This is a genomic window from Enterobacter sp. kpr-6 (assembly GCF_900116015.1).
Classification (GTDB): domain Bacteria; phylum Pseudomonadota; class Gammaproteobacteria; order Enterobacterales; family Enterobacteriaceae; genus Enterobacter_D.
This window is the reverse complement of the sequence record NZ_FOYH01000001.1, coordinates 1-57324: the sequence shown is the minus strand read 5'-3', so window position 1 is coordinate 57324 and position 57324 is coordinate 1. Positions and strand designations below refer to the sequence as shown.

52 protein-coding genes, 2 rRNA genes and 1 pseudogene are annotated in these 57324 nt (G+C 56.0%); 21 read left to right on the top strand and 34 right to left on the bottom strand.

The annotated features are described in order from the left end of the window. Positions 1–18 precede the first annotated feature (18 nt). The 5 genes from iscA to trmJ form a co-directional block, all read right to left on the bottom strand. The gene (gene iscA, locus BM373_RS00285; protein WP_090458128.1) at positions 19–342 is read right to left on the bottom strand and encodes an iron-sulfur cluster assembly protein IscA; all 324 of its coding nucleotides are present in this window, start codon (positions 340–342) and stop codon (positions 19–21) included. Between the two features lie 11 nt (positions 343–353). Beyond that, entirely contained in the window at positions 354–740 is a 387-nt protein-coding gene (iscU, locus tag BM373_RS00280; protein WP_090458126.1) for a Fe-S cluster assembly scaffold IscU, read from the bottom strand. Between the two features lie 27 nt (positions 741–767). Next, on the bottom strand, positions 768–1982 hold the full coding sequence (gene iscS / locus BM373_RS00275) for a cysteine desulfurase (protein ID WP_090458124.1): 1215 nt from the start codon (positions 1980–1982) through the stop codon (positions 768–770). A gap of 246 nt (positions 1983–2228) precedes the next feature. Next, on the bottom strand, positions 2229–2720 hold the full coding sequence (gene iscR / locus BM373_RS00270) for a Fe-S cluster assembly transcriptional regulator IscR (protein ID WP_090458122.1): 492 nt from the start codon (positions 2718–2720) through the stop codon (positions 2229–2231). A 225-nt stretch (positions 2721–2945) separates the two neighbouring features. After that, positions 2946–3680: a tRNA (cytosine(32)/uridine(32)-2'-O)-methyltransferase TrmJ gene (gene trmJ, locus BM373_RS00265; RefSeq protein WP_090458120.1), complete on the bottom strand. Its 735-nt coding sequence runs from the start codon at positions 3678–3680 to the stop codon at positions 2946–2948. Between the two features lie 120 nt (positions 3681–3800). On the opposite strand from trmJ, the gene suhB reads away from it, so the two are divergent. Together suhB and BM373_RS00255 are read left to right on the top strand one after the other, a co-directional pair. Further along, positions 3801–4607, top strand: coding sequence for an inositol-1-monophosphatase (gene suhB / locus BM373_RS00260; RefSeq protein WP_090458118.1), 807 nt, complete (start codon positions 3801–3803; stop codon positions 4605–4607). A gap of 260 nt (positions 4608–4867) precedes the next feature. Beyond that, entirely contained in the window at positions 4868–5716 is an 849-nt protein-coding gene (locus tag BM373_RS00255; protein ID WP_090458116.1) for an alpha/beta hydrolase, read from the top strand. Between the two features lie 5 nt (positions 5717–5721). Here BM373_RS00255 and BM373_RS00250 read toward each other — a convergent pair whose 3' ends face one another. Together BM373_RS00250 and BM373_RS00245 are read right to left on the bottom strand one after the other, a co-directional pair. Beyond that, a complete protein-coding gene (locus BM373_RS00250; protein ID WP_090458114.1) occupies positions 5722–6702 on the bottom strand; it encodes a nickel/cobalt transporter in 981 nt (326 codons plus the stop codon). Next, entirely contained in the window at positions 6693–7331 is a 639-nt protein-coding gene (locus BM373_RS00245) for a DUF1007 family protein (RefSeq protein ID WP_090458112.1), read from the bottom strand. Before BM373_RS00245 ends, BM373_RS00250 begins: the two co-directional genes overlap by 10 nt. A gap of 124 nt (positions 7332–7455) precedes the next feature. Here BM373_RS00245 and csiE point away from each other — a divergent pair, with 124 nt between their 5' ends. After that, complete coding sequence (gene csiE, locus BM373_RS00240) at positions 7456–8733, top strand: stationary phase inducible protein CsiE (protein ID WP_090458110.1); 1278 nt, start codon at positions 7456–7458, stop codon at positions 8731–8733. Here the strand turns inward: csiE and BM373_RS00235 are convergent. Next, on the bottom strand, positions 8730–9869 hold the full coding sequence (locus BM373_RS00235) for a 3-phenylpropionate MFS transporter (RefSeq protein WP_090458107.1): 1140 nt from the start codon (positions 9867–9869) through the stop codon (positions 8730–8732). The two genes, csiE and BM373_RS00235, sit on opposite strands and share 4 nt — an antisense overlap. Positions 9870–10343: 474 nt before the next feature. Here BM373_RS00235 and BM373_RS00230 point away from each other — a divergent pair, with 474 nt between their 5' ends. From BM373_RS00230 to BM373_RS00205, 6 genes are all read left to right on the top strand, one after another. Then, positions 10344–11327, top strand: a complete 984-nt coding sequence (locus BM373_RS00230; RefSeq protein WP_090458105.1) for an autoinducer 2 ABC transporter substrate-binding protein — start codon at positions 10344–10346, stop codon at positions 11325–11327. An 86-nt stretch (positions 11328–11413) separates the two neighbouring features. Next, positions 11414–12922, top strand: a complete 1509-nt coding sequence (locus BM373_RS00225; RefSeq protein WP_090458102.1) for a sugar ABC transporter ATP-binding protein — start codon at positions 11414–11416, stop codon at positions 12920–12922. Next, complete coding sequence (locus tag BM373_RS00220) at positions 12915–13904, top strand: ABC transporter permease (protein WP_090458100.1); 990 nt, start codon at positions 12915–12917, stop codon at positions 13902–13904. Before BM373_RS00225 ends, BM373_RS00220 begins: the two co-directional genes overlap by 8 nt. A 1-nt stretch (position 13905) precedes the next feature. Next, positions 13906–14859: an ABC transporter permease gene (locus tag BM373_RS00215; protein WP_090458098.1), complete on the top strand. Its 954-nt coding sequence runs from the start codon at positions 13906–13908 to the stop codon at positions 14857–14859. Between the two features lie 17 nt (positions 14860–14876). Next, entirely contained in the window at positions 14877–16514 is a 1638-nt protein-coding gene (locus tag BM373_RS00210; protein ID WP_090458096.1) for an FGGY-family carbohydrate kinase, read from the top strand. Then, the gene (locus BM373_RS00205) at positions 16511–17110 is read left to right on the top strand and encodes a KpsF/GutQ family sugar-phosphate isomerase (RefSeq protein ID WP_090458094.1); all 600 of its coding nucleotides are present in this window, start codon (positions 16511–16513) and stop codon (positions 17108–17110) included. Before BM373_RS00210 ends, BM373_RS00205 begins: the two co-directional genes overlap by 4 nt. A 59-nt stretch (positions 17111–17169) precedes the next feature. Here BM373_RS00205 and glyA read toward each other — a convergent pair whose 3' ends face one another. Continuing rightward, positions 17170–18423: a serine hydroxymethyltransferase gene (glyA, locus tag BM373_RS00200; protein ID WP_090458092.1), complete on the bottom strand. Its 1254-nt coding sequence runs from the start codon at positions 18421–18423 to the stop codon at positions 17170–17172. A 325-nt stretch (positions 18424–18748) separates the two neighbouring features. On the opposite strand from glyA, the gene hmpA reads away from it, so the two are divergent. Next, positions 18749–19939 carry an NO-inducible flavohemoprotein gene (gene hmpA, locus BM373_RS00190; protein WP_090458089.1) on the top strand — a complete coding sequence of 397 codons (1191 nt, stop codon included), beginning with the start codon at positions 18749–18751 and terminating at the stop codon, positions 19937–19939. A gap of 88 nt (positions 19940–20027) precedes the next feature. On the opposite strand, the gene glnB is transcribed toward hmpA, so the two are convergent. The 5 genes from glnB to purL all read right to left on the bottom strand — a co-directional run bounded on the left by glnB (position 20028) and on the right by purL (position 28326). Then, positions 20028–20366, bottom strand: coding sequence for a nitrogen regulatory protein P-II (glnB, locus tag BM373_RS00185; protein WP_002438074.1), 339 nt, complete (start codon positions 20364–20366; stop codon positions 20028–20030). An 80-nt stretch (positions 20367–20446) separates the two neighbouring features. Beyond that, positions 20447–21784: a two-component system response regulator GlrR gene (glrR, locus tag BM373_RS00180; protein ID WP_090458086.1), complete on the bottom strand. Its 1338-nt coding sequence runs from the start codon at positions 21782–21784 to the stop codon at positions 20447–20449. Next, positions 21781–22515: a two-component system QseEF-associated lipoprotein QseG gene (qseG, locus tag BM373_RS00175; RefSeq protein WP_090458084.1), complete on the bottom strand. Its 735-nt coding sequence runs from the start codon at positions 22513–22515 to the stop codon at positions 21781–21783. The genes glrR and qseG overlap by 4 nt, the downstream gene beginning before the upstream one ends. Beyond that, the gene (qseE, locus tag BM373_RS00170) at positions 22512–23948 is read right to left on the bottom strand and encodes a two component system sensor histidine kinase QseE/GlrK (protein WP_090459929.1); all 1437 of its coding nucleotides are present in this window, start codon (positions 23946–23948) and stop codon (positions 22512–22514) included. The genes qseG and qseE overlap by 4 nt, the downstream gene beginning before the upstream one ends. Positions 23949–24438: 490 nt before the next feature. Next, positions 24439–28326, bottom strand: coding sequence for a phosphoribosylformylglycinamidine synthase (gene purL / locus BM373_RS00165; RefSeq protein ID WP_090458082.1), 3888 nt, complete (start codon positions 28324–28326; stop codon positions 24439–24441). 266 nt (positions 28327–28592) lie between these two features. Here purL and mltF point away from each other — a divergent pair, with 266 nt between their 5' ends. Continuing rightward, a complete protein-coding gene (gene mltF, locus BM373_RS00160; RefSeq protein WP_090458080.1) occupies positions 28593–30143 on the top strand; it encodes a membrane-bound lytic murein transglycosylase MltF in 1551 nt (516 codons plus the stop codon). Between the two features lie 2 nt (positions 30144–30145). On the opposite strand, the pseudogene tadA reads toward mltF, so the two are convergent. The 4 genes and pseudogenes from tadA to murQ all read right to left on the bottom strand — a co-directional run bounded on the left by tadA (position 30146) and on the right by murQ (position 33594). Further along, positions 30146–30674 (bottom strand): annotated as a pseudogene (gene tadA, locus BM373_RS00155) (tRNA adenosine(34) deaminase TadA). Between the two features lie 18 nt (positions 30675–30692). Then, entirely contained in the window at positions 30693–31265 is a 573-nt protein-coding gene (yfhb, locus tag BM373_RS00150) for a phosphatidylglycerophosphatase C (protein WP_256214557.1), read from the bottom strand. Between the two features lie 63 nt (positions 31266–31328). Further along, positions 31329–32690 (bottom strand): PTS transporter subunit EIIC, encoded by a 1362-nt coding sequence (locus tag BM373_RS00145; RefSeq protein ID WP_090458073.1) that lies wholly within the window; start codon positions 32688–32690, stop codon positions 31329–31331. 10 nt (positions 32691–32700) lie between these two features. Then, complete coding sequence (gene murQ / locus BM373_RS00140; RefSeq protein WP_090458071.1) at positions 32701–33594, bottom strand: N-acetylmuramic acid 6-phosphate etherase; 894 nt, start codon at positions 33592–33594, stop codon at positions 32701–32703. Between the two features lie 118 nt (positions 33595–33712). Here murQ and BM373_RS00135 point away from each other — a divergent pair, with 118 nt between their 5' ends. Together BM373_RS00135 and BM373_RS00130 are read left to right on the top strand one after the other, a co-directional pair. After that, a complete protein-coding gene (locus BM373_RS00135) occupies positions 33713–34561 on the top strand; it encodes a MurR/RpiR family transcriptional regulator (RefSeq protein ID WP_090458069.1) in 849 nt (282 codons plus the stop codon). Between the two features lie 56 nt (positions 34562–34617). Next, on the top strand, positions 34618–34878 hold the full coding sequence (locus tag BM373_RS00130) for a YfhL family 4Fe-4S dicluster ferredoxin (RefSeq protein WP_090458067.1): 261 nt from the start codon (positions 34618–34620) through the stop codon (positions 34876–34878). Here BM373_RS00130 and acpS read toward each other — a convergent pair. From acpS to rpoE, 11 genes are all read right to left on the bottom strand, one after another. Next, complete coding sequence (gene acpS, locus BM373_RS00125) at positions 34875–35255, bottom strand: holo-ACP synthase (RefSeq protein WP_090458063.1); 381 nt, start codon at positions 35253–35255, stop codon at positions 34875–34877. The genes BM373_RS00130 and acpS overlap by 4 nt on opposite strands. Further along, entirely contained in the window at positions 35255–35986 is a 732-nt protein-coding gene (gene pdxJ, locus BM373_RS00120; protein ID WP_090458061.1) for a pyridoxine 5'-phosphate synthase, read from the bottom strand. Before pdxJ ends, acpS begins: the two co-directional genes overlap by 1 nt. Positions 35987–36146: 160 nt before the next feature. Beyond that, positions 36147–36866, bottom strand: a complete 720-nt coding sequence (gene recO / locus BM373_RS00115) for a DNA repair protein RecO (protein WP_090458060.1) — start codon at positions 36864–36866, stop codon at positions 36147–36149. Positions 36867–36872: 6 nt separating this feature from the next. Beyond that, on the bottom strand, positions 36873–37781 hold the full coding sequence (gene era / locus BM373_RS00110; RefSeq protein WP_090458058.1) for a GTPase Era: 909 nt from the start codon (positions 37779–37781) through the stop codon (positions 36873–36875). Further along, positions 37778–38458, bottom strand: coding sequence for a ribonuclease III (rnc, locus tag BM373_RS00105; protein ID WP_090458056.1), 681 nt, complete (start codon positions 38456–38458; stop codon positions 37778–37780). Before rnc ends, era begins: the two co-directional genes overlap by 4 nt. 209 nt (positions 38459–38667) lie before the next feature. Beyond that, positions 38668–39642 (bottom strand): signal peptidase I, encoded by a 975-nt coding sequence (gene lepB, locus BM373_RS00100; protein ID WP_090458054.1) that lies wholly within the window; start codon positions 39640–39642, stop codon positions 38668–38670. Positions 39643–39657: 15 nt separating this feature from the next. After that, positions 39658–41457, bottom strand: a complete 1800-nt coding sequence (gene lepA / locus BM373_RS00095) for a translation elongation factor 4 (protein WP_090458052.1) — start codon at positions 41455–41457, stop codon at positions 39658–39660. A gap of 168 nt (positions 41458–41625) precedes the next feature. Next, entirely contained in the window at positions 41626–42105 is a 480-nt protein-coding gene (gene rseC / locus BM373_RS00090) for a SoxR-reducing system protein RseC (protein ID WP_090458050.1), read from the bottom strand. After that, a complete protein-coding gene (gene rseB / locus BM373_RS00085) occupies positions 42102–43055 on the bottom strand; it encodes a sigma-E factor regulatory protein RseB (protein WP_090458047.1) in 954 nt (317 codons plus the stop codon). Before rseB ends, rseC begins: the two co-directional genes overlap by 4 nt. Continuing rightward, positions 43055–43708 (bottom strand): anti-sigma-E factor RseA, encoded by a 654-nt coding sequence (rseA, locus tag BM373_RS00080; RefSeq protein ID WP_090458045.1) that lies wholly within the window; start codon positions 43706–43708, stop codon positions 43055–43057. The genes rseB and rseA overlap by 1 nt, the downstream gene beginning before the upstream one ends. A 32-nt stretch (positions 43709–43740) precedes the next feature. Further along, entirely contained in the window at positions 43741–44316 is a 576-nt protein-coding gene (rpoE, locus tag BM373_RS00075) for an RNA polymerase sigma factor RpoE (RefSeq protein ID WP_090458042.1), read from the bottom strand. Between the two features lie 424 nt (positions 44317–44740). On the opposite strand from rpoE, the gene nadB reads away from it, so the two are divergent. Beyond that, on the top strand, positions 44741–46345 hold the full coding sequence (gene nadB / locus BM373_RS00070; protein ID WP_090458039.1) for an L-aspartate oxidase: 1605 nt from the start codon (positions 44741–44743) through the stop codon (positions 46343–46345). Here the strand turns inward: nadB and BM373_RS00065 are convergent. After that, positions 46334–47071, bottom strand: coding sequence for a tRNA(1)(Val) (adenine(37)-N(6))-methyltransferase TrmN (locus tag BM373_RS00065; RefSeq protein ID WP_090458037.1), 738 nt, complete (start codon positions 47069–47071; stop codon positions 46334–46336). The two genes, nadB and BM373_RS00065, sit on opposite strands and share 12 nt — an antisense overlap. A 131-nt stretch (positions 47072–47202) precedes the next feature. Between BM373_RS00065 and srmB the strand changes: the two genes are divergently transcribed. Then, positions 47203–48525, top strand: a complete 1323-nt coding sequence (srmB, locus tag BM373_RS00060; protein WP_090458034.1) for an ATP-dependent RNA helicase SrmB — start codon at positions 47203–47205, stop codon at positions 48523–48525. Between the two features lie 44 nt (positions 48526–48569). Here srmB and grcA read toward each other — a convergent pair whose 3' ends face one another. Further along, a complete protein-coding gene (gene grcA, locus BM373_RS00055; protein WP_090458032.1) occupies positions 48570–48953 on the bottom strand; it encodes an autonomous glycyl radical cofactor GrcA in 384 nt (127 codons plus the stop codon). A 315-nt stretch (positions 48954–49268) separates the two neighbouring features. Here grcA and ung point away from each other — a divergent pair, with 315 nt between their 5' ends. Then, complete coding sequence (gene ung, locus BM373_RS00050; protein ID WP_090458030.1) at positions 49269–49958, top strand: uracil-DNA glycosylase; 690 nt, start codon at positions 49269–49271, stop codon at positions 49956–49958. Positions 49959–49991: 33 nt separating this feature from the next. Here ung and BM373_RS00045 read toward each other — a convergent pair whose 3' ends face one another. Continuing rightward, entirely contained in the window at positions 49992–51035 is a 1044-nt protein-coding gene (locus BM373_RS00045) for a tRNA/rRNA methyltransferase (RefSeq protein ID WP_090458028.1), read from the bottom strand. A gap of 202 nt (positions 51036–51237) precedes the next feature. On the opposite strand from BM373_RS00045, the gene trxC reads away from it, so the two are divergent. From trxC to BM373_RS00015, 5 genes are all read left to right on the top strand, one after another. Continuing rightward, positions 51238–51657 carry a thioredoxin TrxC gene (gene trxC / locus BM373_RS00035; RefSeq protein ID WP_090458026.1) on the top strand — a complete coding sequence of 140 codons (420 nt, stop codon included), beginning with the start codon at positions 51238–51240 and terminating at the stop codon, positions 51655–51657. A 68-nt stretch (positions 51658–51725) separates the two neighbouring features. Beyond that, positions 51726–52424, top strand: coding sequence for a tRNA-uridine aminocarboxypropyltransferase (locus BM373_RS00030; RefSeq protein WP_090458023.1), 699 nt, complete (start codon positions 51726–51728; stop codon positions 52422–52424). 32 nt (positions 52425–52456) lie between these two features. Continuing rightward, positions 52457–55111 carry a bifunctional acetate--CoA ligase family protein/GNAT family N-acetyltransferase gene (pat, locus tag BM373_RS00025; RefSeq protein ID WP_090458021.1) on the top strand — a complete coding sequence of 885 codons (2655 nt, stop codon included), beginning with the start codon at positions 52457–52459 and terminating at the stop codon, positions 55109–55111. 120 nt (positions 55112–55231) lie between these two features. Further along, positions 55232–56587, top strand: coding sequence for a CDP-diacylglycerol--serine O-phosphatidyltransferase (pssA, locus tag BM373_RS00020; protein ID WP_090458019.1), 1356 nt, complete (start codon positions 55232–55234; stop codon positions 56585–56587). Between the two features lie 56 nt (positions 56588–56643). Then, positions 56644–56967: a YfiM family lipoprotein gene (locus BM373_RS00015; RefSeq protein ID WP_090458017.1), complete on the top strand. Its 324-nt coding sequence runs from the start codon at positions 56644–56646 to the stop codon at positions 56965–56967. 69 nt (positions 56968–57036) lie between these two features. On the opposite strand, the gene rrf is transcribed toward BM373_RS00015, so the two are convergent. Together rrf and BM373_RS00005 are read right to left on the bottom strand one after the other, a co-directional pair. Then, a 5S ribosomal RNA gene (gene rrf / locus BM373_RS00010) occupies positions 57037–57152 on the bottom strand. A gap of 98 nt (positions 57153–57250) precedes the next feature. Next, positions 57251–57324 (bottom strand): 23S ribosomal RNA (locus BM373_RS00005); the annotation flags it as partial.

The following is a 57324-nucleotide window of genomic DNA, read 5'->3' as shown; positions in this document are numbered from 1 at the left end:
TTCTTTATTCAGGCACGATTAAACGTTGAAGCTTTCGCCGCAACCGCACTCATCTTTTACGTTCGGGTTGGTGAATTTAAACCCTTCGTTCAGACCTTCTTTGACGAAGTCCAGTTGAGTACCGTCGAGGAATTGCAGGCTTTTGCCATCGACCACGACTTTCACGCCTTTGTCTTCGAAGACGGTATCTTCTACCGCCGGCTCGTCGACAAATTCCAGTACATAGGCCATGCCAGAACAACCAGAGGTTCTGACGCCCAGACGCAGACCAAACCCTTTACCACGGTTGGCCAGGAAGGAATTTACTCGCGCGGCAGCACTGTCGCTAAGGGTAATCGACATACAAACCTCAACTATTTGGCGTCACGTTTGCTTTTGTAATCCGCAATCGCGGCCTTAATCGCATCTTCTGCAAGGATAGAGCAGTGGATTTTCACCGGCGGCAGTTCCAGCTCGTCAGCGATATCGGTGTTTTTGATCGCCTGCGCTTCGTCCAGAGATTTGCCTTTTACCCACTCAGTCACCAGCGAGCTTGACGCAATCGCGGAGCCGCAGCCGTAGGTTTTAAAACGCGCGTCTTCGATGATGCCGTCGTTGTTCACTTTGATTTGCAGCTTCATTACGTCGCCACAGGCCGGTGCACCCACCATGCCGCTGCCAACGCTGTCATCGCTGTTGTCGAAAGAGCCAACGTTGCGCGGGTTTTCGTAGTGATCGATTACTTTTTCGCTATAAGCCATTTTTAATTCTCCTGATGTCGAAACCGATTAATGATGTGACCATTCGATGCTGTTCAGATCCACGCCCTGTTTGAACATTTCCCACAGCGGAGAAAGGTCGCGCAGACGGCCAATGGATTTACGAACCAGCTCGATGGTGTAGTCGATCTCTTCTTCAGTCGTGAAACGGCCCAAAGAGAAACGGATAGAACTGTGCGCCAGTTCGTCGGTCATGCCCAGCGCGCGCAGCACGTAGGACGGTTCCAGACTCGCAGACGTACAGGCGGAACCGGATGATACGGCCAGGTCTTTCAGGGCCATGATCAGCGACTCGCCTTCAACGTAGTTAAAGCTGACGTTGAGGATGTTCGGTGCGCCCTGCTCCAGATCGCCATTAAGGTAGACTTCTTCCATATCCTTAACGCCGTTCCACAGACGGTTACGCAGCGTGCGCAGACGCGCCATTTCGCCTTCCATCTCTTCTTTGGCAATACGGTAAGCTTCACCCATGCCAACGATCTGATGAACAGGCAGAGTGCCGGAACGCATACCGCGCTCGTGACCGCCACCGTGCATCTGGGCTTCGATACGGATACGCGGCTTACGACGCACGTACAGTGCACCGATACCTTTCGGCCCGTAAATTTTGTGACCGGAGAAGGACATCAGATCTACTTTCATCTGGGTCAAATCAACCGGGATTTTGCCCACGCTTTGGGTGGCATCAACGTGGAAGATGATGCCACGCGCACGGCACAGTTCGCCGATGGTCGCAATGTCCTGCACCACGCCGATTTCGTTGTTCACATGCATGATGGAAACGAGGATGGTGTCAGGACGCATCGCCGCTTCGAGTTCTTTCAGGTCGATAATGCCGTTGCGCTGCGGGGCGAGGTAGGTCACTTCAAACCCTTCACGCTCAAGCTGACGGCAGGTGTCGAGCACGGCTTTGTGCTCGGTTTTGCTGGTGATAATGTGCTTGCCTTTTTTCTGATAGAAGTTGGCTGCACCTTTGATCGCCAGGTTGTCGGATTCTGTCGCGCCGGACGTGAAAACGATCTCACGCGGGTCTGCGCCGATCAGTTCAGCAATCTGGTTACGGGCGATATCCACCGCCTCTTCCGCCTGCCAGCCAAAACGGTGGGAGCGGGAAGCCGGGTTACCAAACGTCCCGTCCATTGTCAGAAACTGCATCATTTTCTCAGCAACACGCGGGTCCACCGGCGTGGTTGCGGAATAGTCGAGATAAATCGGTAATTTCATTGCTCTTAAGCTCCGTACATCACTCTAATGCAAGGAACCAGGCAACCGGAGGATGTACAACCGGATGATCGGGACGCGAGCATCCCGGCCTGATTCAGAAATCTATTTTTTTATATAGTTATTACCCTAAATCATTCGCGTTGCAGAAAGGCGGCAAATTTGCGAATCCCCAGGAGCTTACACAAGTAAGTGACTGGGGTGAACAAATGCAGCCAACGCATCTGCAACCCGAAGGATGACGGGTAATCAGGCGCGCAGTTTAACGTCGATCGCGTCTTGCGCGCGGGTAGTGCGTGGTGTGTCGTGGCTGTGCTGACGATCGGAAACATCCAGCACTTCCTGGTTGTTTACCAGTTCGCCCAGCGTAATGTTATTTAAGAAGCCGGTCAGTCGGTCGCTCAGGTCGCGCCACAGCGCGTGGGTCAGGCATTTATCGCCGCCCTGGCAGCCGCCTTTACCCTGGCAACGGGTGGCGTCTACGGATTCGTCAACGGCGCTGATCACTTCACCTACGGCGATGTGATTGGCGTCTTTACCTAATAAATAACCGCCGCCCGGACCACGAACGCTGGCAACAAGGCCATTTTTGCGCAGGCGGGAAAACAGCTGTTCAAGATAAGAAAGTGAAATGCCCTGACGTTCTGAAATATCTGCCAACGGTACCGGACCGGACTCAGAATTGAGCGCAACGTCCAGCATTGCGGTAACGGCATAACGGCCTTTAGATGTTAGTCTCATGTCTTACTTAACCTCAAACGCGCCCCTGCCCGGGGTTGTTATTAAAATGGTGTGTTGCATAGCAGGCGCAAGTCTGACATTCCCGACTAAAATGGTCAACTATTTACTTGACCATTTTAGTCAGGTATTTAACCTTTCGTGCCGTATGGCTTTTAGCGTAATCATGCGGGATGTCGGATGACGACATAAGCGCCCGGCAAGGACCACTCCGCCGGGCAAAAGAGATCACTGATCTTTATTTTTCTGCTCAATTGACGCCAGCATTCCGCGCAGGATATTCAGCTCCTGGCTTTCTGGGCGGGCGCGGGTAAACAGACGGCGAAGTTTGTTCATTACCTGCCCCGGATGGCTTTCACGAATGAAGCCGGTGGAGAGCAGCGTTTGCTCCAGGTGACCGTAAAAGCGCTCAAGATCGTCCACCAGCGGGTATGGGGTTTCTTCTTCTGTTGTCTGCTGCTCACCGCTTTCCTGCGCCGCCAGCCAGGCCATGCGCACTTCATAGGCAATCACCTGCACTGCCATCGCCAGATTCAGCGAGCTGTATTCCGGGTTAGCGGCAATGGCCACGTGATAATGGCACTTTTGCAACTCGTCATTGGTCAGCCCGACGCGCTCACGACCGAAGACCAGCGCCACCGGCGCGTGCTGCGCTTCACTCACGCTTTTAAGCCCGCACTCGCGCGGATCCAGCATCGGCCACGGCAGCGTGCGTGAACGGGCGCTGGTGCCAACCACCAGACTGCATCCGGCTAAGGCGTCATCGAGGGTATCAACGATCTGTGCATTGCCGATTACGTCACTGGCACCGGCAGCAAGGGCAATCGCCTGCGAGTCGGGTTTTACCAGCGGATTGACCAGCCAAAGATTAGTCAGGCCCATGGTTTTCATGGCCCGGGCGACAGAGCCCATGTTGCCGGTGTGAGAGGTTTCGACCAGTACGATTCGGATATTTTGCAGCATAGTTTTTCTACGTCTAAAGAATATTGCCGCATATTATCATAAACCGAAGACATAATTCGAATGGGCTGGTATAGTACGCGCCGTTTTCCCCCGTTCTTTAACATCCAGTGAGAGTAACCGATGCAACATCCAATGTTGACCATCGCCGTGCGCGCAGCGCGCAAGGCGGGTAATGTAATTGCCAAACACTATGAAACTCCTGACTCCGTAGAAGCGAGCCAGAAAGGCAGCAACGATTTCGTGACCAACGTAGATAAAGCCGCCGAAGCGGTGATTATCGACACGATTCGCAAATCTTACCCGCAACACACCATCATCACCGAAGAAAGCGGTGAGCATGTTGGCGAAGATCAGGATGTGCAATGGATTATCGATCCACTGGATGGCACCACCAACTTTATCAAACGTCTGCCGCACTTCGCGGTGTCCATCGCCGTACGCATTAAAGGCCGTACAGAAGTTGCCGTGGTTTACGATCCAATGCGTAACGAGCTGTTCACCTCCTCCCGTGGTCAGGGCGCACAGCTGAACGGTTACCGTCTGCGCGGCAGCATTGCCCGAGATCTGGATGGCACCATTCTGGCGACCGGTTTCCCGTTCAAAGCAAAACACCACGCACCGGCGTACATGAACATCATCGGCAAACTGTTCACTGAGTGTGCAGACTTCCGCCGCACCGGTTCTGCCGCGCTGGATCTGGCTTACGTTGCCGCTGGCCGCGTGGACGGTTTCTTTGAAATCGGCCTGAAGCCATGGGATTTCGCCGCAGGCGAACTGCTGGTTCGTGAAGCAGGCGGTCTGGTCTGTGATTTCACCGGCAACCACAACTACATGCACAGCGGTAACCTCGTTGCCGGTAACCCGCGTGTGGTGAAAGCGATGCTGGCGAATATGCGCGATGAGCTGAGCGAAGCGCTGAAGCGTTAATTTCGTTTTACCCTCACCCCGGCCCTCTCCCTCAGGGAGAGGGAGAAAGTCGATGTGATGCCCTCTCCCCACGGGAGAGGGAGAAAGCCCAGCCCGCGTTACGCACCGGGCGGTCCCCTCTCCCCACGGGAGAGGGTTAGGGTGAGGGGCTTTCCCCTTCCGCCCGGGCGTTCTTCCGAATTCCCCCTCCCCATCTTTACTTTCCCCCGCCTGTTACGCACTCTCCAGCCCCTTCAGTGAGATCATCTTAAGGAACGAGAATGAGCAAACGTCGCCGGGTAATACTGCTTGTCACTATTCTGTTGATGCTGGGCTACTGCACCGCATCGTTATCGCGCATTGCGCTGAGTCTTTTCTACCATCCTGATAAAGAAAATTATGCCTCCATGCCCGCCTCGGCCGAACTCGTTCAATTCAGGGCGAAAGATGGCACGCAACTGACCGGGTGGTTTATCCCCGCAGAAAACGCGTCGCCAAAAGAGGCCGCAGGGACCGTGATTCATGCGCATGGCAACGGCGGGAATGTCACCCACTACTGGTCTTTTGTAAGCTGGCTTCCCGCGCGTAATTTCAACGTCTTTATGTTCGACTACCGGGGATATGGCGCGTCAGAGGGAGAACCCAGCCCCGAAGGATTATGTGATGATACGCAAAGCGCAATTGAGTATGTTCGCAAGCGTCAGGACATCGACCCGCAGCGCCTGCTGTTACTCGGTCAGAGCCTGGGCGGTAATAATATCGTTGCCGCCGTGGGACGGGGCGATCGGTCTGGCATCAACGCCATCGCGCTGGATTCCACCTTCTTTTCCTATAGCGCCATTGCCAGCGATAAGGTGCCGGGCGCGGGCATTCTGCTTGATGACACCTACAGCGCCAGCCGCTATATCGCCGGTTTAAGCCCGATTCCCCTGCTGTTTTTCCACGGTACAAACGATGCCATGATCCCATGGCAGCATAGCGAACGGCTGTTTGCCGAAGCGAAAGCGCCCCGGCAAAAGATCATGATTGACGGTGGACGCCACATCGACGCGCTGCTGCCCGTTCATAACGATCGCTACCGTAATGCGCTGGTCGATTTTTACCTGCATGCGCTGGAGCAGAAAAAGTAGCGCGCTCAGAACGGGCGCAATCCCCTGCCCGCCGGCACCGCGCTCATCCACATCACCACGGCGGCAATCAGCAAAATGATGCCGCCCGCCAGCGCAAGCGACGTCCAGCCGACCTGCCGCCACAGCACCGGTGCTTTATGACCACTGAGTTTAACCGCCAGCTGGCGAAAGCTGTGCACCAGCAGGGCCAGCGACGTAATGGTCAGCGATGTTCCCGCCGCCATCGCCAGTGCCGACGCCATGCCCCAGGCAAACACGCCAATGACTTTACTGAACAGCAGCACCATGATTGCGCCGGAACAGGGGCGCATCCCCATCGACAGTACAATCGCCAGCCGCGCGCGCCAGTCGTCACCGCTCTCCATTTGCGCCTGAGTCGGCAGATGCTGATGCCCGCAGCCGCAGTTTTCGTGATGCACATGATGCGGCCTAAAGGCGCGGAATTTCGGCCTGGCCAGCAACGCCCGTAGCTTTTTAATGGCCCGCCAGCACAGCAACACGCCGAGTACGCCCACCAGCGCGTAGCTGGCTTTCTCCAGCCAGAAACTGCTCAGATGGAGCTGGCGCGCAGGCAGGTGCAGCAGCGTCAGCACAATCACCACCAGCGCAATCGCCACCAGCCCCTGAAGTAATGAAGAGGCCAGCGTCAGGCCGATACTGGACTTCAGCTTTGACGGATGCGTAGCAAGCCAGGTGGTGATGACGATTTTGCCGTGACCCGGCCCGAGCGCGTGCAGCACCCCATAGATAAAGCTGAACAGAAGCAGCGCCCCGCCCGCCTGGGTCGGGTTTTCCGCCACGCCTGCCAGTAACCGGCTCATCTGCATGTTCATTTCACGCTGCCAGCCCGTGCTTATCAGCATCACGCGCGGCCACTGCTGCCAGAGCAGAATACCGCCCGCTACAGCGACGATAAGCAACAGCGCCAGCGGCCAGAGTGCCAGCCAGCGCCGGGACGGTTTTATCGTCTGGCTGATTACTGACATGACAACGCCACCGTTTGTGCAAATTGTTTGCCCAGGTCCATATCCTCCGGCGGGGCGTCTTCTTTATCGAGCGACTGTGCAAACATCAGCGTGTCTTCGCCCGGCGTCGGGGTCTGCACCTTGACGTTGCAGCGCGTCTTAAGCGGGGCCGGGAGCGTCACATCCTGGTCATGCTGATAGCTCATGTCCACGTAATAGGTGGGATCAAAGGTTGAGAAGGTGAAGGTCTGCCCGGCAACAGGCTGCGGAGCGGCCAGCGGCAGGGTGAATGTCAGCACCGCCTGATGCCCTTCGCGCGCCAGGCCATAAGCCGTCGGGCGGTTGAGAAATTTTACTTTTTGCCCGTTATGCCAGACCTCGGTGAAATAGTTCTGCCCCAGCACATTCGCCATCACTTCAGCGGCAAGTTTTTTCCAGACCTCATCGCCAGGCTTTGCGTCGCCCGCGTCATACAGTAGATCTGCTGAAGTGATTTCATCCATCTTCCAGCGCATTTGCAGGGCGATGAGCTGGTCATTTTCCACCACCGGCTCGGTTTGCAGGCTGATAAAGCTGTGGGGATGTGCGAAAACGGGTAGCGATAAAAGCGCGAGAAAGAGTGCAATACCGCATTGTTTAACTATTTGCATGTGTTCCTCACGTGAAAAATTCTGTGATGCTCCCCCGCATTCCTGAGGGAAAGGCCATCCGGTGCGCTTTCATCACGCTAACCTTTAGCTATTGTTATCTAATACCCTGACTGGAGCCTAACAGATGACCCTTGTGATAACGCCCCCATCTGCCCTCTCCAGCCCCCAGCGCCGCTGCCACGCCTTTCTGATGCTCGCGCTGCCCGGACCCGGCACCACCCTGGCGTCGATTGGCAAGCTGAACGGTGTGGATGATGAGATGACCCGGCAAGATATAGCCGACGCGGGGGTTGAGATCCAGCGTTATCACCGGCTGAACATTATCACAAAGCCTGACGGCAGCTACCAGCTTGAAGGGTCCATCCTCGATCAACGCCTGTGCCTGGTGCACTGGCTGCGCCGCGCGCTGCGGCTGTGCCCGCATTTCATCACGCAGCATTTTACGCCGTCGCTCAAAACCGCACTCCGCGAATATGGCATCGCCCGAACCCTGTATGACGACACCAATTTGCAGGCGCTGCTCAATTTATGCTCCCGCACGTTGCAACGCCAGTTTGAGTGCCGGGACATGCAGTTTTTGCGCCTCTACCTGCAATATTGCCTGTTGCAACATCAGCTTGGCCTGACGCCGCAATTTAATCCGGTGCAGCAGGCGTGGACGCAGACCCGCGCCGAATATCTTGCCGCGCAGGAGATTATCCGCCACTGGAAGCGACGGGTGACCGCCCTGCCCCAGGAGTCCGAACACCTGTTTCTGGCGGTGCTGTTTATGATGGTACGCACGCCCGATCCCATCCGCGATGCCCATTTGCAGGATATGCGCCTGCGTCGCGCCGTCAGTCAGATGATCACCCGTTTTTACGCCCTCTCCGGGATGCGTTTTAGCGACGAGCAGGGACTGACAGATCAGCTTTACAGCCATCTGGCGCTGGCGCTGGACCGCAGCTATTTTGGCATCGGCATTGATAACAGCCTGCCTGAAGAGATTAACCGGCTCTACCCGCGCCTGATGCGCACCACCCGTGAGGCGATGTCCGGCATGGAGCAGGAGTACGATTTACGTTTTACCGATGAAGAGACCGGGCTGGTGGCGGTGATTTTTGGGGCCTGGCTGATGCAGGAGACCGATCTGCATGAAAAACAGGTACTGATCCTGGTCGACAACGATCCGGCGCGGGAAGCGGAAATTGAGCAGCAGCTCCGTGAACTGACGTTACTGCCGCTCAATATCAAACATCTGCCGCTGACCACCTTCCAGCAGGAAGGTGCGCCGCGCGAAGTGGCGCTGATCGTCACGCCCTACACCACGCAACTGCCGCTCTTTTCCCCGCCGCTCATTCATGCGGTGGAAGCCTTGAGCGAACAGCAGCAGGTGCATATCCGCACCATGCTGGAGGCTTAAGCGCGGGCGGTGACGCGGGGCCGCAACGCGATCGCCGGCAGCGCCACCAGCGCCATCACCCAGAATACGCCCTGGTGCAGATGCTGGAACAGGAAACCGGCGAACATGGTCATGATGGCGATGCTGCCGCCCATCGCTACCGCCGAGTAGACAGCCTGTAGCCGGATCACTTCCGCCCCCTGACGGGCGGCGATGTAGCGCATGGCGGCCAGATGGCAGACGGTAAACGTCCCGCAGTGCAGGATCTGCACCACAATCAGCCACGGCAATTCAGTCGTCCAGCCCATCAGCCCCCAGCGCGCCACGCCGCACAAGGCGGAAAGCAGCAGCAGATCGCGCGCGCTCCATCGGCGAAACAGCTTATTGCTGAGCGTGAACACCACCACTTCCGCCACCACGCCGAGCGACCATAAATAGCCTACCGTCGAAGCCGAATAGCCCGCCTCCTGCCAGTAAATCGCGCTGAATCCGTAGTAGGCGGCGTGCGCCCCCTGCAACAGCGACACGCAGGCGAGAAAACGCCAGCTCTGGCGGATCAGGCTTTTCCACGCGGGCCATCCCGCCGCTTCCTGAGTGCGGCTTGCGCCCTGCGGCATCACCGAAGGGGTCAGCAGCATTCCCAGCAGCATGGAAATCACACCAAGGCTAAGCATCGCCAGAATCGCCTGCGAATCAAACAGGCTGACCAGTTTCCCGGTCGCCGCTGAACCAATCACAAAAGCAATGGAACCCCAGACGCGCACCCGGCCATAGTCCATCGGGATCTGCTTCTGCCAGGTGTTCGCCAGCGCGTCGGTCAACGGCACCAGCGGGGAGAAAAAGAGGTTAAAGCCGACCATCACCACCATCAGCCAGGCAATGTGGTGCCCGGCCCAGAACGCCAGCGCAAAAATCAGCGTTAACAGCGCCAGCACGCGCAGGGCGAAAACCAGCCGGGAAGGATCGGAGAAACGCGGTGCAATCAGCAGGCTGCCCAGAAAGCGCGCCACCAGTCCCGCGCCCAGCAGCAAACCAATCGTCTCAGGCGTAAGCCCGGTGCCTTTAAGCCATACGCTCCAGAAAGGCAGAAAAATACCGTAGCTAAAAAAGTAGGTGAAATAACTGAGCGCCAGCCAGCGCGTTGATTGTAAGACCATGAATCCCTCCCGTTTGGAGGCGATAGTCTGGCGATAAACGGCGATAAACACAAGGCGGGAATTAACAAGAAATTAACAAAAAGGGCGGCGTTTAGCGGGTGCGAAAAAATGCCCATATAAAAAACCCTTATCTCACAAGGGTTATCCGGGATTTTTGCTGATATCGTTTCAGCTCACAATTCAGACTTATTTTTCCTGGTGACGGTAGGGCAAACGGGCAAAACAGGCGCTTAATTTATCGCAAATGATAAATATTTGTTAATTTATAGTTAACAAATCATCTTTATTTAACAACAAAGCCCTTTTACTCTGTGATGTCATTGTTTATTTTTAACTTTAAATTAACGCAATTAGATCCTTAAATTAACAAAAATGGTCAGCGATCACATTTGAAAAATCTGCGATTCATTCCCTCTTCCCTTCGTTGCTAACCTTCTTTCCGTGACATGCCCTGCACCCATAAAAGGTAAAATTATGAAATTCAAACTCGCACTACTCAGCGCAGCCCTTGTTTCTGTAAGCATGTTGTCCGGTAACGTTGCTGCGGCAGAAAAGTATGAAATTGCCGTGGTGGCAAAAGTGACCGGTATTCCCTGGTTTAACCGCATGGAAACCGGCGTGAATGACGCCGCGAAAAAACTGGACGTTAACGCTTACCAGACCGGTCCGTCCACCCCCGATCCTGCCCAGCAGGTGAAGGTGATTGAAGATTTGATCGCCAAAAACGTCAACGCCATTATCGTGGTCCCTAATGATGCGAAAGTGCTGGAGCCGGTGCTGAAAAAAGCCCGCGATAAAGGCATTGTTGTCCTGACGCACGAATCCCCGGATCAGCAGATCGGCCAGTGGGATATCGAAACCATCGACAGCGAAAAATACGCGCAGGCCAACATCGATGAACTGGCGAAAGATATGGGCGGCAAAGGCGGCTACGCCATTTACGTCGGCTCCTTAACCGTGCCGCTGCATAATGCGTGGGCAGATTACGCCATCAAATATCAGAAAGAAAAATACCCGGATATGCATGAAGTGACCTCCCGCCTGCCAGTGGCGGAAAGCATCGATAAATCCTACTCCACCACGCTCGATCTGATGAAAACCTACCCGGAGATGAAAGGCATTATCGGCTTTGGCTCTCTCGGCCCGATTGGTGCAGGCCAGGCGGTACAGAAAAAACGCGCGAAAGAAAAACTGGCTGTTGTCGGTATCGCCATGCCAGCCCAGGCTGCGCCGTACCTGATGCGCGGTGATATCAAAAAAGCGCTGCTGTGGGACCCGAAAGATGCCGGTTACGCGCTGGTAACCGTGGCGAATCAACTGCTGAAAGGCCAGGAAGTCACTCAGGATCTGACCATCGAAGGTTTAGGGAAAGCCGATGTGGACATGGAGAAGAAAGTGATCCGCTTTAACAAGATCCTCGAAGTCACCAAAGATAACGCACAGTCACTCGGTTTCTGAGGCTCTCCGCCCCGCACCAGGGAAACCAAACGCATAAACCCGATTAACACTCAGCGCCCGCAAGGGCGCTCGCAGGGGTATTGTCCATGACAGACACCGCCGCATTTATCACTCTTGAGAATATCAGCAAGCAATTCCCGGGCGTGCTGGCGCTGGATAACGTGAACCTGACGCTGAAAAAAGGCGAAGTTCACTGTCTGGCTGGGCAGAACGGCTGCGGAAAAAGCACCATCATTAAAGTGATCTCGGGCGTTTATCACCCGGAGAAAGGCGCGCAGATCATGCTTGATGGCAAGCTGTTCCACCATCTGACGCCGCAGCTTTCCAGCCATTACGGCGTGCAGGTGATTTACCAGGATCTCTCTTTGTTTCCCAATTTCAGCGTGGCGGAGAACATCGCCGTCAACCGCTATCTGCCGGGCGGCGATATCTGGGTCCGCCGGGGCGCAATGCGATCGCAGGCGCTGGCAGCGATGAAGCGCATCGGCGTCACTCTCGATCCCGATAAGAAAGTTGAAAAGCTCTCCATTGCCGACCGTCAACTGGTGGCGATCTGCCGCGCTATCGCCGCCGATGCCCGGCTGGTGATAATGGATGAACCCACCGCCTCGCTCACCCGCCAGGAAGTGAATGGCCTGCTGCGGGTGGTGAATGAACTGAAAGCAGCCGGCATCTGCGTGGTGTTTGTCAGCCACCGTCTGGATGAAGTCATGGAAGTCGCCGACCGCATCAGCGTGATGCGCGACGGCAAGCTGGTCGGTACGTATCCCGCCCAGGAGCTCGACAGCCACGAGCTGGCGTTCCTGATGACCGGGCAGCGATTCCACTACAGCCCGCTGCCGGAGAAACCGCCGGTTGACCAGGAGCCGATGCTGGAACTGCGCAATCTGAGCCGCCGGGGAAAATACCGCAACGTGAATCTGTCCCTGCGCAGCGGCGAAATCGTGTCGATTGTCGGCCTGCTGGGGGCCGGGCGTACCGAACTGTGCCTGAGTCTGTTCGGCATGACCCACCCGGAAAGCGGCGAAATCCGCATCGACGGCCAGCCGGTGACCCTTCGCAATAATCACGACGCGATAAAACACGGGATCGGCTACGTGTCGGAAGATCGCCTGACTCAGGGGCTGATCATGGAGCAGTCGATCTACGACAACACCATCGTGACGGTCTTCGACCAGCTTCATACCCGCAGCGGCCTGCTCGATCACCGCAAGGCGCAAAAGCTGGTGGGCGATCTGATCCGCGAGCTGAACATTAAAGTCTCCGATCCCCATCTGCCGGTGAAAACGCTCTCCGGCGGTAACGCGCAGCGTATCGCCATCGCCAAATGGGTGGCGACCAATCCCCGGATCTTAATCCTCGATTCGCCGACGGTGGGCGTGGATATCGCCAACAAAGAAGGGATCTACCAGATCGCCCGCGACCTGGCGGAACAGGGCATGGCGGTGCTGATGATTTGCGATGAAATCCCGGAAGCCTATTACAACAGCCATCGCGTGCTGGTGATGCGTCGCGGCGAGCTGGTCGCGGAGTTTAACCCCCACCGCTGTAGCGAAGCGGAGATTGCTGAAGTGGTCGAGGTGATCAATGAATAACGTGCGTCTTTCCCGCCTCGTCGGGCAACATGAATTCTGGCTTGGACTACTGGTGATTGCGCTGGCCGTGGGGCTTAGCGTCGGCACCGATGAGTTTCTCTCGCTGGGCAACCTGACGGACGTTGCCACCAGCTACGCCATTCTCGGCATCCTCGCCTGCGGGCTGTTTGTGGTGCTGATCTCCGGCGGGATTGATATTTCGTTCCCGGCGATGACGGCGATTGCGCAGTACGTCATGGCGAGCTGGGTGATTGCCCACGGCGGCAATTTTGCGCTGGCGCTGCTGCTCGCCATGGCGGTCGGTCTGGTGCTCGGGCTGATTAACGGCTTTCTGGTCTACTGGCTGCGGGTGCCGGCAATCATCATCACCATCGCCACGCTGAACGTCTACTACGGACTGCTGGTGTACGCCACCAAAGGCACCTGGCTGTACGGCTTCCCGGACTGGTTTATGAACGGCATCAACTGGTTCTCCTTCACCGCCGCCGACGGCTATGACTACGGCCTGACGCTACCGCTGCTGTGCCTTGCCGCAGTGATTATCGTCACTGCCGTGCTGATGAATTACACCCGTCTTGGTCGGCAGATTTATGCCATGGGCGGCAACCGCGACGCCGCGTCGCGCCTCGGACTGAATCTGCTGAAACTGCATTTTTATGTCTACGGCTTTATGGGCATTCTCGCCGGAGTCGCCGCGGTGGTGCAGGCGCAGATCACCCAGTCCGTTGCGCCTAACTCGCTGCTCGGCTTTGAGCTGACGGTGCTGGCTGCGGTAGTGCTCGGTGGCACCAGCATGACCGGCGGGCGCGGCACGCTCACCGGAACGCTGCTTGGGGTGATCCTGCTGGCCTTTTTGCAAAACGGCCTGACGCTGCTCAGCGTCTCGTCTTACTGGCATACCGTATTTAGCGGCACCATCATCCTGATCAGCATCAGCGCCACGGCCTGGAATGAAAAACGCAAACTTGCAGGGGAGCTTTAAGATGAAAACCTTCGCCCGATACCTACCCGGTGATGCCATCATCCGCCTCCAGTGCGTGATTATTATCGTGGTCGCGGTGGTCTTTTCCGCCCTGTTAGGCAGCCGCTTCTTTAGCGTCGCCAATTTCCAGTCCATCAGTTCGCAGTTACCGATCCTCGGGATGCTGGCGCTGGGCATGGGGATCACCATGCTGACGGGCGGCATTAACCTGTCGATTATCGCCGGGGCCAACGCCTGTTCGTTAGTGATGGCTGCGGTGATCGTCAGCCAGCCGGACAATCCCCTCTTTCTGGGACTGGCGCTGCTGGCAGGCCTGGCGGTGGCGGTGGCAATCGGTGTGCTCAACGGGGCGTTAATCGCCTGGGTGGGCGTGTCGCCGATCCTTGCCACCCTCGGCACCATGACGCTGATCTCCGGGCTGAACATTCTGTTCTCGAACGGCACGGTGATTTCCGGCTTCCCGGCGGCGATCCAGTTTTTAGGCAACGCCACCGTTGCGGGCATTCCCGTCGCCCTGCTGCTCTTTTTACTGGTCGCGGTGCTGCTGTGGGTGCTGCTTGAGCACACCACGCTCGGACGCAGCCTCTATCTGGTCGGCTCGAACGAACAGGCCACGCGCTACAGCGGGGTGAATACCGTGCGGGTACAGATTTCCGTGTATGTGATTTCTGCGCTGCTCGGCTGGGTCGCCGCCATTCTGATGATGGCGAAATTCAACTCTGCCAAAGCGGGCTACGGCGAATCCTACCTGCTGGTCACCATCCTTGCTTCGGTGCTCGGCGGCATTAACCCGGACGGCGGCTTCGGGCGCATCCTGGGACTGGTGCTGGCGCTCATCGTGCTGCAAATGCTGGAAAGCGGCTTCAATTTGCTGGGGATCAGCAGCTATCTGACCATGGCGCTGTGGGGCGCGGTGCTGATCCTCTTTATCGCATTACAGAATCGTAAAGCCTGATTTCAGGAGAAAAAAAGATGGCGAGTTACTTCATTGGTGTGGATGTAGGAACCGGAAGCGCCCGCGCGGGCGTCTTTGACCTGAACGGCAGGATGGTCGGCCAGGCGAGCCGGGCCATTGAACTGTATCGCCCGCAGGCTGATTTCGTTGAGCAGTCCTCGGACAATATCTGGCAGGCGGTGTGTAACGCCGTGCGCGATGCCATCAACCAGTCGGACATCAACCCGATTCAGGTGAAAGGGCTGGGATTTGACGCCACCTGTTCACTGGTGGTGCTGGACAAAGAGGGCAAGCCGCTGACCGTCAGCCCCTCCGGGCGCAGCGAGCAAAATATCATCGTGTGGATGGATCACCGCGCCATTACCCAGGCTGATCGCATCAACGCCCTGCACCACCGGGTGCTGGATTACGTCGGCGGGATTATCTCGCCGGAGATGCAGACGCCAAAACTGCTGTGGCTGAAACAGCACATGCCAAATACCTGGGCCAACGCGGGCTACTATTTTGATCTGCCGGACTTTCTGACCTGGCGCGCCACCGACGATGATACCCGCTCACTCTGTTCCACCGTCTGCAAATGGACCTACATGGGCCACGAAGATAAGTGGGATGGCAGCTATTTCCGCGAAATCGGGCTTGAGGATTTACTTGAGCATGACGCGGAGAAAATTGGCCGCTACGTCAAAACCATGGGCGAACCGCTCGGCCACGGCCTGTCGCCGCGCGCCGCCAGCGAAATGGGGCTGATCCCCGGCACAGCGGTGAGCGTGTCGATTATCGATGCCCACGCCGGAACGCTCGGTACCCTCGGTGCCTGCGGCGTATCGGGTGAAGTGGCGGATTTTGACCGCCGAGTGGCGCTGATCGGCGGCACCTCGACCGGGCACATGGCGATCTCCAAAGAGGCGCGCTTTATCGGTGGCGTATGGGGCCCGTACTATTCCGCGGTGCTGCCCGGCTACTGGCTTAACGAGGGCGGCCAGTCGGCCACCGGTGCGCTGATCGACCATATTATCCAGTCGCACCCCTGCTACGATCAGCTACTGGCGCAGGCAAAAACTCAGGGGCAAACCATCTATGAACTGCTCAACGCCCTGCTGCGCAAAATGGCGGGCGAGCCGGAGAACATCGCGTTCCTGACCCGCGATATGCACATTCTCCCCTACTTCCACGGCAACCGCTCGCCGCGCGCTAACCCGACGCTGACCGGCACGGTCACCGGGCTTAAACTGTCGCGTACGCCGGAGGATATGGCGCTGCAATATCTGGCGACGATTCAGGCGATTGCGCTGGGGACCCGTCATATCATTGAAACCATGAATCAGACCGGCTACGCCATCGACACCATTATGGCCAGCGGCGGCGGCACCAAAAACCCGGTGTTTGTGCAGGAGCACGCCAACGCCACCGGCTGCGCGATGCTGCTGCCGGAGGAGAGCGAGGCGATGCTGCTGGGCAGCGCGATGATGGGCACCGTGGCGGCGGGCGTGTTCGACAACTTCCCGGAAGCGATGTCGGTGATGAGCCGGATCGGTAAAACGGTGACGCCGCAAACCAATCGCATTAAGCAGTATTACGACCGTAAGTATCAGGTATTCCACGAGATGTATCAGGATCACATGAAATACCGCAAGCTGATGCAGGAGGCCGAATGAGCAGCGCCTGGGATCAGGCCACCGGGGCCTGGCACACCTACAGTCAGGCGCTCGCCGGACTGGGGCAGCATCTGAGCGAAGAACAGTGGGAAAATTTACTGGCGGAGCTACGCGGCTGCACGGGGAAAATCGTGGTGACCGGCGTGGGCACCTCCGGCATCGCGGCGCGTAAAATCGCTCATATGCTGGCCTGCGTCGAGCGTCCGGCGATTTACCTGAGCGCCACCGATGCCGCGCACGGCGATCTCGGTTTTTTACGGCCGGGCGATCTGATGATTATGTTGTCGCGCGGCGGCAATTCCGATGAACTCACCCGCCTGCTGCCGGGGCTGGCGGCGAGAAACGTGCCGCTGATTAGCGTGACGGAAAACCCCGCTTCGGCGATTGCAAAAGCGGCAAGACTGGTGATTTCAACGGGCGTGCAGCGGGAAGTCGATCCGCTGAATATGCTGGCGACAACCTCAATCATTCTGGTGCTGGCGATTTTTGATGCCGCCTGCGCCTGCCTGATGAGCGAGAGCGGCTACTCGAAAGAGACGCTTTTGGCGGTGCATCCCGGCGGGGATGTGGGGGTCACGCTGCGCAACGAGCAGTAACACGCAGCCACCAGAAATAAAAAAGGCCGCTTGCGCGGCCTTTTTGGTGTTTAGCGCAATTATGCGTAAACCGGGAAGCGCGCACAGATATCCAGCACTTTCTTTTTGGTGCTTTCAATCACGGCTTCGTCGTTGATGCTGTCCAGCACGTCACACATCCAGCCAGCCAGCTCTTTCACTTCCGCTTCTTTAAAGCCGCGACGGGTAACAGCAGGCGTACCGATACGGATACCGGAGGTGACAAACGGGCTCTTCGGATCGTTCGGGACGCTGTTTTTGTTCACGGTGATGTTGGCGCGACCCAGGGCTGCGTCGGCGTCTTTACCGGTCAGGTTTTTGTCCACCAGATCCAGCAGGAACAGGTGGTTTTCAGTGCCACCGGACACCACTTTGTAACCACGGTTCAGGAACACTTCCACCATCGCTTTGGCGTTTTTGGCAACCTGCTGCTGGTAGACTTTGAATTCCGGTTCCATCGCTTCTTTCAGCGCTACCGCTTTACCGGCGATCACGTGCATCAGCGGGCCGCCCTGAGCACTTGGGAATACCGCAGAGTTCAGTTTTTTGTACAGCTCTTCGTTACCGCCTTTCGCCAGGATCAGGCCGCCACGCGGACCCGCCAGGGTTTTGTGGGTGGTCGTGGTAACGACGTGCGCATGCGGAACCGGGTTCGGGTAAACGCCTGCGGCGATAAGACCCGCCACGTGCGCCATATCCACGAACAGGTACGCGCCAATGCTGTCGGCGATTTCACGCATTTTTGCCCAGTCAACCACGCCGGAATAGGCGGAGAAACCACCGATAATCATTTTCGGTTTGTGGGTCTGCGCCAGCTTCGCCATCTCTTCGTAATCGATTTTGCCGGACTCATCGATGCCGTAAGGCACGATGTTGTACAGCTTACCGGAGAAGTTCACCGGGGAACCGTGAGTCAGGTGACCGCCTTGCGCCAGGTTCATACCCAGAACGGTATCGCCCGGTTGCAGCAGCGCGGTGTAAACGGCGAAGTTCGCCTGAGAACCGGAGTGCGGCTGCACGTTGGCGTAATCTGCGCCAAACAGCTCTTTTGCACGGTCAATCGCCAGTTGCTCAACGATATCTACATATTCACAGCCGCCATAGTAACGCTTGCCCGGATAACCTTCGGCGTATTTGTTGGTTAGCTGAGAACCCTGGGCCTGCATTACACGCGGGCTGGTGTAGTTTTCGGAGGCGATCAGTTCAATGTGCTCTTCCTGACGTACTTTTTCCTGCTCCATAGCCTGCCACAGTTCGGCATCATAATCGGCAATGTTCATTTCACGCTTTAACATCCGCATCTCCTGACTCAGCTAACAGTAAATTACAGCTCTGAAGGGGGGCCCTTTCGGGCAACGGCGAACAGTATAACCGATTCATTTTGTGATAACAGGTCTTGACAAGCGTTTTTACGCAAACGATTGGCTCCGCGCTGTACAAGGGTTTGACGCCAAAGCGACTTCCCCTTTCATGCGGATTTCTTTTCAACTTTGTGATGCAGTTTTTTCATGACCGTTACCCTGCTCGCAAGTTATGCAAAGAATCATTTACAAACGCAGGGTTATTTATATAAGATGCATTAAAAATACATCTTATATAAATACTGAACAGGAAGACGCTATGCTTGACGCTCAAACCATCGCAACCGTGAAGTCCACCATTCCCCTGCTCGTGGCGACCGGCCCTAAGCTGACCGCCCATTTTTATGATCGTATGTTCGCGCACAACCCGGAGTTGAAAGAGATTTTCAACATGAGCAATCAGCGCAACGGCGACCAGCGTGAAGCGCTGTTTAACGCCATTGCCGCTTACGCCAGCAATCTGGAGAATCTGGCCGTTCTGCTGCCCGCCGTGGAAAAAATCGCGCAAAAACACACCAGTTTTCAGATCAAACCTGAGCAGTACAACATTGTCGGCACGCATCTGCTGGCGACGCTGGATGAGCTCTACAGCCCTGGTCAGGAAGTGCTCGACGCCTGGGGTAAAGCCTATGGTGTACTCGCAGGCGTGTTTATTAATCGTGAAGCGGAGCTTTATCAGGAGCACGCCAGCAAAACCGGCGGCTGGGAAGGCACCCGTGCGTTCCGTATCGTTGCGAAAGAGCCGCAAAGCCAGCTTATCACCAGCTTTGAATTTGCGCCGGTCGATGGCAAGCCGGTCGCTGATTATCAGCCGGGTCAATACCTGGGCGTGTGGCTGAAGCCGGACGAGTTTGAATATCAGGAAATTCGCCAGTATTCCCTGACCCGCAAAGCCGATGGCAAAAGCTATCGCATTGCGGTGAAGCGCGAAGATGGCGGTCAGGTCTCTAACTGGCTGCATAACGAAGCGAGCGTGGGTGACGTCGTGCATCTGGCTGCGCCCGCAGGTGATTTCTTTATGGCTGTCGAACCGCAAACCCCGGTGACGCTGATTTCAGCGGGCGTCGGTCAGACGCCAATGCTGGCGATGCTGGATACGCTTTCCGCTGCAAAACACCCGGCGCAGGTCAACTGGCTGCACGCGGCGGAGAACGGCGAAGTTCACGCGTTTGCTGCGGAAGTTCAGGCCCTCGGCGCAGCGCTGCCGAACTTTACCTCTCACACCTGGTATCGCCTGCCGGCGGAAATGGATCGCGAGGAAGTGCGTTTTGACAGCGAAGGATTGATGGAGTTAAGCCAGCACGAAAGCGCGTTTCGCGATCCGATGATGCAGTGTTATCTCTGCGGCCCGGTGGCATTTATGCAGTTTGCCGCGAAGCAGCTTATTGAGATTGGCGTGAAGGCGGAGAATATTCATTACGAGTGTTTTGGCCCGCATAAGGTGCTGTAAGACTCTTTTTCCCCTCACCCCGGCCCTCTACCCATGGGAGAGGGAGAAAAGTCCCCTCTCCCGGTGGGTGAGGGGAAACGCCAGCAAATTAAATCGCCGCGTCGTCTTCTTCGCCGGTACGGATACGCACCACGCGCGCCACGTCAAAGACAAAAATCTTCCCGTCGCCAATTTTGCCGGTCTGCGCCGTGCGGATAATCGTATCCACACAGGTATCCACGATATCGTCCGTCACCACAATTTCGATTTTCACTTTTGGCAGGAAATCCACCATGTACTCTGCGCCACGGTACAGTTCGGTGTGCCCCTTCTGACGACCAAAGCCTTTCACTTCAGTTACGGTCATGCCGGTAATACCGACTTCCGCCAGCGCTTCGCGCACGTCGTCCAGCTTGAAAGGTTTAATAATCGCATCAATTTTTTTCATGGTGATCCCTTAAATTCCTCGCCTGTCAGCAGCATCGTAATCGATTGCCCACAGTAGCATATTCATCGTGATTTTGCGGCTTACTCTTTAAAGTCGTTCGCTTCCAGTTCATGGCGCGAGAGCAGTTTATAAAACTCGGTGCGATTGCGCCCCGCCATCCGCGCGGCGTGGGTGACGTTGCCTTTGGTGATCTGCAAAAGTTTACGCAAATAGTTTAATTCGAACTGGTTTCGCGCCTCGGCAAAGGTCGGCAGCGCGGTGTTTTCCCCTTCCAGCGCCTGCTCCACCAGCGCGTCGCTGATCACCGGGGATGAGGTCAGCGCCACGCACTGTTCGATCACGTTCACCAGCTGGCGCACGTTACCCGGCCAGCTTGCGGTCATCAGGCGCTTCATGGCGTCGGTGGAAAACGCGCGCACGAACGGTTTGTGGCGATCTGCCGACTGGCGCAGAAGATGGTTCGCCAGCAGGGGGATATCTTCGGCGCGTTCTGCCAGCGCCGGGAGCTTCAGGCTGACCACGTTAAGGCGGTAAAAGAGATCTTCGCGAAACTCACCACGCGCCATCGCTTTTGGTAAATCGCGGTGGGTGGCGGAGATGATCCGCACGTTGATATCAATGTCGCGGTTGCTGCCGAGCGGGCGCACTTTACGTTCCTGCAATACGCGCAGCAATTTCACCTGCAACGGGATCGGCATGTCGCCGATTTCATCCAGAAACAGCGTCCCGCCCTCGGCGGCCTGAAACAGCCCTTCCCGGCTGCTCACCGCGCCGGTAAAAGCGCCGCGCGCGTGACCAAACAGTTCGGATTCAAGCAACTGCTCCGGCAGTGCGCCGCAGTTGATGGCAATAAACGCGTTTTTGCTGCGCGGACTGGCGGTGTGGATCGCCTGGGCCAGGATCTCTTTCCCGGTTCCGCTCTGGCCATTAATCAGCACGCTCACGTCTGATTGCGCCACCATCCGTGCCTGCTCCAGCAGCCGCAGCATTAGCGGGCTGCGGGTGACAATGCTTTCCCGCCAGCGGTCATCCCCGGCGGGGGCTGAATGCTCCAGCGCGTCGTCGATGGCTTTATAGAGCGCGTCTTTATCCACCGGCTTGGTCAAAAAGCTGAAAACACCCTGCTGGGTGGCGGCAACCGCATCGGGAATGGAGCCGTGCGCCGTCAGGATAATCACCGGCATACCGGGCTGCTGGCGCTGGATTTCGGCAAAAAGCTGCATGCCGTCCATTTCGTCCATCCGCAGATCGCTTATCACCAGGTCGATTTTTTCACGTGCCAGAACGCGCAACCCTTCCTGACCGCTTTCCGCCGTCACCACGCCGTAGCCTTCGCTGGTCAGGCGCAGCCCGAGCAGTTTGAGCAATCCCGGATCGTCATCCACCAGTAAAAGCTGGGCAGGCTTACGGCTCGTCATGGTTTGGCTTCCTCTTGTTTCACGTCGGGCGCGGCCTGGCGTCCACCTTCCGGCAGATCGCTGCCGACCGGTTTGCGCGTTGACATCCGGCGTTCAATGTCCGTCAGGTTTTCCAGTTTGCGCGAGGTGGTCTCAAGCTGATCGCGCAAATATTGCTGCTGCGAACGCAGGGTATCCAGTTCGCTGTCCGCCGATTGTTGCAGTTTGCTGTAGCGTGAACGTTCTTCCGCCAGTTGCAGTTGCAGGGTCTGACCGTCGCGCCAGACCTGGAACAGAGCACGGATTTGCACCGGCAACTGCGGGCTTAATGCGTCGAGGCGGGTCATATACTGGCGGCGTTCAACCGGGGAGATTTTGGCGCTGGCCAGCAAAATGCCGCGCTTGAAGGTGTCCTGCCAGGTGTCATCCGGCCAACTTCGCGCCTGCGCACGGGCAACGGCAGGAGCCAGACGCTCGGCGCAGTCCATTCCTCTTAGCCAGTACAAGGGGTTGGTTTCGACCTGTTTACCGTACAGCGACCAGATATCGTTGCAGTCCGTGGAGAGAAAATCCGCCACCTGATGTTGAGGAAGTTTCTCTGTTGTTTTTCCATTAATAGCGCTTTCGGGGGCCTGAGTCATACAGCCTGTCAGCACCAGACAAGGCAATCCTGCACGCAAAAGGCGTGAGGGCGAAATCGCGCTCACGACGCGAGTAAACATGTACGACATACTCACCAGATTTAGATTCATTTTATGGGTTTTTCCGGCGCACTAAGTGGTAGCTCAATGCGGAAACAAACGTCCGACTGACTCTCGGTGACCAGGTGCAGCTCACCTCGCATACGGCGAATGCAGTCGCGGGCGATACTCAGTCCAAGCCCGCTGCCCTTTACCGCTCCTTTTCGCTGATGGCTTCCCTGAAAGAAGGGTTCAAAGATCATATCCTGTTCCGCTTCCGGGATCGGCGTGCCCGTATTCGCCACCTCAATACGTAGCGTTGAACCATAAGCGTAGCTGCGAATATAAATGGTACCGGATTCAGCACCATAGTGCACCGCGTTCGAATAGAGATTATCCAGCACGCTCATCAACAGCATCGGTTCCGCGAGGCAGGTTTTCGCAGGCAGCGACACCTCGGTATGCATTATTTTAGCCCGTGCCGGTAAACTGTGTGCCGAGAGCACCATCTCGACCAGCGGTTCGATCTCCACGGTTTCCAGCTCCACCGCGCCGTCAGCCAGCTTGCGGTTGTAGTCGAGCAGTTGCTCAATCAATTTTTGCAGATTACGGCTGCTGTCATCGAGGATCTCCACCACCTCTTTTTGTTCCGGCGTTAGCGGTCCGACGACCTGATCGGCGAGCAGTTCGGTGCCTTCGCGCATGCTGGCGAGGGGCGTTTTTAGCTCATGGGAGATGTGGCGTAAAAACTGGTGGCGCTGGGACTCCAGCCAGGAAAGACGTTCGCTCAGCCAGATAATACGCTCGCCCACCGATCGCAATTCGCGCGGGCCTTTGAACACCACGCTGTTGCCCAGCGGCCGCCCTTCTCCCAGCCGGTTAATCATTCGCTCAATGCCTTTGACCGGGCCGATGATCATGCGGGTAAAGAGCAGCACCAGCCCCAGGCTTACCAGAAACAGCACCAGCGCCTGCCAGCCAAAGAACTGGCCGCGCTCGGCGATCTCCTGCTGCAACTGCTGTCCGCGCGAGAACACCACCGCGCGGGTGGTTTGCACCATTTCGGTATTGGCGGCCGCAAAAGCCTCAAGCCGAGCCGACGCCGCCTCGCCCGGCCCACTGTTACGGCACTGTAGCTGGGCTAAGTCGTTGAGATCCTGGCGCAGCGCCAGGTAGAGTTTGTCGTCCGGTAAGACGCCCGCGTGGGCGTCGAGCATTTCGCTGTAGCGCTTGCGCTGGCTTTGATAGACGCGGGCGAGCGTGGGATCGTCGAGCACGCAATACTGGCGATAGCTGCGCTCCATCTCCAGCGCGGCGTTGGTCATCGCTTCGCTGCGGCGGGCATCAATCAGCGTGGTGCGGTTGGTCTGGGCGGCCTGCGCGCTCAGGGCGTTAAGACTTTGCCACGCCTGCCAGGCCAGCACGAGCAGCGGCAGCAGGATCAGCAGAAAGGCCATCATGACCAGTTGACGCAGAGAACGGGGAAATACGGGCCAGCGTTTCAACGCATTCATCTCGTGGCGGGAAGTTAACTGGATGCTAACTGAGGAAAGCGTCAGAAACAACAAAGCCGGGGATAAGCCCGGCTTTGTTGTATTGAATTAGGCGGTGCCTTACTCGACGTTTCGCCCGGGGCCTGAAATAGCAGCGCTATGATCAGAAGTTGGACGGCAGGCACCTTTTTGTGCGTCATTCCAGGTTTATGTAGCGCTTCCCGTGAGGGGGCTGACATAAGAGGGTGAATGAGCCACTGAGTAATTATATGCACAAGTTATGCCAATGTATAGCACATATGTTTTATCTATTGATTTCTAATGGATTATTATTTTTGTGACGGATGCACGCTTTGCCTGTTTTTTGGCCTGAGTGTCGCTAAAAAACAACAGCCTGCTAACTAAAAATAATAATCCATTAAATTCAGCTAGTTAAATGTCGCCAAATGGCGACACCGAATAACGCCCTGTGTCGCAAATTACCGACACAGGGCGTTATGCATTAGCCCAACTGCTTACGGGCGTTACGGAAGATACGCATCCATGGGCTGTCCTCGCCCCAGTTTTCCGGGTGCCAGGAGTTGCTGACGGTACGGAACACGCGCTCCGGGTGCGGCATCATCAGCGTAACGCGACCGTTTTCCGAGGTCACCGCCGTGATCCCGTTCGGTGAGCCGTTCGGGTTCGCCGGATAGCGTTCTGTCACCTTCCCGCTGTTATCGATATAACGCAGCGCCACCAGGCCTTTGCTTTCAAGCTGGGCCAGATGCGCATCGTCACGCACTTCCACGCGGCCTTCGCCGTGAGACACCGCAATCGGCATATGAGAACCGACCATGCCCTGCAACAGCAGCGACGGGCTCTGGGTCACTTCCACCAGACTGAAACGCGCTTCGAAGCGGTCAGAGTGGTTGCGCACAAAGCGCGGCCACAGGTCACTGCCGGGGATCACTTCGCGCAGATTTGACATCATCTGGCAGCCGTTGCAGACGCCCAGCGCCAGCGTTTGCGGGCGGTGGAAGAAGGTTTCAAACTCATCGCGCACACGGTTGTTGAACAGAATGGATTTCGCCCAGCCCTCGCCCGCGCCTAACACGTCGCCGTACGAGAAGCCGCCGCAGGCCACCAGCGCCTGGAAATCTTCCAGCCCGGTGCGTCCTGCCAGCAGATCGCTCATGTGCACATCGATGGCGTCAAAGCCCGCACGGTGGAAGGCTGCCGCCATCTCAACGTGGGAGTTAACGCCCTGCTCACGCAGCACGGCCACTTTCGGCCGCGCGCCGGTCGCAATGTAAGGCGCAGCCACATCTTCGTTAATGTCGAAAGAGAGCTTCACGTTCAGACCTGGATCGGCATCCTGGGTCTTCGCCTCGTGCTCCTGATCGGCACATTCCGGGTTGTCACGCAGACGCTGCATCTGCCAGGTGGTTTCCGCCCACCAGGTACGCAGGGCGGTACGGCTTTCGCTGTACACCGGCTTGCCGTCCGCTTCAATCACAAAGCGATCGCCCGCGACGGCTTTACCCAGATAGTGAACGCAATCCGCCAGTCCGTGCGCGCTGAGGATATTTTCCACCGCTTCACGATCCGCCGCACGCACCTGAATCACCGCGCCCAGCTCTTCGTTAAACAGCGCGGCCAGGCGATCGTCGCCGAGGGTCGCAATATCCGCTTCCACGCCGCAGTGACCGGTGAAGGCCATCTCTGCCAGCGTCACCAGCAGGCCGCCATCGGAACGGTCGTGGTAGGCCAGCAGTTGACGTGCTGCCACCAGCGCCTGAATCGCATCATAGAAACCTTTCAACTGCGCCACATCACGCACGTCTGCCGGTTTGTCGCCAAGCTGACGGTAAACCTGGGTCAGCGCCGTTGCGCCGAGCGCGTTATGGCCTTTACCCAAATCAATCAACAGCAGGGCGTTGTCATCTGTAGAGAGTTGCGGGGTGATGGTCTGGCGCACATCTTCCACGCGGGCAAAGGCGGTAATCACCAGCGACAGCGGCGAAGTCATTTCGCGCTGCTCGTGGCCTTCCTGCCAGCGGGTTTTCATCGACATGGAATCTTTGCCGACCGGGATCGTCAGGCCGAGCGCCGGACACAGCTCTTCGCCCACCGCTTTCACCGCTTCATACAGACCGGCATCTTCGCCAGGGTGCCCTGCCGCCGCCATCCAGTTAGCGGAGAGTTTAATGCGCTTGATATCGCCAATCTGCGTGGCGGCGATGTTGGTCAGCGCTTCACCGACCGCAAGACGGGCGGAAGCCGCGAAGTCCAGCAGCGCCACCGGCGCGCGTTCACCCAGCGACATCGCTTCACCGTAGTAGCTATCGAGGCTGGCGGTGGTCACCGCGCAGTTCGCCACCGGGATCTGCCACGGGCCGACCATCTGATCGCGGGCGACCATGCCGGTCACCGTGCGGTCACCGATGGTGACGAGGAAGGTTTTTTCAGCCACTGCCGGGAGATGCAGCACGCGGTTGACCGCGTCAGCAACGGTGATCGCCTGACGGTCAATCGCCTCGCCTGCGGCTTTGCGCGTTTCTACATCGCGGGTCATTTTTGGCGTTTTGCCCAGCAGCACGTCCAGCGGCAGATCGATCGGCTGGTTGTCAAAATGGCTGTCGCTCAGGCTTAAATGTTGTTCTTCGGTGGCATCCCCGATCACCGCATACGGTGCGCGCTCGCGGCGGCACAGTTCATCAAACAGCGGCAGCTGGTCAGCGGCAACTGCCAGCACGTAACGTTCCTGAGATTCGTTACACCAGATTTCCAGCGGGCTCATGCCCGGCTCGTCGCTGAGGATTTTACGCAGGTCGAAACGCCCGCCGCGCCCGCCGTCACTCACCAGTTCCGGCATGGCGTTAGATAAACCGCCCGCGCCGACGTCGTGAATAAACAGAATCGGGTTAGCCTCGCCAAGCTGCCAGCAGCGGTCGATCACTTCCTGGCAACGGCGCTCCATTTCCGGGTTATCGCGCTGGACGGAGGCGAAATCGAGATCCGCGTCAGACTGGCCGGACGCCATTGATGACGCCGCCCCGCCGCCCAGACCGATATTCATCGCCGGGCCGCCGAGTACGATCAGCTTCGCGCCAACAACGATCTCGCCTTTCTGCACGTGATCGGCGCGGACGTTGCCGATGCCGCCAGCCAGCATGATCGGCTTGTGGTAGCCGCGCAGCTCTTCACCGTTATGGCTGTTTACTTTTTCTTCATAGGTACGGAAATAGCCGTTCAGCGCCGGGCGACCAAATTCGTTGTTAAACGCCGCGCCGCCGAGCGGGCCGTCGGTCATGATATCCAGCGCGGTGACGATGCGATCCGGCTTGCCGAAATCTTCTTCCCACGGCTGTTCAAAGCCTGGAATGCGCAGGTTGGAGACGGAGAAACCGACCAGACCGGCTTTCGGCTTCGCGCCGCGTCCGGTTGCACCTTCATCACGGATCTCACCGCCGGAACCGGTCGCCGCACCCGGCCACGGAGAAATCGCCGTCGGGTGGTTGTGGGTTTCCACTTTCATCAGGATGTGGGTCGGCTCCTGATGGAAATCGTAACGCCCTTCTTTATGGCTGGCGTAAAAACGCCCCACCTCTGAACCTTCCATCACGGCGGCGTTGTCTTTATACGCGGACAGCACGTGATCCGGGGTCTGGGCAAAGGTGTTCTTGATCATTTTAAACAGCGACTTCGGCTGCTGTTCGCCGTCGATCACCCAGTCGGCGTTAAAAATTTTGTGGCGGCAGTGCTCGGAGTTGGCCTGCGCAAACATATAAAGCTCGATGTCGTTCGGGTTGCGGCCCAGACGGGTAAAGGCATCGAACAGATAGTCAATTTCGTCTTCTGCAAGCGCCAGGCCCAGACGCAGGTTGGCGTCGATAAGCGCCTGACGGCCCTGCCCCTGCACGTCAACGCTGGTGACAGGCGTTGGCTGATGATGCGCAAACAGGCATTCGGCCTCGTCGGTTGAGAAAAATACGCTTTCCATCATGCGGTCGTGAAGCTCTGCGGCAACGCGCTGCCACTGTTCATCCGTCAGCGTGGACGCTTCGACGTAATACGCCACACCGCGCTCCAGGCGATTCACTTTCGCCAGGTCACAGTTATGAGCGATATCAGTGGCTTTGGAAGACCACGGGGAGATGGTACCGGGACGCGGGGTCACAAGCAGAAGTTTGCCTGCCGGGGTGTGGCTGCTGAGATTCGGACCGTACTTCAGCAGACGCGCCAGTCGCGTACTCTCTTCGTCGTTTAAACCGTCTTTCAGGTCAGCAAAATGGACATACTCAGCGTAAATGTTGCTTACAGGCAGGTCAGCCGCCTGAAAACGTGCCAGCAATTTGTTGATACGGAAGGCAGACAGGGCAGGCGAACCACGCAGAATTTCCATCATAAGTCTCTCGTCTTTAGAGCGTCGCGACGCGTTAAGTGTGCGCAAGGGGGAAAACGGGCGTCATTATAGAGAATCCTGAGCGCCGACGAAACCGTTTGCGTGGAAATAAAATCAGCTCATATTTTCTTAATTGATGGGACCTGTCTCTCTAATTGGTTGCCAACTATCTTATTGTTAAGCAAAATGCCGCTCAACCAATGGCAGACATTTATCGTAGTTATGGCAATCACAGGCTGAGGCCCCGCACGACGCAGAGAATTAACTAATTGAAAAAATTAAAGCTTAATTATCTGCTTATCGGCATTGTCACCCTGCTGCTGGCAGCGGCCTTATGGCCTTCTGTTCCCTGGTTCGGTAAAGCCGAAAACCGCATCGCCGCCATTCAGGCGCGCGGAGAACTGCGCGTCAGCACCATCGCCTCGCCGCTCACCCTGTCTTCGGTGGATGGCAAGCCTTACGGTCTCGATTACGAACTGGCCCGGCACTTCGCGGATTACCTCGGCGTCACGCTTAAAATCACCGTCCGCCAGAACATCAGCCAGTTGTTCGACGATCTCGATCATGACAACGCCGATATGCTGGCCGCCGGTCTGGTCTATAACAGCGAGCGCGTCCGTCATTATCAGGCTGGCCCCATTTACTACTCTGTCTCACAACAACTGGTCTACCGCGTCGGCAGCTACCGCCCGCGTACGCTGGCCACGGTCGATGCCTCGCAATTAACCGTCGCGCCCGGCCATGTGGCTATCGACGATCTGCGTCTGCTGAAAGAAAAAAAGTATCCCGATTTGGGCTGGAAGGTAGATGAAAAGCTCGGCACCAATGCGCTTCTTGGGCTGGTGGCCGAGGGAAAACTCCCCTACACCATTGCCGATTCCGTGGCGATTAGCCTGTTTCAGCGTGTTCACCCGGAGCTGGCGGTGGCGCTGGATATCTCCGACGAGCAGCCCGTCACCTGGTTTACACAGAAAGACAGCGATAACACCCTGTCGGCCGCGATGCTCGATTTCTTCAACGATATCAATGAAGACGGCACGCTGGCGCGTCTGGAAGAGAAATATCTCGGCCACGGCGACGGGTTTGATTATGTCGATACGCGCTCCTTCCTGCGGGCGGTAGACAACGTGTTACCCGATCTGCAACCACTGTTTGAGAAGTATGCCGAGGCGATCGACTGGCGTTTGCTGGCGGCGATCTCGTATCAGGAATCTCACTGGGATACCCAGGCGACATCGCCAACCGGGGTGCGCGGGCTGATGATGCTGACCCGCAATACCGCGCAAAGTCTGGGCCTGAGCGATCGCACCGATGCGGAGCAGAGCATCAGCGGCGGCGCGCGCTACTTGCAGGATATGATGGAAAAAGTGCCGGAGACCGTGCCGGAAGAGGAACGGATCTGGTTTGCGCTGGCAGCCTACAATATGGGCTATGCGCATATGCTCGACGCGCGGGCGCTGACCGCCAAAACCAAAGGCAACCCGGATAGCTGGTCAGATGTAAAACAGCGGCTGCCTATGCTCAGCCAGAAGCCCTGGTACAGCAAGCTGACCTACGGCTACGCGCGCGGCCATGAAGCCTACGCTTATGTGGAAAATATCCGTAAGTATCAGATAAGCCTGGTGGGATATCTGGCGGAGAAGGAAAAAAACGCGGCGCAGGCGTTACGTCTGGCGCAGAGCTATCCGGTGGTCGCGCCGGATGAACTGGATCAACCCGCGGCATCGCCCCGCATCCTGCCCTTCAGCGCCTTTGCACCGCAGGACGCGCTGGCGCGGCCCAATTTTTTGTTTCCCTTAGACCCGGACAGAGCGCCTTAAGCCTAAGGTGCGCTTTTCCTGAGCGCCTTTTTCTCCAGCCTGCGCATACGGAAAAAGTCGCTGAGCATCGCGGCGCACTCGTCGCGCAGAACGCCTTCGGTGATTTCCACGCGGTGATTCATTCCCGGATGGTGCAGCACGTCGATTAGCGATCCGGCCGCCCCGGTTTTGGCATCGCGCGCGCCAAACACCAGTTGCCCGATGCGACCGTGCACCATTGCGCCCGCGCACATCACGCACGGCTCCAGAGTGACATAGAGGGTGGTTTCCAGCAGACGGTAATTTTGCAGCACCAGACCGCCCTGACGCAGCGCCATAATTTCCGCGTGCGCGGTAGGATCGTGGTGACCAATTGGCCGGTTCCAGCCTTCGCCGATGACCTGGTTATTGTGTACCAGCACTGCGCCGACCGGCACTTCCCCTTCGTCCCAGGCACGCTGAGCAAGCGTAAGCGCGTGGCGCATCCAGTATTCGTGGGTTAATTCAGCGTCGGACACGGGTTTGCACTCCAGTTATAAAAGCGGGGCGCATTATACCCGGTACCCGGCATTATTCCAGTTGCTGAAGTTCGCCGCGCGGGGTAACGCGCCAGCGGTGCTGGCAGAAATAGAGCAGCGGGTTATCCTGCTTACTGTCGCTGTAGCCGCTGTAGAGACGCAACGGAGTGCCGATTTTGCGCTCCAGTTGCACCACTTTTTCGTGGCCGAGGCAGCGCATGGTGAGCACCCAGCCGCCGTAGCGACGGTGGATCTGGCTGGCGATAAGATTGACGCGGGGCAGCCACGGAGTATCAAAATAGACCTGCTCAACCAGTGGCTGCGGTGAACCGGTGATCAGCCAGATGTCGGCGTCAGAGGCCGCCAGGTAGTTGGTCAGCCGATCCTGCACCACCGGGAAGGCGGTCACCCGGCTGCGGAACCAGGCCACAAACTTCTTCTCCAGCGCTTTGAGATGCGCTTCGCTGTGACCCCAGGTGCAGGCCCAGAGCAGGAGACTCATTGGCCAGCGTGCGGCGCGCCCTTTAATCAGTAACGCGCCGCCGATGACGGGAAGCAACGGCAGGACGAGCAGTGCATTCAATGGCTGATGACGTAACACGTAACGCAGGAAAGTACCGAACATATCCTGCTGATGGAGTGTTCCATCAAGATCAAAAAAGACAACACGACGCTCGTTAGCCAAACCTTACTCCTCTGGATCGTTGAACCCCATAAGCCAGGTAAACAGGAACCCGGCAATGACCGCTAATAAATAGCCTAACAGATAGAGCATGACTTTTCCGGTCACAATCGTTAATGCCAGCGGTAAACCGGAAATCCCGAAGGTGATCACCGTGGCCACTTTCCAGTAGCTGATGAGCGCCCCGCCGACGGCACCGCCCAGACACGCCCCCAGAAACGGCTTGCCCAACGGCAGGGTGACGCCGAAAATCAGCGGCTCACCTATGCCCAGTAATCCGACCGGCAGCGCGCCTTTAATCAGTTTTTTCAGCCGGGCGTTGCGGGTTTTCATCAGAACGGCAATCGCCGCGCCGACCTGGCCGACGCCGGCCATCGACAGTATCGGCAGCAGCGCGTTAAAACCGTGCGCCTGCACCAGTTCAACATGAATCGGCACCAGCCCCTGATGCAACCCGGTCAACACCAGCGGCAGGAACGTGCCCGCCATGACCGCGCCCACCAGAAAACCACCGCGATCGATAGCCCATGACGCGCCGTGCGCGATGCCCTCTGAGATAACCCCGCCCAGCGGTTGCAGGACGACAATGGCAATCGTGCCGGTAATCAGCGTGGTCAGCAGCGGATTAAGGATCAGCTCAAGCGATCCCGGCAGCAGCGTGCGAAACCGTTTTTCTATCCAGCACATCAGCGCGACCACCAGCAGTACCGCAATGACCCCGCCGCGACCGGGTTGCAGGGCTTCACCAAACAGAGTGATCTGCGCAAGTTGCGGGCTGGATAAAATCCCCGCCATCACGCCGCCCATCGCCAGCGAGCCGCCGAATACCTTCGCGGTATTCACGCCGACGAGGATATTCATGATCGCAAACACGGCGCTGCCGAAAATCCCCAGCAGGCCGAGCATATTGGGATAGTGGGTGGCGAAATCACCGACGATATCCGGGCGTTTAAGAATATTTATAATGCCGGTGATGAGACCCGAGGCTATAAACGCCGGGATCAGCGGAATAAAGACGTTGGCGAGCATCCGCAGCGCGTCGCTCATTGGCGCTTTGTAGCGGCTTTTTGCCTGCGCTTTATTGTGTTCAATATCGTCAAACGCCGCCGCTGCCCCGCCGCCGATGAGGGATTTCATGGCGTCCACCACCTGTGCCGCCTTGCCGGGGCCGACAATAAGCTGGTGCTGCTCGCCCTGCTTCACATACCCGCTGACGCCGGGCAGTTTTTTCAGGGCAGCAATATCCAACCGTTGTTCATCACGCACTTCTACACGCACGCGCGTCATGCAGTTTTCCAGCCGCAGAATGTTCTCCTGCCCGCCGATGCCCAGCAAAATGTCGCTGGCAAGCGCCGTTGTTTTGTCCATACACGCCTCGTTAGTTTTCTAAAGCAGCCCGTAAAAAACCCTGGTGAGCAGTAAGTTTTGCCCGTGCGGATGCGGCATCAAGCCCGGAGAGGATCATCAGAATGGCGGGTTTGACGTCAAAGTCGGTCTGTTTGAGTACAGCTTCCGCCTGTGCGCGATCGGCCCCGGTCGCTTCGACCACCATGCGGCAGGCGCGATCCACCAGCTTAACGTTGGTGGCTTTCATATCGACCATCAGATTCTGGTAGACCTTGCCAAACTTGACCATTGCGCCGGTGGAGATCATGTTGAGCACCAGCTTTTGCGCGGTGCCGGATTTCAGGCGGGTGGAGCCGGTGAGCGCCTCTGGCCCGACGACCGGCGAGATGGCGATATCCGCGTTCTGCGCAATCGGTGAACCGGGGTTGCAGGAGATAGCGACCGTGGTACAGCCCCTTTTTCTGGCGTATTGCAGCCCGCCAATGACGTAAGGCGTGCGGCCAGAAGCGGCAAGGCCGACGACCAGATCGTCTTTGGTCAGGTTAAGCGCGTGGAGATCCTCTTCGCCCAGTTGCGGGTTGTCTTCCGCCCCTTCGACCGCTTTTAACAGCGCGCCAGGGCCGCCTGCGATAAGCCCAACCACCAGACCGTGAGGTACGCCAAACGTCGGCGGGCATTCAGAGGCGTCCAGTACGCCCAGTCGCCCGCTGGTGCCTGCGCCCATATAGATAATGCGTCCGCCCGCTCGCAGCGCTGTTGCCGCTGCATCAACCGCTCTGGCAACTTCCGGCAATGTCTCTTTCACTGCAAGGGCGACCAGCGTATCCTGTTGATTAAAACGGGTAACCAGCTCGATTGTCGATAAAGCATCGAGATCCATCGTGTCGGAATTACGCGTTTCTGAAATAAGTGCACCAAGATTCATAATAAGTCCTCAAGAATTTTTAATTCATCCTAACTGCCCGATAATGGAATATAATATTCATTCATGCGAGCAGAATGTGTTTTTGCAATCGTTGTCACATTTTGGCCTGGGAGAACCCATGAACTGTTTGATGCGCATTCGTCAGCGCTACCCCGGACTTGCGCAGAGCGATAGAAAACTGGCGGACTTTTTACTGGCACAGCCGGATGTCGCCCGCCATCTCAGTTCGCAGCAACTGGCAAGCGAAGCTGGCGTCAGCCAGTCGAGCGTGGTGAAATTTTCCCAGAAACTGGGTTTTAAAGGTTTTCCGGCGCTGAAGCTGGCGATCAGCGAAGCGCTGGCCAGCGATAAAAATCCCCATACCGCGCCGCTGCATAATCAGATTTGCGCGAATGATTCGCTGCGTATCGTGGGGGAAAAGCTCATTAAGGATAATGTCAGCGCGATGCACGCGACCCTTGATGTGAATACGGAAGATAAACTGCGCGAGAGCGTGCTGTTACTGCGCGATGCGCGGCGCATCATTCTGACCGGGATCGGCGCTTCGGGGCTGGTGGCACGCAATTTTGGCTGGAAGCTGATGAAGATTGGCTTTAATGCGGTAGTGGAACTGGATATGCACGCCCTGCTCGCTACCGTGCAGGCGATGGATCCCGCCGATGTGCTGCTGGCCATCTCTTATTCCGGTGAGCGGCGCGAAATCAATCTGGCGGCAGACGAAACCTTCCGCGTGGGCGGGAAGATCCTCGCGATCACCGGGTTTACGCCCAATATGCTGCAACAGCGGGCCAGCCATTGTTTGTACACCATCGCTGAAGAACAGGCGACGCGCAGTGCGGCGATGTCCTCCACCAGCGCCCAGATGATGCTCACTGATTTGCTGTTTATGGCCCTGGTGCAGCAGGATCTGGAGCACGCGCCGGAGCGGATCCGCAACAGCGAGCAACTGGTAAAAAAACTGGTCTGAACAGGGAATGAGCGTATAATGCCCGCCCTGTTTGTGTTGCTTCTGAGATTTTCCTGATGGCGCTGTTGATTACCAAAAAATGCATAAACTGCGATATGTGCGAACCGGAGTGTCCGAACGAGGCCATTTCGATGGGCGACAGCATTTATGAGATCAACAGCGATCGTTGTACGGAGTGCGTCGGCCATTATGAAACGCCGACGTGTCAGAAAGTGTGCCCGATCCCGAATACGATTTTGAAGGATCCGGCACATGTCGAAAATAACGAACAGCTTTGGGACAAATTTGTGCTGATGCACCACGCCGATAAAATCTAGCTTTCGATGATGACCGTCGCACAGGCGTAGTGGCGCTCATCGGCCAGCGTAACGTGCATTGACCGAACGCCCATTCTCTGGGCCAGCGCCTGCGCCTCTCCCCACAGTCGCAGGCTGGGTTTTCCCAGTTCATCGTTAAACACTTCAAACTGATTAAACGCCAGACCGTTGCGGATGCCGGTGCCAAACGCCTTCGCCGCCGCCTCTTTTACCGCAAAGCGCTTCGCCAGAAAACGCACCGGCTGCTGGTGCGTCTCCCAGATCGCCCACTCGTTTTCACTGAGCACGCGCTTTGCCAGCCGATCGCCGCTGCGGGCAATCACCGCTTCGATACGGGCGATTTCGACGATATCCGTACCTAATCCCAGAATCGCCATTACCGACGCGCTTCCTGCATCAGACGTTTCATCTCGCTCACCGCCTCTTTCAGGCCGCTCATCACCGCACGACCAATAATGGCGTGACCGATATTCAGCTCGTGCATTTCCGGCAGTGCGGCAATCGCTTTGACGTTGTGATAGGTCAGACCGTGGCCCGCGTTCACTTTAAGTCCGAGGCTTGCGGCAAAGGTCGCGGCGTTGGCAATGCGCGCCAGCTCTTTTGCCTGAGCGGCTTCGTCTTTAGCATCAGCGTAGCAACCGGTGTGAATTTCGATATAGGGCGCACCTACATCGGCGGCGGCCTGGATTTGCGCTTCATCGGCGTCAATGAACAGTGAGACCAGGATCCCGGCGTCAGCCAGACGCTGGCAGGCGTCGCGCATTTTGTCGCGCTGTCCGGCAACGTCAAGCCCGCCTTCGGTGGTCACTTCCTGACGCTTTTCCGGCACCAGGCAGCAAAAATGCGGTTTGGTTTCGACCGCAATCGCCAGCATCTCTTCGGTGACAGCCATTTCGAGATTCATGCGGGTATCGAGCGTCTGACGCAGGATTTTCACGTCGCGGTCGGTGATGTGGCGACGGTCTTCGCGCAGGTGCACGGTGATGCCATCCGCCCCGGCTTGCTCCGCAATAAACGCCGCCTGCACCGGGTCAGGATAGGCCGTGCCACGCGCGTTACGCAGAGTGGCGATGTGATCGATATTGACGCCTAAAAGTAATTCAGCCATGACAATCCTCAGATCTTAGTTTTATGATTTTTTCCCCTCACCCCTGCCCTCTCCCCAAGGGAGAGGGGGAAAGGCAAGTCCCCTCACCCCGGCCCTCTTCCCGTGAGAAGGGGAAAGGCAAGCCCGCGCTCGATCGGTTCCCTCTCCCACGGGGAGAGGGCTAGGGTGAGGGGGCACGCTTCGGCACAAACTGGCGAAACAGCTCCCGACTCTTTAGCGGCTTACCGCCAAGATACGGTTTTAAGGCCATGCGGGTAAAGCGCTTCGCGGCTCTTAACGTATCCTGATCGGGAAAATGACGCTCGGCGAGCGCGCGCAAATGGCGTCCGGTAAAGGTGCGGTTATCCATTACCACGCTGGCAATAAAGCCTTTTTCTTCACGGTAGCGATAGGTCATGCTGTCTTCCACCGGCTCGCCGCTCCCGGCACAGCTGAGAAAATCGACGCCGTAACCTAAGTGCCCAAGCAGGGCCAGCTCGAAGCGGCGTAATACCGGTTCGGGCGATCCGCTCACACCCGCCAGCGCCTGTATGCAGTGAAGATAATCAAAGAACAGCTCAGAAAAGCGCGTCTCGTGCTCCAGCACGCGCGAAATCAGTTCATTGATATAAAGACCGCTGTAGAGCGTGATACCGCTTAAGGGGAGCGCCAGCGAAACGGCTTCAGCGCTGCGCAGTGTTTTGACTTCACCACGGCCGCTAAAGCGTACCAGCAAGGGGGTAAAAGGCTGTAATGCGCCTTTGAGACTGGAGCGTTTGGAACGTGCGCCTTTAGCCACAAGGCGCACGCGACCTGACTCTTCCGTGAAGACGTCCAGCATCAGGCTGGTTTCGCTCCAGGGACGACTATGCAGAACGAAAGCGCGCTGCCAGCCTTCCATCAGGGTTTACTTTAAGTCGTCGACGTAACCGAGACTGCGCAGGGCGCGCTCGTCATCGGCCCAGCCGGATTTCACCTTCACCCACAGCTCAAGGTGTACAGGCGCTTCAAACATCTCCTGCATATCTTTGCGGGCTTCGATACCGATGGTTTTGATTTTGGCCCCTTTGTTGCCAATCACCATCTTCTTCTGCCCTTCACGCTCGACGAGGATCAGCCCGTTGATGTCGTAGCCACCGCGCTCGTTGGTCACGAACTGCTCAATCTCAACCGTGACCGAGTAAGGCAGTTCCGCACCCAGGAAACGCATCAGTTTTTCACGGATGATTTCTGAGGCCATAAAACGCTGTGAGCGATCGGTGATGTAATCTTCCGGGAAATGGTGAATAGCTTCCGGCAGATGCTTACGCACAATGCCGGCTATCGTATCAACGTTCATGCCGGTTTCAGCGGAAATGGGCACGATATCGAGGAAGTTCATCTGGCTCGCCAGGAACTGCAGATGCGGCAGTAAATCCGCCTTCTCCTGCACGTTATCCACTTTGTTCACCGCCAGAATCACCGGCGCTCTGCCGTCACGCAGCTTGTTGAGCACCATTTCGTCGTCCGGCGTCCAGCGCGTACCTTCGACGACGAAAATGATCAGCTCTACGTCACCAATCGAGCTGCTCGCCGCTTTGTTCATCAGGCGGTTAATGGCGCGCTTTTCTTCCATATGCAGACCGGGGGTGTCAACGTAGATCGCCTGATACGCGCCTTCAGTGTGGATACCCGTAATACGGTGGCGCGTGGTTTGCGCTTTGCGTGAGGTAATGGAAATCTTCTGCCCAAGCAGATTATTCAGCAGGGTGGATTTGCCAACGTTGGGACGTCCCACGATGGCAATAAATCCGCAATATTGTTTTTCGTCACTCATTCCAGCTCCAGTTTCTTAAGCGCCCCTTCGGCGGCGGCCTGCTCTGCTTTGCGACGGCTGGAACCTGTACCAACCACCGGCTCACTCAGGCCACTGACCTGGCAGTGGATAGTAAATTCCTGATCGTGGGCTTCGCCACGCACCTGCACCACCAGATAGGACGGCAGCGGCAGATGGCGACCCTGCAAATATTCCTGCAAACGCGTTTTCGGATCTTTTTGTTTATCGCCCGGACTGATTTCATCCAGACGGCTCTGATACCAGTTCAGGATCAGTTGTTCGACGGTCTGAATACTACTGTCAAGGAACACGCCACCGATTAACGCTTCGACGGTATCGGCCAGAATAGATTCGCGACGGAAACCGCCACTTTTTAATTCACCCGGCCCTAAACGCAGACATTCGCCCAGTTCGAATTCGCGGGCAATTTCAGCGAGCGTGTTGCCACGCACCAGCGTCGCACGCATCCGGCTCATATCGCCCTCATCCACACGAGGGAAGCGGTGATAAAGCGCATTGGCGATGACGAAACTTAAAATGGAGTCACCCAAAAACTCCAGACGTTCGTTATGTTTGCTGCTGGCACTGCGGTGAGTTAATGCCTGTTGCAATAACTCCTGATGTTGAAAAGTGTAGCCCAGCTTCCGTTGAAGCCGATTAATTACGATGGGATTCATGCGATACCAGATAAATAAATGCGTCAAAAATGCAGCACACGAAACCGACCTGAAACAGCCAACGCGGTTTCGTGTGCCGTGGCACCTTGCAGCGCCAACCTTAAACTTCGGGGGAATATTCTATACACAACGGCAGGGGATGTCGTTACCGGAATAGATTTATCAGAGAAATAATTTGGGTTGCAGCCGTCAGACTGCAACCCGGCAGATTAATGAATGCCACCGATGCGATTTAAACGCACGCCCGTTGGCCATTCACCTTCCTGTTTTTCGAAACTCATCCAGATTCCTGTGGCACGTCCTACCAGATTTGCCTCAGGTACAAAGCCCCAGTAACGGCTGTCCGCGCTGTTATCGCGGTTGTCACCCATCATGAAGTAATGGCCCGGCGGCACGATCCAGGTTGCCAGTTGCTGACCTTGCTGGCGGTAGTACATCCCCAGTTGATCCTGGGCAATCGGCACGGTCAGAATACGGTGCGTCACATCACCCAGCGTCTCTTTGCGCTCAGTCAGGCGAATACCGTTTTCACGGGTTTCGCTTTTCGGCAACTGGAAGAAACCGCTGCTCGCTTCGCCGCCGTTATTACGATCAAATGTCTGAACAAAATCACTAGGCTCAACGTTCGAATAGGTGATTGGCAGCGCGCTTGCGCACGCCTGACCAGACTGGCAGTTCGGAGAAACCGTAACCTGCTTGGTCACAGGATCGTAGCTTACCTTGTCACCCGGCACACCGACGGTACGTTTGATGTAATCGAGGCGCGGATCGTCCGGGTATTTAAACACCACCACATCACCGCGTTTCGGATGCCCTGTTTCAATGATCATGTTCTGATAGATCGGATCTTTAATGCCGTAGGCAAACTTCTCCACCAGAATAAAATCACCGATCAAAAGCGTAGGCATCATCGATCCTGACGGGATCTGGAAAGGTTCGTAAATAAACGAACGCACCACCAGCACCACAGCCAGCACCGGGAATACGGATGCGCCTGTTTCCAGCCAGCCCGGTTTCGGGCTGACCTTTTTCAGGGTTTTGGCATCAATCGCATCGCCCGTGGCAGCCTGTGCAGCGGCCTGACGCTCCCGACGTTTGGGTGCAAAGATAAATTTATCCAGACACCACAACAGCCCTGTGACAAGCGTTGCGATCACCAGGATCAGGGCAAACATATTCGCCATGCCAACTCCTTAATTTTATTTGCCGTCTTTGCCAACATGCAGAATGGCGAGGAAGGCTTCCTGTGGCAGTTCGACGTTACCGACCTGCTTCATTCGCTTCTTACCTTCTTTCTGTTTTTGCAGCAGCTTTTTCTTACGGCTGACGTCACCGCCATAGCATTTCGCCAGAACGTTTTTACGCAGCTGTTTCACCGTGGAGCGGGCGATAACGTGGTTACCGATCGCCGCCTGGATCGCGATATCAAACTGCTGGCGCGGGATCAGCTCTTTCATCTTCTCCACCAGCTCACGACCGCGATACGGGGCGTTGTCGTTGTGGGTGATCAGCGCCAGGGCGTCAACGCGCTCGCCGTTGATCAGCACGTCCACGCGCACCATGTTAGAGGCCTGGAAGCGCTTGAAGTTGTAATCCAGCGATGCATAGCCGCGCGAGGTGGACTTCAGGCGATCGAAGAAGTCGAGCACCACTTCCGCCATCGGGATTTCGTAGGTCAGCGCAACCTGTTTACCGTGGTAAACCATGTTGGTCTGTACGCCGCGTTTCTCGATACACAGAGTGATCACGTTACCCAGGAATTCCTGCGGCAGCAGCATGTGACACTCAGCAATCGGTTCGCGCAGTTCCTGAATATTATTCAGCGGCGGCAGCTTGGACGGACTGTCGACATAGATAACTTCTTTGCCGGTTGTCTGCACTTCATACACAACCGTCGGTGCGGTGGTGATGAGTTCCAGATCGTATTCACGCTCCAGACGCTCCTGGATGATCTCCATGTGCAGCAGACCGAGGAAGCCGCAGCGGAAACCAAAGCCCAGCGCGGTAGAACTCTCCGGCTCGTAGAACAGCGAGGCATCGTTAAGACTCAGCTTGCCGAGGGCATCGCGGAAGTTTTCGTAATCGTCAGAACTAATCGGGAACAGACCGGCATACACCTGCGGCTTCACTTTTTTGAAGCCTGGCAGTGCTTTGTCCGCCGGGTTGCGCGAAAGCGTCAGGGTATCGCCTACCGGCGCGCCGAGGATGTCTTTAATGGCGCAAACCAGCCAGCCTACTTCGCCGCATTTCAGTTCGGTACGGTCGATCTGTTTTGGTGTGAAAATGCCGAGGCGGTCAGCGTTGTAAGTCTGGCCGGTGCTCATGACTTTAATTTTGTCGCCTTTGCGCAGGGTGCCGTTTTTAACACGGATCAGCGACACAACGCCCAGATAGTTATCGAACCAGGAGTCGATGATCAGCGCCTGTAACGGGGCATCCGGATCGCCTTCAGGGCCCGGAATATCGCGCACCAGGCGTTCCAGCACGTCGCCTACGCCCACACCGGTTTTCGCCGAGCAGCGCACGGCGTCAGTGGCGTCAATGCCGACGATATCTTCAATCTCTTCCGCCACGCGCTCAGGATCGGCAGCTGGCAGGTCGATTTTGTTCAGGACTGGCACGACTTCCAGATCCATTTCCAGTGCGGTATAGCAGTTCGCCAGCGTCTGGGCTTCTACGCCCTGCCCGGCGTCAACCACCAGCAACGCACCTTCACAGGCGGCAAGGGAACGGGAAACTTCATAAGAGAAGTCAACGTGACCGGGGGTGTCGATAAAGTTCAGCTGGTAGGTTTCACCGTCAGAGGCTTTGTAATCGAGAGTCACGCTTTGCGCTTTGATCGTAATGCCGCGCTCGCGCTCAAGATCCATGGAATCAAGCACCTGGGCAGCCATTTCACGATCGGACAGGCCGCCGCAAAGCTGGATAATACGGTCAGACAGCGTCGACTTACCGTGGTCGATGTGAGCGATGATCGAAAAGTTGCGTATGTTCTTCATATATGGAGATTTTATGCCTTACGGAAACTAAGAGGCCGCTGTACTGAGCCCACGTCTGTTGTCTGAAACGCCGCATTCTACACTACAACCTCAACGTGAGGAAATGCTCATCCCGCAGGCGGCGCGGTAAGGTACGGTGCTGATGATGTGCTGTGATAATAAAGAGATTTACTGACCGGCATTTCCGGGCTGAGCATCCACGCGCAGCATATCGGGCGGCAAGCCAATGCTGAGAATGACGGGCTGCCAGGCTTCGCGCGCAGCCAGTTTAGGAGAGAAGGCACGGGCCACTAAGAAACCGCCCACGCCACCCAGCAATGCACCACTCATGGCGGCTAAATCATGACCAAATAACGTCTGAAAGAGCGCGCCGACAGCGAACAATCCCACAAGCGGCGTTAAATACACCAGCATCGCTGAGCCGAGTAAGCTGCCTTCAGCAATTCCCAGTTCGACTTTTTGCCCGGTCATGAGCGGCTGATTGCAAGGAACAACGATCGTATGCGTGGTCTGCGGCCCGAGCTTATTCAGCACGCGGGTACCGCATCCGGAACGCGAGGCGCAACTGCTGCATGAGGATTTGACATCACAACTGACCAGCGCTTCACCATTTTGCCAGGATACGACGGTTGCCCACTCTTTGATCATTGTGCTGCCCTGAATTTTAAACTGTCTGCAATACGTTTGGCGGTTTGTGGCGGGAGTTCGCCCACAACGGTAATTTCTGCGTTGTCACGTACGGTGGTACTGACGGTGCGCCGTCCGGTGCGTAACATCTGATCGGAACTGTTAGGTCCCGCGCGATTCACGTTCACCGAAAAGCTAAATAACCCGTCGGAATAGAGCCGGGACTCGACAAGCATATCGACCGTAGGTAACTGACGGCGACTGCTTGATACTTCACTAAAGCCCTGCGGCAGCCAGGAAGGAGACCAGGTAAAGTCGATTTTATCACCGGTCGGAACCGATAACAGCGGCGGCAGACTGGCCTTTGCCAGCGTTTGCATCCCTGCACCAACCTGATTGTTTACCGAGAAGGCAACAACGCGGAATTGTTCCAGCGTTTCGCCATCGCGGTCGAGCAGGTCAACGCGCAGAGGTAATTTGCTCTCTGAATCCAGCCAGACAATGTAGCTGTAACGATTACCATCCCGCGCAACCACGCGGATCACTTCGCAGAGGCGATCGGCAATACGCGTGCGACCTACGGAAATGAAGTCATAGATCGCGGAGATGCGTTTGAAATCGGTATAGATGAGCGACGGCAATGAATCGACAATGTAATCGCCATTAAGCGTAAACGGCTCAAGGCCGGGTTCAAAATAGCTGATTTCATTGCCACGCTGGACGACTTCACGGCGCGGGCCATCCATTTGCAGAAGTTGTGCAAGGGGCTGGTTATCAAGGCGGGCATGGCGATAGCGTAATGACTCCACACCTTGTTTATTGACGCTGACGAATGACAGCTCGTAATTGAGTGACTGGCTCGCCAGGTTCATCTGCTGTAACAACGCCCCGGACGATGCATCAGCCGAGGCGTTGACGGAGAAGAACAGGCTACCTGCCACGAGGGACATGGCACACCAAAGTTGCTTCATTACTGCGATTGTGTTCCTAAGGTTTGGATGCCAGGCACCTGCACAGCGGCTTGCTGAGTTTGTGCCTGCTCAAACTGAAGCTGTTCGGAGTGCAGGCGTCGTTGCAATTCATAATCCTGCAACATGGCATTGATTCGACGACGCTGTTCCTGCACCTGCTGTTGCTGACCACCACCCGTCGCTGAAGCGTCGGCTGGAACACCCAGGCTCACCGGGCTGGCTTTACCCATCATCGGCAGCGTGTTAAACACGGGCGCTTCTGGCTGCTGGGTTGATTCAGACTGGCCGTTATACTGCTGGACGCCAACAATAACTGCAAGCGATACGCATGCAGCGACACCCATTTGCGTAATCTGGCTGGCCCATGGGCGCACTTTGCTCCAGAACGGCATTTTCTGCCATTGCTGCGGCGCAGGCTGTGCTTCAGGAATCAATGGCGTTGCCGGGCGTAGCGGTTCGCTTTCAATGGCCGCCATAACGCGGGCTGAGATATCGAAATGAAGGACATCGGCGGTATCACCTCGCATCGCATCGCGAATGAGATGATAACCTTCCCAGGTTTTCTGCATTCCGGCATCGCGCGACAGCTCTGTGAGCAGCTCGCTATCCAGCGTTTCACCATCCATTAAAGCGGAAAGTTTTTCTTTCTGCATGCCTAAATACCTTTTCCAGTATCCCGCTATCGTCAACGCCTGATAAGCGGTTGAACTTTATTATCAATAGCTTCCCGCGCACGGAAGATACGTGAGCGAACCGTACCAACCGGACAATCCATGATGACGGCTATCTCTTCATAGCTCAGGCCATCTAACTCCCGCAAGGTAATCGCCATGCGTAAATCTTCCGGGAGTGACTCAATGGTGCGGAAAACAATTTGTCTCAGTTCTTCTGACAACATTAAGTTCTCAGGGTTCGAAATTTCTTTCAGCGCGCCGCCACTTTCGAAGTTTTCTGCGTCAATCGCATCAATATCGCTGGATGGAGGGCGTCGCCCCTGAGCTACCAGATAATTTTTTGCGGTGTTAACCGCGATTCGATACAGCCAGGTGTAAAAAGCGCTATCTCCCCGGAATGAATCCAGCGCGCGATAGGCTTTAATAAAAGATTCTTGCACCACATCAGGCACATCGCCTGAGGGCACGTAACGGGAAACCAGGCTCGCCACTTTATGCTGGTAGCGAACCACCAGTAAGTTAAACGATTTCTGATCTCCCTTCTGGACCCGCTCAACGAGAACCTGATCCGTTAACTGCTCGCTCATCCGAGGTAATGTCTCCCCAAACCCTATTTCCACGCGTAATCGAAACGCCACTCCAACACTGTACTTTGAGCAAGCTGAGGGTTAGAAGGCTTGTTTCGTGAAAAGTTCCATTACACCTTTGTTTTTGTGTAACGTTTTGCAGACTGTTCGTTATGACTCATTGTAAGTCTACTGATTCTCATCCGGGTGCTGTGCGATGAAGACATGCCAGGGAAACCCGTCAGAAGAGTAACGCAATGCGACCTTTATTTCACCACATAATCTGATGCTAACGATCTGCTTCGCAAAATTATTTCGTTTTTTTGCCGCTGGCTTGTCCCCTTCCCTGTTTAGCCTTTACAACACCAGATAAATAAAACGTGCTCAAACCGACTTTGCGGTGCTATGCTGCGCAAACATTGTTTAGTAAATTAAACACACCATCATGAATATGACGCCTGAACTCTCCTGTGACGTGCTTATTATTGGCAGCGGTGCTGCCGGGTTATCGCTGGCCCTTCGCCTGGCCGAAAAACACAAGGTCATTGTGTTAAGTAAAGGCCCGGTCAGTGAAGGCTCCACCTTTTATGCGCAAGGCGGCATTGCCGCGGTGTTTGATAAAACCGACAGTATTGATTCCCACGTTCAGGACACGCTGATTGCGGGCGCAGGTATTGTTGATCCCCATGCGGCAGAGTTTGTCGCCAGCAATGCCCGTCATTGCGTCCAGTGGCTTATCGATCAGGGCATGTTGTTTGATACTCACGTTCAGCCCAACGGCGAAGAGGGCTATCACCTGACCCGTGAAGGCGGCCACAGTCATCGTCGTATTCTTCATGCCGCAGACGCGACCGGAAAAGCGGTTGAAACAACGCTGGTTGGCAAAGCGCTCAGCCATCCTAATATCCGCGTAATTGAACGCAGCAATGCGGTCGATCTGATTATCTCCGACAAAATCGGGCTGCCGGGCACACGCCGCGTGGTAGGTGCGTGGGTGTGGAATCGTAATAAAGAAGTGGTGGAAACCTGCCAGGCGAAAGCAGTGGTGCTGGCAACCGGCGGCGCATCAAAAGTGTATCAGTACACCACCAACCCGGATATTTCCTCCGGGGACGGGATTGCGATGGCCTGGCGCGCAGGCTGCCGGGTGGCCAATCTGGAGTTTAATCAGTTTCACCCGACGGCCCTATTCCATCCGCAGGCACGTAACTTTTTACTGACCGAGGCGTTGCGAGGTGAAGGCGCTTACCTGAAGCGCCCGGACGGTTCACGCTTTATGCCCGATTTTGACGAGCGGGCAGAGCTGGCCCCGCGCGATATCGTTGCCAGGGCTATCGATCATGAAATGAAACGCCTCGGCGCGGACTGCATGTATCTCGACATCAGCCATAAGCCCGCTGACTTTATTCGCCAGCATTTCCCGATGATTTACGAAAAACTGCTCGGGCTGGGCATCGATTTAACCAAAGATCCGGTGCCGGTCGTGCCTGCCGCCCATTACACCTGCGGGGGCGTGATGGTGGATGACTTTGGCCGTACTGATGTCGATGGCCTGTATGCCATTGGTGAGGTGAGCTATACCGGCCTGCACGGTGCGAATCGCATGGCCTCCAACTCGCTGCTGGAATGTCTGGTGTATGGCTGGTCGGCGGCAGAGGATATCGACCGGCGCATGCCCTACGCCCGCAGTATCACATCGCTACCGGTATGGGATGAGAGCCGCGTCGATGATGCCGATGAGCAGGTGGTTCTCCAGCACAACTGGCATGAGCTGCGCCTGCTGATGTGGGATTACGTAGGCATTGTACGCACCACTAAACGGCTGGAGCGCGCGCTGCGACGAATTACCATGTTGCAGCAGGAAATTGACGAGTATTACGCCCATTTCCGCGTATCTAACAATCTGCTGGAATTGCGTAATCTGGTGCAGGTAGCGGAGCTGATTGTGCGCTGCGCGATGATGCGTAAAGAGAGCCGGGGCCTGCATTACACGCTGGATTACCCGGAGCTCATGGTGGGATCCGGGCCGTCGATCCTGTCACATAAATAAGTAAAAATCCTGCGTCAGTCCGGTATAGCCTTCGGAGTAACGCTGATCGGGACCGCGAATAACCAGTCTGTCGCAAAAGCATTCTCCTGCCGCGGGGGAGAATGCCAGCAGTACGCGATGCGGCAGACGGCTCTCCGTATCGGAGATATCAGTACGCAGCCGTAAATGCCAGCCCATCTCCAGCGCCTTTTGCGTGAAGACATTGCCCGTACTCTCCGGTAAAACCACGCAGAAAAAGCCCTCTTCTGTTATGCATTCCGTTGCACAGGCCAGTAACGCGCTATGGTCGAGCGAGGTGGTATAACGCGCCTGTTCACGCTGGGGGGTTGCGCAATCGACACCCTTTTCATAATAAGGGGGATTGCTGACGATCAGATCGTAACGCAGCGGGCACGTTTTTACCCACGTCTGGATTTCAGCGCTATGCACATTGATACGAGCCGACCAGGGTGACTCCATAACGTTTTCCTGCGCCTGACCTGCGGCATCACCATCCAGTTCAACAGCATCAATCGTTACGGAATCGCCGGTGCGTTGCGCCAGCATCAGCGCCACCAGACCACTGCCTGCGCCGATATCCAGGATGCGAGTCACGCCCGCGACGGGCGACCATGCCCCTAATAAAATACCGTCTGTACCGACTTTCATTGCACAACGATCGTGAGCAACAAAAAATTGTTTAAATGTGAACCCGTCACGACGAAGCCGCGTTTTGGCTGAGGACATTCTTTACAACTCTCTAAACGAAACCGGGTTAGCATAGGTGAAAGCGATAATCCGGGGAAGGCTTATCCACACAAACAGATGAAGATTGCAGCCATAACGTCTATAATCAGCGCCCCAAACAGAGGTAGAACATGACTGTAACGACTTTTTCCGAACTTGAACTCGATGAAAGCCTGCTGGACGCGCTACACAGCAAAGGCTTCACACGCCCGACTGCCATTCAGGCGGCAGCCATTCCGCCTGCCTTAGAAGGCCGTGATGTACTCGGTTCTGCGCCGACAGGCACCGGTAAAACGGCGGCGTATCTGCTGCCCGTCTTGCAGCATCTGATCGATTTCCCTCGCAAGAAATCTGGCCCCCCGCGTATTTTAATTCTGACGCCGACACGTGAATTAGCCGTTCAGGTTGCAGAGCATGCGCGCGAGCTGGCCGCAAATACCCATCTGGATATCGCCACCATCACCGGCGGCGTGGCTTATATGAACCACGCCGAGGTCTTCAGCGAAAACCAGGATATCGTCGTGGCCACCACCGGCCGCCTGATGCAGTACATTAAAGAAGAGAATTTCGACTGCCGTGCGGTTGAAACGCTGATCCTCGATGAAGCTGACCGTATGCTGGAGCTGGGCTTCGCGCAGGATATTGAGCATATCGCGGGCGAAACGCGCTGGCGCAAACAGACCATGCTGTTCTCCGCCACGCTTGAAGGCGATGCGATTAAGGACTTTGCGGAGCGTCTGCTGGAAGATCCCGCTGAAGTGTCCGCAACGCCGTCAACGCGCGAACGCAAGAAGATCCATCAGTGGTATTACCGTGCGGATAACTTTGAACACAAGGTTGAACTGCTTAAGCATCTGCTGAAACAGGACGATGCCACCCGCTCAATCGTCTTTGTGCGTAAACGCGAGCGTGTGCACGAACTGGCAGAAATGCTGCGAGCCGCCGGGATCGCCAACTGTTACCTCGAAGGTGAGATGGCGCAGATCAAGCGCACCGAAGGTATCAAACGTCTGACAGAAGGACGCGTGAACGTGCTGGTCGCCACCGACGTCGCCGCCCGCGGGATTGATATTCCTGACGTAAGCCATGTAATTAACTTCGACATGCCACGCAGCGGTGATATTTATCTGCACCGCATCGGTCGTACCGGGCGCGCAGGCCGCAAAGGTACCGCGATTTCACTGGTTGAAGCACACGATTATCTGCTGCTGCAAAAAGTAGGTCGCTATATCGAAGAACCGGTGAAAGCGCGGGTTATTGATGAACTGCGTCCAACGACTCGTCCGCCAAGTGAAAAGATGACGGGTAAACCGTCCAAGAAAGTGCTGGCGAAGCGTGCAGAAAAGAAAAAAGAAGAGAAAGAAAAGCCGCGCGTGAAGAAACGTCACCGCGACGCCAAAAATATTGGCAAACGCCGTAAGCCAAGCGGTTCGCAGGAAACGTCAAACGAGTAATAAAAAAGCCGGGTACATAACCCGGCTTTTTTTATCTGCAGAACTTACAGACTTTCAGTAAAAGTACGTGCGATAACGTCGCGCTGCTGCTCTGGTGTCAGGGAGTTAAAGCGCACCGCATAGCCGGACACACGGATCGTCAGCTGTGGGTATTTTTCCGGGTGCTCAACCGCATCCATCAGGGTTTCACGACGCAGCACGTTGACGTTCAGGTGCTGACCACCTTCGACGCGTACTTCAGGCTGCACTTCCATCGGCACTTCGCGGTATTCGATCTCGCCCAGTTTATTCACGGCAACGATTTCATCTTCAGCAAAACCGCCTTTGGCACACACGCAGCGCGCTTCGCCTTTTTCGCTATCGAGCAGCCAGAAAGAGTTCAGCAGATCGTCATTTGCAGCTTTAGTAATTTGGATACCTGTAATCATGTGATGCCTCCCAAGGCTTCATAATTTGATTTCGTCGGCCTGGTCCCGGCCAATTGGTAAAACCATTGTTGCTTGAGTGTAGATATACCAGCCAGCCACCCGTGATTCTTTGATATAAATCAATAAAAACCACACCATGAAAAGGGTGATAAGGCAAAACACTTGTTTTATATCAATTTTCACCCTGAGTAATTATCAATATTTTTGTAAATTTAAACTATTTTTGGGGTAGAACGCGGACGGCATTGAGGCAAATTTTATTCTGTACACAGAAGCAGTTAAGCTAGTCATAACGATGATTCGCAGGAGAGCGGAATGACGACTTCACTAACGTGGCACGATGTGCTGGCCGAAGAAAAAGAGCAGCCTTATTTTATTAACACGCTGAGCGCCGTCGCTGCTGAGCGTCAGGCGGGTGGAACCATTTACCCACCGCAAAAAGATGTCTTCAATGCTTTTCGTTTTACCGAACTGGGCGACGTCAAAGTGGTGATTCTGGGTCAGGATCCCTATCACGGTCCGGGGCAGGCGCATGGACTGGCTTTCTCGGTTCGCCCCGGCGTGGCCATTCCGCCTTCTCTGCTTAATATGTACAAAGAGCTGGAAAATTCGATCCCCGGTTTTCAACGCCCCACCCACGGCTATCTCGAAAGCTGGGCGCGTCAGGGGGTTCTGCTGCTTAATACGGTGCTGACTGTGCGTGCAGGTCAGGCGCATTCGCATGCGAGCCTGGGATGGGAAACCTTTACCGATAAGGTGATTGAGTTGATTAATACCCATCGCGAAGGCGTGGTGTTTTTACTCTGGGGTTCACATGCACAAAAGAAAGGGGCCATCATTGACGGTAAGCGCCATCACGTGTTGAAGGCACCGCACCCCTCGCCGCTTTCTGCACATCGGGGATTCTTTGGCTGCAACCATTTTGTTCTGGCGAATCAGTGGCTGGAAAAGCAGGGAGAAGAACCCGTAGACTGGATGCCGGTTTTACCCGCCGACAGCGAATAAAAAAAATGCCAGCGTTATGCTGGCATTTTTGCATCAGGCTTTGTTTTGTCGCCACCATTCTGCGAGCAACACGCCGGTTGCGACAGAAACGTTGAGGCTTTCGACATTGCCCGTCCCCTGAATGGAAACGCTCATGTCAGCGCTGGACAGAGCGGCATCTGACAGACCGTCACGCTCCTGACCCAACACCAGCACCATTTTCTTCGGCAGTTCTGCCTTAAACAGCGGCGTACCTTCATGGCTGGAAGTGGTCACGATGCTGTATCCCGCTTTACGGAATGCATCCAGCGCACCGATGATGCTGTCGCCAGTGATGGCCTGCACGTGTTCCGCGCCGCCTTCCGCAGTACGGATCGCTGCGCCCGACTCAATGATCGCGGCATCGTCAAGCAACACCCCTTTCACGCCGAAGTGCGCACAGCTACGCATCATCGCGCCGAGGTTATGCGGGTTACCCACATCTTCCAGCGCCAGCACGCAATCTTCTGCCTCAGCCTGATCAACCCACTGCTGAACAGAAATACCGCTGCGCTTTTTAATGATGAAGCACACGCCACCGTGGTGTTCAGTGCCGGAGGCTTTCACCAGCTCCGCTTCGTCTACCACATGGTAAGCTTTGCGGTTCGCCGCCATCCAGCGCAGTGCCTCTTTAAAGCGCGGGGTCACGCTTTGCACGAACCATGCACGGACGATACAGTCCGGACGGCTCTGGAACAGCGCCTGGCAAGCGTTCTCACCGTACACGCGCGTCTCTTCAGCGCGCTGACGACGGATCACTTCCGGGTCAACGAAATTCTTACTGCCTTCTTCTTTTACAGTCTGCTCGACCGGCGGACGGGACACCGTGCGCCATGGCGACGAGGATTCACTGTCGCGGTCACGGCTGCGATCACGATCGCGGCCCGGGCCTTTTCGTTCATCGCGGGCGGGGCGACGGCCACCGTCTGCACGTGACGTTCCCGGACGCCCTCCCCCTTTCCCGGTACGCGGGTTATGGGTGCGTCTATCGGAATCATCATCACTGCGGACATACATCACTTTGACCTTGCCGCTTTTATTTTTCAGTTCGTCGTTCATGCTTTTCTCCACCAGCGCTGCGCGAAGCGCGCAGATTACCCGATGTGCAGGCGCATAGCCATTACTTCGTTTAAAAGCTAAGGGCTATTGTACTTATCGAATAAACCGCATTGTCGTTTCAAACAGACTCAATGATAATATGTAACATATAAGAAACATTTATAGCATTCACCTGCACCCCATGGTTTACCAGAGGTTAGTTATGAATACCGTATGTGCAAGCTGCCAGGCGCTTAACCGCATTCCCGATGAACGCGTTAATGATGTTGCGAAGTGCGGGCGTTGTGGTCATGAACTGTTTGATGGCGACGTTATCAATGCCACCAGCGAAACCCTGGATAAATTACTGAAAGATGATCTGCCGGTCGTTGTCGATTTCTGGGCCCCCTGGTGTGGCCCGTGCCGTAACTTTGCGCCGGTCTTTGAAGATGTGGCGGAAGAGCGCAGCGGTAAAGTGCGCTTTGTGAAAGTAAACACTGAAGCCGAGCGTGAACTGAGTACCCGCTTCCGCATCCGCAGCATTCCTACCATCATGCTGTTCAAAAACGGTGAAGTCGTGGATATGTTAAATGGTGCAGTTCCTAAAGCGCCTTTTGATAGCTGGCTTAACGAATCTCTGTGAATCAACGGGGCGCAACTTGTGCCCCGTTTTCTCCTCTGCGACAATGGCGTTTTTTCTGCGCACCCTCAATGACTCATAACGCCGTACTGCAACTCCGGGCCGAACGACTCGCCCGCGCCACGCGTCCTTTCCTGGCGCGCGGTAACCGTATCCGCCGCTGCCAGCGCTGCCTGCTCCCCTTAAAGCAATGTTTATGCGAAACCATTCAGACCGCCGATGCACGGAGCCGTTTTTGTCTGGTGATGTTTGATACCGAGCCGATGAAGCCCAGCAATACCGGCCGGCTGATTGCCGATACGCTTCCGGATACGCTGGCGTTCCAGTGGTCACGCACCGAGCCGCCTCAGGCCCTGCTCGATTTGGTTGCCGATCCGCGCTATCAGCCAATGGTCGTCTTTCCGGCCTCGTATGCTCACAGCGAGCGGCAGATATTAACTGCGCCGCCTGCAGGCAAACCCCCGCTGTTTATTATGCTCGACGGCACCTGGACCGAAGCGCGTAAGATGTTCCGTAAAAGCCCTTATCTCGATGCCCTGCCGGTGATCTCGGTCGATCTGTCGCGCGTTTCCGCTTACCGCCTGCGTGAAGCCCATGCTGAGGGCCAGTATTGCACGGCAGAAGTGGCGATTGCTCTGCTGGATCTGGCTGATGATCAACACGCCGCGCAAACCCTGGGCGATCACTTCTCCTGTTTTCGCGAGCGCTATCTGGCAGGAAAACCGCATCATCAGGGCAGTATCACAGCAATTGAGGCGGAAAGCGTTTAAAATCATCAGGTCACTCTTTTCTGGAGACCGGTATGAGCCAACGAGGGCTGGAAGCGCTTTTGCGCCCGAAGTCGATTGCGGTTATTGGCGCTTCGATGAAACCGGATCGCGCCGGTTTCTTAATGATGCGCAATCTGCTGGCGGGAGGGTTTGCTGGCCCGGTATTACCAGTGACGCCCACCTGGAAAGCCGTGCAGGGGGTGCTCGCCTGGCCCGATATTGCCAGCCTGCCTTTTACTCCCGATTTGGCCGTACTCTGTACGCATGCCCGGCGTAACCTTGACCTGTTAGAGTCGCTTGGACAGAAGGGATGTAAGACGTGCATTATTCTTTCCGCGCTCCCGGAACAGCACGCCGAACTGCTGGCCTGCGCCAGCCGTTATCAGATGCGGCTGTTAGGCCCAAACAGTCTGGGCCTGCTGGCCCCCTGGCAGGGACTGAATGCCAGCTTTTCGCCGGTGCCTATTACGCGCGGCAAACTGGCGTTCATCTCCCAGTCCGCTGCCGTTTCTAATACTATTCTCGACTGGGCGCAGCAGCGCGAAATGGGCTTTTCCTATTTTATTGCCCTTGGCGACAGCCTCGACATTGATGTCGATGAACTGCTCGATTTTCTTGCCCGCGACACGAAAACCAGCGCGATCCTGCTCTATCTGGAACACCTCAGTGATGCACGCCGGTTTGTTTCGGCGGCGCGTAGTGCTTCGCGCAATAAACCTATTCTGGTGATCAAAAGCGGTCGTAGCCCGGACGCGCAGCGTCTGTTGCAGTCGCATTCCGGTATGGATGCGGCGTGGGATGCCGCCATCCAGCGTGCGGGCCTCTTACGCGTGCAGGATACACATGAACTTTTTTCAGCCGTGGAAACGTTAAGCCATATGCGCCCCTTGCGCGGCGAGCGTTTGATGATCGTCAGCAACGGTGCGGCCCCCGCCGCACTCGCGCTGGATGAATTGTGGCTGCGTAATGGTAAACTGGCGACCCTCAGTGAAGAGACGCTGGCGCGCCTGAAAGATGCACTGCCTTCGTATGCGCAGGCGGGTAATCCGCTGGATTTACGCGATGACGCCAGTAGCGAGCGTTATATTGCCGCGATCAATATTCTCCTCGACAGTCCTGATGTTGATGCATTGATGGTGATCCACGCTCCCAGCGCCGCCGCACCGGGAAGCGAAAGTGCACAGGCGCTCATTGAGACGCTAAAAGCCCATCCACGAGGAAAATACATCACCGTATTAACGAACTGGTGTGGTGAGTTTTCATCCCAGGAAGCGCGACGACTATTTAGCGAGGCGGGTTTACCCACCTATCGCACACCGGAAGGGACTATTACCGCATTTATGCATATGGTCGAGTATCGCCGCAACCAAAAGCAACTGCGTGAAACTCCCGCCCTGCCGGGTAATCTCACCGCCAATACCACGGAAGCGCACCATTTGCTGCAACGGGCGATTGATGAAGGTGCGACGTCGCTGGACACCCATGAAGTTCAGCCCATACTCCGTGCGTATGGCTTACACACCCTGCCCACCTGGATTGCCAGTGACAGCGCTGAAGCCGTGCATATTGCTGAACAAATCGGTTATCCGGTCGCGCTTAAACTGCGCTCGCCGGATATTCCGCATAAATCCGAAGTTCAGGGGGTAATGCTTTATCTGCGCACGCCAGCAGAGGTCCAACAGGCGGCTAATGCCATTATCGACAGGGTTAAACTGAACTGGCCTCAGGCACGCATCCACGGTTTACAGGTCCAGAGCATGGCAAACCGCGCCGGTGCACAGGAGCTTCGCGTGGTGGTCGAACAGGATCCGGTATTTGGACCACTGATTATGTTGGGTGAAGGCGGCGTGGAGTGGCGGGCTGATGATCAGGCTGCCGTCGCGCTGCCGCCGCTGAATATGAATCTGGCGCGCTATCTGGTCATCCAGGCGATTAAAAACCGCAAGATCCGTGGACGCAGCGCATTACGCCCGCTCGATATTCCGGGGTTAAGTCAGTTGCTGGTTCAGGTTTCCAACCTGATTGTGGATTGCCCGGAGATCCAGCGCCTTGATATTCACCCTTTGCTCGTCTCCGGCAATGAGTTCACCGCCCTTGACGTCACGCTGGAGCTGGCCCCGTTTACCGGCAGTAACGAAAGCCGTCTGGCCGTGCGCCCTTATCCTCAACACCTTGAAGAGTGGGTGGAGATGAAAAACGGCGAGCGTTGCCTGTTCCGTCCGATCCTCCCGGAAGATGAACCACAATTACGGCAGTTCATTTCCCAGGTGACCAAAGAAGATCTTTATTACCGCTACTTCAGCGAGATCAACGAATTTACCCATGAAGATTTAGCCAATATGACGCAAATCGACTACGATCGGGAAATGGCGTTCGTCGCCGTCCGTCGAACCGATCAAGGGGAAGCGATCCTCGGTGTGACACGCGCCATTTCCGATCCCGATAACATTGACGCCGAGTTTGCGGTACTGGTGCGCTCTGATTTAAAAGGGCTGGGGCTTGGTCGCCGTTTGCTGGAAAAACTTATCAGCTATACCCGCGATCACGGACTTAAGCGCTTAAACGGAATTACTATGCCTAACAATCGCGGCATGATTACGCTGGCGAGAAAACTCGGATTCGAGGTTGATATCCAGCTTGAAGACGGTATTGTCGGCTTAACGCTCAGACTGATTACAGAAGAGTAATCAAGAGTAAGGTACTGGAAATGTTGACCACTTTGGCAGGCTCTGGTGTTATCATTGTCCGCTTCTGTCGTCTGCTTAGTACAGAGGATCCTTCAATGAACAGAGAAGAAACGCACTGTGATGTTGTCAAAATTTAAGCGCAATAAACATCAACAACACCTTGCCCAACTACCTAAGCTTTCTCAGTCAGTTGATGATGTCGCATTTTATTATTCTCCCGCTGATTTTCGGGAGACATTGCTTGAGAAGATCGCCAGCGCCACGCGCCGCATCTGTATTATCGCGCTTTATCTGGAACAGGATGACGGCGGTAAAGGGATCTTAACGGCCGTTTATGAGGCAAAACGTCAGCGTCCTGAGCTGGATGTGTGCGTTCTCGTTGACTGGCACCGGGCCCAGCGGGGCCGCATTGGTGCCGCCGCCTCTAATACCAATGCCGACTGGTATTGCCGTATGGCCCAGGAAAACCCTGGCGTTGAGGTCCCCGTTTATGGTGTGCCCGTAAACACCCGCGAAGCGCTGGGTGTTCTCCACTATAAAGGTTTCATTATTGATGACAGCGTGCTCTATAGCGGTGCCAGTCTGAATGATGTTTACCTGCATCAACACGAAAAATACCGCTACGACCGCTATCAGCTTATTCGCAACCCGCAAATGGCGGATGTGATGCGCGGTTGGGTCGAGCAGAATTTGATTCAGGGTCGCGGCGTAAACCGTCTCGACAATACTGAGCGCCCGAAGAGCCCGGAAATTAAAAACGATATTCGCCTTTACCGTCAGGAACTGCGCGATGCGTCTTACCATTTTCAGGGTGATGCTGATAACGAGCAACTCGCGGTGACACCGCTGGTCGGGCTGGGCAAATCCAGTTTGCTCAATAAAACGATTTATCATCTTATGCCCTGCGCGGAGCATAAGCTGACCATCTGCACCCCTTATTTCAACCTGCCAGCCATCCTTGTGCGCAACATCATTCAGTTGCTGCGCGAAGGTAAAAAAGTGGAAATTATCGTCGGCGACAAAATGGCAAATGACTTTTTTATTCCTGAAGATGAACCGTTCAAGATCATTGGCGCGCTGCCTTATCTCTATGAGATCAATCTGCGTCGTTTCCTGAGTCGGCTGCAATATTATGTGAATACCGATCAGCTGATCGTTCGCCTGTGGAAGGACGAAGATAACAGCTATCACCTGAAAGGTATGTGGGTGGATGACGAATGGATGTTGCTGACCGGCAATAACCTGAATCCGCGGGCATGGCGACTCGATCTGGAAAACGCCATCCTGATTCACGATCCGAAGCAGCAGCTCGCACAGTTGCGTGAAAAAGAGCTTGAGCTTATTCGCACGCATACAACTGTCGTTAAGCATTACCGCGATTTGCAGAGTATTGCCGATTATCCGGTAAAAGTGCGCAAGCTCATTCGCCGCTTACGCAGGATCCGCATCGACAAGCTTATCAGCCGTATCCTCTAGCTTTTGCTTTTATCACCAGGCCCCGTCATTGATGGGGCTTTTTATTGGAGGCAATCATGAGATCTTGCCCACTGCTTACACTTCTTTTTTTAACCGGATGTAGCCATATGGCGCAGGATGAATGGCATGGTCAGGATAAAGCGCAGCATTTTCTTGCTTCAGCCATGCTTTCCGCAGCGGGTAATGAGTTTGCACAGCATCAGGGCGTCAGTCAGGATCGTAGCGCCACGTTTGGAGTAATGTTTTCTCTGACGCTTGGCGCATCTAAAGAATTATGGGACAGTCGCCCGGCCGGTAGCGGCTGGAGCTGGAAAGATTTTGCCTGGGATGTGGCGGGTGCGACGACAGGCTATACCGTATGGCAACTGGCACAGCATTAAAGATTAAGAATAATTATATGCAGAAACGCAAAAGGCCATCCTGACGGATGGCCTTTTCACTTAATTGATGCCTGGCAGTTCCCTACTCTCGCATGGGGAGACCCCACACTACCATCGGCGCTACGGCGTTTCACTTCTGAGTTCGGCATGGGGTCAGGTGGGACCGCCGCGCTAGTGCCGCCAGGCAAATTCTGTTATCAACACGTCCTGTGACCTGTTGATGGTATCTGTATCAGGCTGAAAATCGTACTCTCAAATCACGCCAAAACAGCTTCGGCGTTGTAAGGTTAAGCCTCACGGTTCATTAGTACCGGTTAGCTCAACGCATCGCTGCGCTTACACACCCGGCCTATCAAC

Excerpts from the sequence above, each read along its gene's own strand:
- rseC (WP_090458050.1), bottom strand. The coding sequence starts at position 42,105 with ATGATCAAAGAGTGGGCAACCGTCGTATCCTGGCAAAATGGTGAAGCG.
- trmJ (WP_090458120.1), bottom strand. The coding sequence starts at position 3,680 with ATGCTGCAAAATATCCGAATCGTACTGGTCGAAACCTCTCACACCGGC.
- BM373_RS00145 (WP_090458073.1), bottom strand. The coding sequence starts at position 32,690 with ATGGACAAAACAACGGCGCTTGCCAGCGACATTTTGCTGGGCATCGGC.
- glrR (WP_090458086.1), bottom strand. The coding sequence starts at position 21,784 with ATGACGAGCCGTAAGCCTGCCCAGCTTTTACTGGTGGATGACGATCCG.
- BM373_RS00245 (WP_090458112.1), bottom strand. The coding sequence starts at position 7,331 with ATGCAAATAGTTAAACAATGCGGTATTGCACTCTTTCTCGCGCTTTTA.
- BM373_RS00230 (WP_090458105.1), top strand. The coding sequence starts at position 10,344 with ATGAAATTCAAACTCGCACTACTCAGCGCAGCCCTTGTTTCTGTAAGC.
- csiE (WP_090458110.1), top strand. The coding sequence starts at position 7,456 with ATGACCCTTGTGATAACGCCCCCATCTGCCCTCTCCAGCCCCCAGCGC.
- glnB (WP_002438074.1), bottom strand. The coding sequence starts at position 20,366 with ATGAAAAAAATTGATGCGATTATTAAACCTTTCAAGCTGGACGACGTG.
- iscU (WP_090458126.1), bottom strand. The coding sequence starts at position 740 with ATGGCTTATAGCGAAAAAGTAATCGATCACTACGAAAACCCGCGCAAC.
- glyA (WP_090458092.1), bottom strand. The coding sequence starts at position 18,423 with ATGTTAAAGCGTGAAATGAACATTGCCGATTATGATGCCGAACTGTGG.
- lepA (WP_090458052.1), bottom strand. The coding sequence starts at position 41,457 with ATGAAGAACATACGCAACTTTTCGATCATCGCTCACATCGACCACGGT.
- yfhb (WP_256214557.1), bottom strand. The coding sequence starts at position 31,265 with ATGTTCGGTACTTTCCTGCGTTACGTGTTACGTCATCAGCCATTGAAT.
- BM373_RS00205 (WP_090458094.1), top strand. The coding sequence starts at position 16,511 with ATGAGCAGCGCCTGGGATCAGGCCACCGGGGCCTGGCACACCTACAGT.
- hmpA (WP_090458089.1), top strand. The coding sequence starts at position 18,749 with ATGCTTGACGCTCAAACCATCGCAACCGTGAAGTCCACCATTCCCCTG.
- BM373_RS00225 (WP_090458102.1), top strand. The coding sequence starts at position 11,414 with ATGACAGACACCGCCGCATTTATCACTCTTGAGAATATCAGCAAGCAA.
- qseG (WP_090458084.1), bottom strand. The coding sequence starts at position 22,515 with ATGAATCTAAATCTGGTGAGTATGTCGTACATGTTTACTCGCGTCGTG.
- ung (WP_090458030.1), top strand. The coding sequence starts at position 49,269 with ATGACGACTTCACTAACGTGGCACGATGTGCTGGCCGAAGAAAAAGAG.
- BM373_RS00015 (WP_090458017.1), top strand. The coding sequence starts at position 56,644 with ATGAGATCTTGCCCACTGCTTACACTTCTTTTTTTAACCGGATGTAGC.
- BM373_RS00255 (WP_090458116.1), top strand. The coding sequence starts at position 4,868 with ATGAGCAAACGTCGCCGGGTAATACTGCTTGTCACTATTCTGTTGATG.
- rseA (WP_090458045.1), bottom strand. The coding sequence starts at position 43,708 with ATGCAGAAAGAAAAACTTTCCGCTTTAATGGATGGTGAAACGCTGGAT.
- BM373_RS00210 (WP_090458096.1), top strand. The coding sequence starts at position 14,877 with ATGGCGAGTTACTTCATTGGTGTGGATGTAGGAACCGGAAGCGCCCGC.
- iscA (WP_090458128.1), bottom strand. The coding sequence starts at position 342 with ATGTCGATTACCCTTAGCGACAGTGCTGCCGCGCGAGTAAATTCCTTC.
- nadB (WP_090458039.1), top strand. The coding sequence starts at position 44,741 with ATGAATATGACGCCTGAACTCTCCTGTGACGTGCTTATTATTGGCAGC.
- BM373_RS00135 (WP_090458069.1), top strand. The coding sequence starts at position 33,713 with ATGAACTGTTTGATGCGCATTCGTCAGCGCTACCCCGGACTTGCGCAG.
- BM373_RS00130 (WP_090458067.1), top strand. The coding sequence starts at position 34,618 with ATGGCGCTGTTGATTACCAAAAAATGCATAAACTGCGATATGTGCGAA.
- BM373_RS00065 (WP_090458037.1), bottom strand. The coding sequence starts at position 47,071 with ATGTCCTCAGCCAAAACGCGGCTTCGTCGTGACGGGTTCACATTTAAA.
- BM373_RS00045 (WP_090458028.1), bottom strand. The coding sequence starts at position 51,035 with ATGAACGACGAACTGAAAAATAAAAGCGGCAAGGTCAAAGTGATGTAT.
- murQ (WP_090458071.1), bottom strand. The coding sequence starts at position 33,594 with ATGAATCTTGGTGCACTTATTTCAGAAACGCGTAATTCCGACACGATG.
- rnc (WP_090458056.1), bottom strand. The coding sequence starts at position 38,458 with ATGAATCCCATCGTAATTAATCGGCTTCAACGGAAGCTGGGCTACACT.
- trxC (WP_090458026.1), top strand. The coding sequence starts at position 51,238 with ATGAATACCGTATGTGCAAGCTGCCAGGCGCTTAACCGCATTCCCGAT.
- BM373_RS00235 (WP_090458107.1), bottom strand. The coding sequence starts at position 9,869 with ATGGTCTTACAATCAACGCGCTGGCTGGCGCTCAGTTATTTCACCTAC.
- acpS (WP_090458063.1), bottom strand. The coding sequence starts at position 35,255 with ATGGCGATTCTGGGATTAGGTACGGATATCGTCGAAATCGCCCGTATC.
- lepB (WP_090458054.1), bottom strand. The coding sequence starts at position 39,642 with ATGGCGAATATGTTTGCCCTGATCCTGGTGATCGCAACGCTTGTCACA.
- recO (WP_090458060.1), bottom strand. The coding sequence starts at position 36,866 with ATGGAAGGCTGGCAGCGCGCTTTCGTTCTGCATAGTCGTCCCTGGAGC.
- pat (WP_090458021.1), top strand. The coding sequence starts at position 52,457 with ATGAGCCAACGAGGGCTGGAAGCGCTTTTGCGCCCGAAGTCGATTGCG.
- iscS (WP_090458124.1), bottom strand. The coding sequence starts at position 1,982 with ATGAAATTACCGATTTATCTCGACTATTCCGCAACCACGCCGGTGGAC.
- suhB (WP_090458118.1), top strand. The coding sequence starts at position 3,801 with ATGCAACATCCAATGTTGACCATCGCCGTGCGCGCAGCGCGCAAGGCG.
- pdxJ (WP_090458061.1), bottom strand. The coding sequence starts at position 35,986 with ATGGCTGAATTACTTTTAGGCGTCAATATCGATCACATCGCCACTCTG.
- BM373_RS00030 (WP_090458023.1), top strand. The coding sequence starts at position 51,726 with ATGACTCATAACGCCGTACTGCAACTCCGGGCCGAACGACTCGCCCGC.
- BM373_RS00215 (WP_090458098.1), top strand. The coding sequence starts at position 13,906 with ATGAAAACCTTCGCCCGATACCTACCCGGTGATGCCATCATCCGCCTC.
- BM373_RS00220 (WP_090458100.1), top strand. The coding sequence starts at position 12,915 with ATGAATAACGTGCGTCTTTCCCGCCTCGTCGGGCAACATGAATTCTGG.
- rpoE (WP_090458042.1), bottom strand. The coding sequence starts at position 44,316 with ATGAGCGAGCAGTTAACGGATCAGGTTCTCGTTGAGCGGGTCCAGAAG.
- purL (WP_090458082.1), bottom strand. The coding sequence starts at position 28,326 with ATGATGGAAATTCTGCGTGGTTCGCCTGCCCTGTCTGCCTTCCGTATC.
- srmB (WP_090458034.1), top strand. The coding sequence starts at position 47,203 with ATGACTGTAACGACTTTTTCCGAACTTGAACTCGATGAAAGCCTGCTG.
- BM373_RS00250 (WP_090458114.1), bottom strand. The coding sequence starts at position 6,702 with ATGTCAGTAATCAGCCAGACGATAAAACCGTCCCGGCGCTGGCTGGCA.
- grcA (WP_090458032.1), bottom strand. The coding sequence starts at position 48,953 with ATGATTACAGGTATCCAAATTACTAAAGCTGCAAATGACGATCTGCTG.
- era (WP_090458058.1), bottom strand. The coding sequence starts at position 37,781 with ATGAGTGACGAAAAACAATATTGCGGATTTATTGCCATCGTGGGACGT.
- rseB (WP_090458047.1), bottom strand. The coding sequence starts at position 43,055 with ATGAAGCAACTTTGGTGTGCCATGTCCCTCGTGGCAGGTAGCCTGTTC.
- iscR (WP_090458122.1), bottom strand. The coding sequence starts at position 2,720 with ATGAGACTAACATCTAAAGGCCGTTATGCCGTTACCGCAATGCTGGAC.
- pssA (WP_090458019.1), top strand. The coding sequence starts at position 55,232 with ATGTTGTCAAAATTTAAGCGCAATAAACATCAACAACACCTTGCCCAA.